The organism is Nocardiopsis sp. CC223A (assembly GCF_030766825.1).
Classification (GTDB): domain Bacteria; phylum Actinomycetota; class Actinomycetes; order Streptosporangiales; family Streptosporangiaceae; genus Nocardiopsis.
On sequence record NZ_JASFDV010000043.1, the window covers coordinates 1 to 53,426 of the forward strand.

A 53,426-nucleotide genomic window follows, 5' to 3' on the forward strand; every position below is an offset into this window, starting at 1 on the left:
GCCATGGCCGCCGCCGGCGCCGCGCTGATCGTGCTGGTGGGCGTGCTCGCATCCGTGCGCGCCCCCGCCTGGCCGGGTATGGGGAACCGGTACGATCGGGACGCCGCACCGCGCGCGAACCCCACCGGGACACCCGCCGACCTGTGGAGATCACTCGACGCCGGCGACGACCCCACACTCGACGCCCCCGACGGCGACACCGTTCCCGCGCGCTCCGCGGGCCGTGCCGCCACCGGGGACGGCACCGAACCCGCACCGCCGACCCCAGCGTCGGCCGACTCCGAGGAGAAGCCCTGATGGCCGCTGAAGAACACCACGACGACCACGGCAACACCGTCTCCGCCTGGTTCCTCACCGTTTCCTGGATCGTCGCCTGGTCGGTGGCCGCCTTCGCCATCATCGCGGGCGGCGACCTCATCACCTGGACCGCGATCGCCCTGGGCGCCAGCGTGGTCCTGGCGGTCGTCGCCGGTGTGATGAAGAAGGCGGGCCTGGGCCGCAAGGAACCGCGCCCGGTGCCGCCGACCCGCGAGGAGTGGGACGCGTCGCACAAGAAGGTCTCCGCTTAGCGGGTTCCGCGCCCCGCGCGCGCCCGCCCCATGGGAATTCACGGCCGCTTCCGGGCGGAACCGGAGAATCCGCAGCTCACAACGACTGAGTAACGGAAAATGGACGAAGGTCCCATGGGGCGGGTAGATTCACTCCACCGGCCGTGACCACACGTGTCGGCCGACTGGTGGATCGTCCCCCCGGTCTGGCAACATGCGTAGTCGCCCGCGGCGTGATCGCACCGGTGATCCGATCCTGCCCCATGTCGGTCCCGTGTGCCCTGCCGCACGTCGCGAGCCGAGAAATCCCTTGTCCACAGTCTGGAAAGTTGTTCCCCATGAGCTATGGTCCCCCGCCCCCCGCAGGTCCCCCCGGACCCGGCGGCTACGGCCCGCCCCCCGGTGGCGGCGGCTACGGCCCGCCCCCCGGCTCCACTCCGCCCGACAACGGGCTCACCTGGGCGATCGTCGCGATCTTCTGCTGCTGGCCGTTCGCCATCCCGGCGATCATCAACGCCAGCAAGGTCAACGACCTGTGGAGCCGCGGCGACCAGGCCGGTGCGATGGAGGCCCAGGCCCAGGCCAAGAAGTGGACCAAGTGGGCCTTCATCTCCGCCGGTGTCATGTGGGCGCTGATCATCCTCTTCTACATCATCCTGTTCGCGTTCGTGGGCACCATGAGCACGTCCACCAGCAGCTACGGCTACTGAGCGGCACCAGGCGCTTCTTCTGCCCCCGAGCTCCATTCGGCGCCCGGGGGCAGAATCCGTTCACATTCGTACGATCCCTAGACTGGTTCCCGTGCAGCCTGAACAGAGTGACCAGCGGGCCGGAACCCACGGGCCCGACCAACACGCACCCCTGCCCCTCGGCCAGCGGATCCTGCGCAGGCTGCACCGGATCCCCCCGCCCGTGTGGCCGCTGAGCGCGGGAGCGCTCGTCCTGGCCGGGGCCACCCTGCTCCATTTCGTGGACCCCAACGAGCCGGGCAACTACCCCACCTGCCCCTGGCTGCTGCTGACGGGCACCTTCTGCCCGGGCTGCGGCTCGATGCGGGCGGTCGCGCTCACCACCCAGGGCGACATCCTCGGGGCGATCAGCATGAACCCCCTGCTGCTCATACTGGGTCCCTACATCCTGTGGGGGTACATCCGGTGGATCGCTTCCACGATCCGCCCGCCCAAGGCACCCCCCAAACCCGCACCGAGCTGGTTCCTGTGGACCCTGACCGGCCTCATCACCGGCTTCTGGGTGGCGCGGAACCTGCCCTGGTTCTCCTTCCTGGCCCCGGAGACACCGCTGTTCCCCGGATGGTGACCGGTGACCGGTCCGCGGCGCCCGCACTGAGAGTCGAAAGGCCCATGACATGAGTTACCCACCGCCCACCGGAGGTTACGGCCCGCCCCCCGGCGGCTACGGCGGCCCCCCGCCGCCCCCGCCCGGCGACCGTCCCAAGACCTACCTGGTACAGAACATCCTGGGCATCCTCAGCTGCATCCCGGTGCTGGGGGTCATCGGTCTGATCTTCTCGATCCAGGTGAACAGCAAATGGGACTCCGGAGACTTCGCGGGCGCGTACGACGCGGCCAAGACCGCGAAGATCCTGGGCATCATCGGCCTCGTGCTGTTCATCATCGGTGTCGTGAGCGCCGTCATCTACATCGTGTTCATGATCGTCGGCTTCGCGATGTTCGGCATGGCGAGCACCACCACCTATAGCTACTAGGGGGTGCCGATCGGGCGGGTCCGGGACGAATCCGCCCGGACCGCGCCCACCGTGCCCGCCCCGCACGACACACCCGTCGCCCCCGCCACACGCCGTGTGCGCGGGGGCGGCGGCGTTCCCGGCCCGGAGGGTCGATACGATGAGCGCACACGGTGCGGAGCAGGCCATGGGCCCGGCCGCGCCCCGCGGCCCCGCCTTGCGGCGCGAGCGCCGCACCCGGCCACGACGATAGGGAGCGGTAACCACGTGAGCGTGCTCGACGAGATCCTCGACGGAGTACGCGCCGACCTGGCCGAGCGCCAGGAGGCGCTGCCCCTGGACGAGCTCAAGGAGCAGGCCGCGTCGGCGCCCACCCCGAAGGACGCCGAAGCCGCCCTGCGCCGCCCCGGTGTGCACGTCATCGCCGAGGTCAAGCGAGCCAGCCCCTCCAAGGGCCCGCTGGCGGCCATCGCCGACCCGGCCGCCCTGGCCCGCGACTACGAGGCCGGCGGGGCCGCGCTCATCAGCGTCCTCACCGAGCGGCGCCGCTTCAACGGCAGCCTCGACGACCTGCGCGCCGTCGCCCGTGCCGTCGACACCCCGCTGCTGCGCAAGGACTTCGTCGTCAGCTCCTACCAGCTGTGGGAGGCCCGCGCCCACGGCGCCTCCGCCGTCCTGCTCATCGTCGCCGCACTGCCCCAGGAGGCCCTGGTGTCCCTGGTGGAGCGGGCCCGCTCCCTGGGCCTGATGCCCCTGGTGGAGGTCCACGACGAGGACGAGGTCGACCGCGCCCTCGACGCCGGGGCCACCGTCATCGGCGTCAACGCGCGCAACCTCAAGACCCTGGAGGTCGACCGGGACACCTTCGCCCGCGTCGCCCCCCGCATCCCCTCCGACGTCGTCAAGATCGCCGAGTCCGGCATCCGCGGGCCGCACGACCTGCTGGCCTACGCCGGTGCCGGCGCCGGAGCCGTCCTCGTCGGCGAGAGCCTGGTGCGCGGCCGCAACCCGCGCGAGGCCGTCGCCGACCTGGTCACCGCCGGGGCCCACCCCGCCCTGCGGGACCGGAACTAGGGGACGGACGGCTCCATGGGAGGAACGACGGCGCACACCGCCATCACGGCCCGCACCGGCCGCCGATGGCGATGGCTCTAGGGAACCCGCCGCGCAGCGTGCGCGTTCGCGGGTTCCCGTCGCCGCGTTGACCCCAAGTCAGAACGCGCCGCGGGCCCAGGACACCCCGCGGCGCACGGAACGGTCGACGCGCGCACCCCCGCGCGTGCGCCGCACGGGCGGGGGTGGGCCGTCGGCCCCGCATCCACAAGGACAGCCCCATGAGCCACGATCCGCAGCTGCCCGACGCACGCGGGCACTACGGCCGCTTCGGCGGCCGCTTCGCCCCCGAGGCGCTCATCGCCGCACTCGACGAGGTCGAGACCGAATGGGAGAAGGCCCGCCAGGACCCCGCCTTCCAGGCCGAGCTGGCCGAACTCCTCAAGGACTACACCGGCCGCCCCAGCGCCCTGAGCGAGGCCCGCAACTTCTCCGAGCACTGCGGCGGCGCCCGCATCCTGCTCAAGCGCGAGGACCTCAACCACACCGGCTCGCACAAGATCAACAACGTGCTGGGCCAGGCCCTGCTCACCAAGCGCATGGGCAAGACCCGGGTCATCGCCGAGACCGGCGCCGGCCAGCACGGGGTGGCCACCGCCACCGCCTGCGCCCTGATGGGCCTGGAGTGCGTCATCTACATGGGCGAGGAGGACACCCGCCGCCAGGCGCTCAACGTCGCCCGGATGCGCATGCTCGGCGCCGAGGTCGTCCCCGTCACCATCGGCAGCCGCACCCTCAAGGACGCCATCAACGAGGCGTTCCGCGACTGGGTCGCCAACGTCGACCGCACCCACTACCTGTTCGGCACGGTCGCCGGCCCCCACCCCTTCCCGAAGCTGGTCCGCGACCTGCACTTCGTGGTCGGCGCCGAGGCCCGCGAACAGGTCCTGGAGCGGGTCGGGCGGCTGCCCGACGCGGTCGCGGCCTGCGTGGGCGGCGGCTCCAACGCCATGGCGGTCTTCGCCGCGTTCATCCCCGACACCCCGGTGGCCCTGTACGGGTTCGAGGCCGGGGGCGACGGCGCCGACACACCCCGCACCGCGGCCTCCATCAGCTCCGGCAGCACCGGCGTGTTCCACGGCGCCCGCACCTTCGTCCTCCAGGACGAGTACGGGCAGACCCTGCCCAGCCACTCCATCTCCGCCGGGCTCGACTACCCGGCGGTGGGCCCCGAGCACGCCTACCTCGCCGACACCGGCCGGGCGCACTACGAGGCGATCACCGACGCCGAGGCCATGGAGGCCTTCCGGCTGCTGTGCCGCACCGAGGGCATCATCCCGGCCATCGAGAGCGCCCACGCCCTGGCCGGGGCCCGCAAGCTGGGGGAGCGGCTGGGCCCCGACGCGGTGATCCTGGTGAACCTCTCCGGGCGCGGAGACAAGGACGTGGACACCGCGGCCGCCTACTTCGGCCTGATCGACGGTAAGGACGAGGCGTGATGACGACCCTACAGAACAAGCTCGCCCAGGCCCGCGCCCAGGGCCGGGCCGCCCTCATCGGCTACCTCCCGGCCGGGTTCCCCGACGTGGAGTCCTCGATCAGGGTCGTGCAGGCCATGGTCGAGGGCGGCTGCGACGTCATCGAGGTGGGCCTGCCCTACTCCGACCCGATGATGGACGGCCCCACCATCCAGCGGGCGGCCGACGCCGCACTGGCGGCGGGGACCACCACCGACGACGTGTTCCGGGTGGTGGAGGCGACCGCCGCGACCGGGGCGGCCGCCGTGGTCATGTCGTACTGGAACCCGATCGAGCGCTACGGAGTGGAGCGCTTCGCCGGGAACCTCGCCAAGGCGGGCGGGGCCGGGGTCATCACCCCCGACCTCATCCCCGAGGAGGCGCAGGAGTGGGTCGTGGCCTCCGACACCGCGGGCCTGGACCGGATCTTCCTGGTGGCGCCCTCCTCCACCGACCGGCGGTTGGAGCTGACCACCCGGGCGTGCAGCGGGTTCGTGTACGCGGCGTCGCTGATGGGGGTCACCGGGACCCGCACCCAGGTGGCCGACACCGCGGCGGAGCTGGTGCGCCGTACCCGCGAGGTCACCCGCGAGTCGGAGCTGCCGATCTGTGTGGGCCTGGGCATCTCCACCGGGGCGCAGGCCGCCGAGGTCGCCGCGTACGCCGACGGCGTCATCGTCGGCGCCGGGTTCTGCCAGCGGGTGCTGGACGCCCCGGACCTGGAGACGGGGCTCATCGCGGTGACGTCGTTCGCCGAGGAGCTGGCGGCGGGCGTCCGCTCCCGCTGACGCCGGACACCGGAGCGGGCCGCCCCCATCCGGGGCGGCCCGCTCCGTGTGTTGGGGTCGGTCGAGTGCGGGGGTGGTCGGTTCCGTGTGTTGGGGTCGGTCGAGTGCGGGGGTGGCCCGCTCCGTGTGTTCGGGCCGGTCAAGTGCGGGGTTAAGAAGGTTAAGCCGGTGAGAATCGGGTGAGAAGGGACCTTCGAACGCCCGGAACGGCCGCGCACGGGGGCCGTGCGGTGGTGTGATGGGCGGGTGACGGACACCGGGACCCGTCTCTTCGGTACCCCGGTTCCAGCGCCCGGAGCCATCGGGTGATCGCAGCCGGTAGGATCTGCATGGTCACTGAGAGCGATTGAATGGGCGCAGAGTGCAACTAATCGGCCCCCGAACCCCGAAGGCCCCCGACATGGACACACCCGACGAAACCCCCGCCCCCGCCCCCGGGTCGCGCTGGGCCGCCGTCCAACCCTGGATCACTCTCGCCTGCCGCCTCGCCCTCGCCGGGATCCTCGTCTACGCGGCCGCCTCCAAGTACCCGCCCGCGCTCTCCGTCCAGGCCGTGGAGGCCTACGACCTCTTCCCCCACGAACTCGCCCGCCTCATCGGCTACACCCTCCCCCTCTTCGAGCTCGCCCTGGCCGTCCTGCTCCTGGTCGGCCTGGCCACCCGCTTCACCGGCGCCGTCACCGCCCTGCTCATGGTCGTCTTCATCGCCGGGATCCTCTCGGCCATGGCCCGCGGCCTGAGCATCGACTGCGGCTGCTTCGGCGGCGGCGGCGCCGTCGACCCCGGCGAGACCACCTACGGCCTCTCCATCGCCCGCGACATCGGCTTCGCCGCCCTGGGGGCCTTCATCGCCCTGTGGCCCCGCTCACCCCTCGCCCTGGACCGCCCGCTCGGCCTCTTCCGCTGACCCGCGGCCCACGACCACCGCCCCGACTCAGGAACAGAAGGAACACCACCATGGGGAGCGAAGCGCGCAAGCGCGCCCGTGAACGGCTCAAGGAACAGCGGGCCAAGGAGAAGAAGGCCGCCGCCCGGCGCAAGAACCTCATCGTCATCGGCGTGGCCGCCGCCGTCATCGTCCTCATCGTCGGAATCGGCTACGCCGTGCTCAACTCCGACCGCGGCGAGGGCTACACCGGACCGCTGGCGGCACAGACCCTCCAGGAGGACGGCAGCGTCGTCATGGCCGACGACGGCGTCGAAGCACCCGTCATCGAGGTCTACGCCGACTACCAGTGCCCCGCCTGCCGCCAGTTCGAACTCACCAACGGCGACCTGCTCAAGGAACGCGCCGCCCAGGGCGAGGCCATCGTCCACTTCCGCCCGGTGAGCATCTTCGCCCAACAGCAGGTGCCCATCAGCGGCAACTCGCTGCGCGGCGGCGCCGCCGCCCGCATCGCCGCCGACCACGGCGTCTTCGTCGAGTACAACGACCTGCTCTTCGAGAACCAGCCCACCGAGGGCCGCGAGGGCTTCTCCACCGACCAGCTGAAGGAGTGGTTCGCCGGTCTGGAGACCTCCCCCGAACAGCAGGAGCGGTTCGACGCCCGCCTCGACGAGGAGGCCGCCGTCGTCACCGAGTTCACCGAGGAGTTCCTGCCCGCCCTCACCGAGGACGCCCTCCAGGAGATCGGCCAGGAGACCCTGGGCACCATGGTCCTCACCGACCTGCTGACCTGGGGCGCGGACAACGGCCACGACCCCGCGTTCCTCGACGGCACCTACACCGGGGAACTCATCGACGCCACGGGCAGCGCCTACACTCGCTACAGCGGAGACAACGCGTTCCGCGGTACCCCTGCCGTCTACCTCAACGGCGTCCTGCTCGACAACAACACCGCCATGACGGTCCGGGGACTCTCCGAAGCCATCGCCTCCGCCTCCCCCGGTAAGGTCGAGACCCAGCCGTTGGACAACGGGGGTGACGCACAGTAACACCCCTGAAGACACCCCCCGCACGCGGGGCGAACCCGAGAGCAGAGCAGTGACATTGTCGTCGACAGTCAGCGAGGGCGCGGCCGCCACCGGCCGCGCCCTCGCGGCCATCCCCAGCCCGCAGGTGAACTCGATCCCGATCGGGCCCCTGGAGATCCACTTCTACGCGCTGTGCATCCTCGCCGGCGTCATCGTCGCCGTCCTGTGGAGCGAACAACGCTGGAAGGCGATGGGCGGTGAACAGGGCACCATCCTCGACATGGCGGTGTGGGCGGTCGTCCTCGGCCTCATCGGCGGACGCCTCTACCACGTCATCAGCGACGCGCAGCTGTACTTCGCCGAGGGGCGCGAACCCATCCGCGCCCTCTACATCTGGGAGGGCGGCCTCGGCATCTGGGGCGCCGTCCCGCTGGGCGCCGTCGGCGTGTGGCTGGTCGCCCGCAAGCGCGGCCTGTCGATGTCCAAGCTCTCCTTCGCCATCGCCCCCACCATCCCGCTCGCCCAGGCCATCGGCCGCTGGGGCAACTACTTCAACCAGGAACTGTTCGGCCGCCCGACCGACGTCCCCTGGGCCGTGGAGATCCTCCCCTACCCCGAGGGCCACCTGCGCCCCGGCATGGAGTTCGGCGTCACCACCTACCACCCCACCTTCCTCTACGAGTCCCTGTGGTGCCTGGGCCTGGCCGTCCTGCTCGCCTGGGCCGGACGCCGCTTCGAGTCCTCCCTCCAGGGCGGGCGCCTGTTCGCCCTCTACGTCATGGGCTACTGCGTCGGCCGCTTCTGGATCGAATACCTGCGGGTCGACCCCGCCAACGACTTCTTCGGCCTGCGCCTGAACAACTGGACCTCCGTCCTGGTCTTCGCCGGCGCCCTGGTCTACTTCGTCTGGGCGGGCCGCCGCCTCGACTCCTTCTCCACCGCGGTCGTGCCCCACGGCGCGGACGCCGGAACCCAGGTGTTCGGGCCCACCGCCGACGGTGAGATGGGTAACGACGACACCGTCTACAGCACCACCGACACAGAGGATTCCGACATCGGCGCCCCGGAGAGCGACGCCGGGACGGAATACCACCCGAGCCCGAAGCGATCTAGTAGCGAGGGCTCGACCTCGAACGACGAGGGAACCGATTCCGGGACGAAGCCCGAGTAGACACGGGGCAAGGACGCCCGCGCCCGTCTCCACGGGCGCGGCGGCCGCGCACGACACCACATCCACACCCACGAGGGTGACGACGTGCCCGCACGTGCCCCCGTACCTTCCGAGCAGACCACGGGTTGACGATTGAGAAAGACCGCGAGCAGAGCCGAGTCCGGTTCCGGCCGTAGAGGACGCCGTGGCGGAGGCCGCCGCGCCGACACCGGCCCCACCCGCGACCGCGCCGACGACCACGGACACGACGAGGAACACGACTACGACCCGGAGGAGGACTTCTCCGCCGAGTACGGGCACACCCCCGTCGAACACGACGGCGCCGGTGCCGAGCAGGACGGCCCGGAACCGGACGGTGCGGAACAGGACGGCGCCGAGGAGCGCTCCGGCCGGGGCCGCGGCCGCCGCCGGGGTTCCCGCCGAGGCTCTCGCCGGGCCGCCCCGGCCAAGGGCGCCGGACAGGGCGGGGCCAAGCGCGTCTCCGCGTTCTCCGCCTCCGCGATCAAGAAGGTGTCGGTCCTGGGCGACCGGCCCAACCAGATCGTGTACACCCTCGCCGAGCAGAGCAAACGCAAGCGCGGCACCGCCGTGCTGGGCATCCTCATCGGAGCCTTCGCCCTCTCCCTGATCGCGCTGCTGGGGCTGCTGTCCTACCAGCTCTTCACCGGCGCGGGCGGCACCGCGTCCGGCGACGACTCCGTCGTCGCACCACCCGAGGGCCACAGCACCATCACCCCGCAGCTCTACATGTCCAACCCCAACCGCGACGATGTCTTCGGCCCCATCAACGAACGCCCCGAGGGCCTGGAGCCGATGACCCGGGAAGCGGTCTTCGACCCCGTCCAGAAGGTCGAACTGGACGGCATGGAACTGGAACTGCGCGACGGCATGGTCACCGACTCCTGCACCTCCCTGGTGTGGGGCGAGGAACTGGGCCAGAGCCTCATCGACGCCGGCTGCGTCAACGCGGCCTCGGGCGTCTACACCGACGCCGACCAGGACCACGTCGCCCAGGTCACCCTGTTCGACCTCGCCGACGCCGACGCCGCCGCCGAGGTCGAGGCCGCACTGGACCCGAACAACGCCGACTCCGGCGCCGGCTTCCTGCTCAGCCGCACCAACGACGAGATCCCCGGCCTCCGGGACGGCTACAGCGAGGCGACCGCCCAGGTCATGGGCCACTACCTGGCGGTGTTCTGGGTGGCCGACACCGACGGCGGCCCGCCCGGGGACGACACCGACCTGGCCAAGGTCACCGTGGCGTCCATGAACGCGGTCCCCTACGTCTACAACGAGGTGATCGCCGCCCAGGCGCAGCAGGAGTAGCGGCGGGGCGGACACCCCCCCCGCGCACACCCGCGGACGAACGGCCGTGCCCTGAGCACGGCCGTTCGTGTTCCCCGGACGTCCGGATAGGATCTCGGACAGATCGACCGGCCCTGCCACGGCCGGGTCGAGCGGGGCGCGCGCACCGCTCCCGGGGCGCTCCCCGGCCCCCCGCCGCGCCCCCGCCGAGCGCAATCGGGTCCACCGCGCACACGCGGGCCCGTCATCCGAGGAAAGGTCCACTGGGTGTCCCCTTCTGAAGCGTCGGCGTCCGGAACAGCGGGACGCCGGAGGAAGAACAGCGAACCCGACGACGCCGAGCGCGCCTCCCGCACCGGCGGCCGGCGCCGCGCAGGAGGGCGCCGCAAACGGGAGCCCAAGCGGTACGGCCGACTCGTCGGCATCGTCGCGGGCGTCCTCGTCGCCGCCCTCATCGGTCTGGGCGTCGTCCTCTACCTCGACCGGGGCGACGGCGGCGGCACGGACGGGCCCGCCCCGCACACCCGGCCGGTCGCCTACAGCGTCGAGGGCGTCGGCGACAACGAGATGAACACGGTCCTGGGCACCCGCGAGGCGGACAGCCGCCCCCTCAACGAGGGCGAGCTGTTCGGCGACCGCAGCGCCGAGATCTCCAGCCGGGGCATCGAGTTCACCCTGCGCGACTCGGAGCTGTCGGAGGACTGCGCCGCCGCCGTGTGGGGCGACGAGGTCGCCCGGGCCCTGGCCGACGCCGACTGCACCCAGGTCGGACGGGCCACCTACGTGGGCGACGACTACTTCGGCGTGACGGCGATCTTCAACCTCGCCGACGCCGAGGCCAGCGGCGCGGTGGCCGCCGCCATGGCCGAACCCGAACTGCCCGAGGGCGAGGAGCCGCCGACCGACGCCCCCGTGCCCGGTTTCGTGATCGCCCCCTCGGGCGCCGCGCCCTTCGACCGCCTCGGCTCGGGCTACAGCTCCGCCGAGGCCACGGTCAGCGGCCACTACCTGGTGGTGGTGTGGGTGCAGCCCACCGACTCCGACTCGGTGGAGGAGCGGGTGAGCCTGGCCAGCCCCATCGTGACGCTGAGCAACTTCCGCGACCCGCTGTACCGCCGCCTGGTCAACCTCCGCGAGGACGAGCCCACCGGCGCGCCCGGCGCGGAGACCGGCACCGGCCAGGAAGGCCAGGAAACGGTGCCCGGCACCGGCGGGGAAGAAGTGGTCCCCGGAACCGGGAACTGACCCGTGCGGGGCCGCGCGCGACGCGCGGCCCCGCCGTGCCCGCCTCAGGGCCGTTCCAGGGCGTCCCACACCGCCGCGACGGCCTCCCGCAACCGGGCGAACCGGTGCCCGGGCAGGTCCAGCAGGGTGCGCCCGGCCACCCACCCCGGGGCGGCGGCCACCGCCAGCCGGGCCGCGCGCTTGTTCACCGGGACGCCCTCCTCCCGGGCGACCCGGGCCACCCCGGCGCGCAGCACCGATGTCAGCGTTCCGTGGGCGTGCTCCTGGACGTGCACCAGCAGCCGGTCCACGGGATCCTTCGCCTCCGGCGCCCGGCCCAACCGGATCGCGGTCAGCGACGGGTCGCCGAAACCGCGCAGGAACCGCACCCGGAACCGCGGCTCTACCACGGCCCGCAGCTCCCTCTGCCCCTGCTCGTCGCGCACGCACGCCGCGGACGAGGGCACCACCAGGTACCCGCCCGCACCGGGGCAGGCCAGCGCCGCCCGCGCCGCGATCCGCTCCCAGCCGCCGGTCAGGTCCACCACCGGCGGCCCCGACAACGGCACCGACGCCTCCATCCACGTGGCCAGGCGCACCCGCCCGGCCTCGGGCAGCACCGCCGCCGGCCAGTCGCCCACCGGCACCGGCCGCCCCCCGGAGTCGTCGGCCGCCCGCTCCAGCGCGGCACGCGCCCGCTCCTCGTCCAGCGCCCCCCGGACCTCCTTGGCGTTGACGCCCTGGCTGTAGACGCGGGCACCGCTCTGCGCCGGCGGGGGAGCGGTGCGCGACAGCGGCCGCAGCACGTACAGGTCCGAGGCGGCCCCGATGGACTCGGCGCCCTCGTAGCGGTGGAAGTCCGGCCACATCGCCTCCAACACCAGGTCCAGGCGGAGCAGCCGGGCCTGGGTGGCCGCGGCCAGCCGGGGCGTGGTCTCGCTGACCCCGTAGGCGACCAGCACCCGGCCTCTGCGCGGGTCGGCCATCCCCTCCAGGCCGCGGCGCACGAACAGCTCCACACCGTCGGCCGTGTAGGGCGGGTCGGTGAACACCACGTCGGCCGCGCCCCGCAACCCCGCCGGCAGGCCCAGGCGCAGGTCGGCGAAGTGGGTGCGCACGTCCAGGCCCAGCCGTCCGGCGACCGCGTCGATGTGGGCGAGCACCCGCTCGTCGATGTCGGCCACCAGGACCCGCACCCCGGGCCGGACCAGGGCCAGCGCGACCGACGTGAGGTCGTGGTCGCCCACGCACAGGACGGTGCGGTCCAGCAGGTCGAACCGGGTGGCCAGGAACAGCGCCCGGCGCAGCGCGGTGTCGGCGGTCGCGGTGACGTGGTCCAGGTCCAGGTCGGCGGCGGGCCCCTCGGCGACGGCACGGGCGATCTCGGCGGCGGCCCGGGCCCGCTCGGGCACCAGGTGCCGCACCGGGTCGGCCAGGACGTCCCCGACGGCGCCGGCGTAGTGGTCGGGGCGCACCAGCCGCACCCGGTCGCCGCCGGGGCCGCGTTCGGCCTCCCCGGCCTCCACCAGGTGCTCCACCAGCGCCACCACCAGGACGCGGGCGACCCCGGTGGCCCGCACCAGGTCGTCGGCGCTCCACCCGCGGCCGTCCGACAGGGCGGCGAGCACGGCGCGCAGCCGGGGCGCGTCCACCCCGTGGGCGTGCAGCGCGCGCAGCGCGGCCCCGGGCAGGGGAGGAGGCGGCGGGAGGGGCGTCCGCGGGCTGTCGGGGACGCCGGGGTCGTTGGGGTCTGCTGACATGCACCGATCGTCCCACGCTCCGGAGGAGGGGCGTTCGGTCGCAGGTCAGGGCGGTTCGTGAGGTGTGAGTGACATATCACTCGGCCGCTCGGCGGAGCCCCTCTTGGGTGGAGTGTTAACGCCGGGGTAATGTGGGGGCGCGGCGCACGGCGCTCGCGTGCCCGAAGCGACGAACACGACCAACCGTCGGGTTTATCCGCTTTGGGAGGTTTACCGGGATTCTTTCGTGGAAAAACCGGCTAGGCACACTCCCGACGGGAAACCCCCGTACGGGGGCCGCAGCACCACCCGCAAGGTGCCGCGGCACACTGCCAGGGGTGCACCGCGGCACCCCATGGTCTAGACCTGCGATTCGCGTCGCGGCTGGACCCGCGGGTATAAGAGAGCTTGACCGCTCGCAAGAGGGCGACCATCCGCCATCCGCACCACGAGGACGTGGCCGCGGTACGGTGGCGGACCGCATGGCGTCCACAGGCCGAGCACCCACAACTTCACGCACGCAGCAGGGCCAATGTCGTCCCGAACATGCGCTTTTCACGAAGCCGACGAAAGACGACAGGAGGGTAGATGCCCGCTGGTCAGGTGCGGCGTTCGTCCGTCCGAGCGAACGCGATCTCCACTTCTCAGGGCCTGTACGACCCCACCTTCGAGCACGACGCCTGCGGTGTGGGCTTCGTCGCCGACCTCACCGGTCGCCGCGGCCACGACATCGTGCAGAAGGCACTCACCGTACTGCGCAACCTCGACCACCGCGGCGCCTCCGGCGCCGACCCCGACGACGGCGACGGTGCGGGCATCCTCACCCAGATCCCGCACGAACTGTTCACCGAGGTCTGCGACTTCGCACTGCCCGAAGCCGGCGCCTACGCCGCCGGCATCGCCTTCCTGCCCGCCGACGCCGCCGAACGCGCCCAGGCCGTCGACACGATCAACACCATCGTCGCCGAAGAGGGCCTCACCCTCCTGGGCTGGCGCGAACTGCCCTTCGAGCCCCAGTACAGCGGCCCGGCCGCCCGCGAGGCCATGCCCTACTTCGGGCAGCTCTTCATCACGGGCACCCCCGGCACCGCCACCGACGGCCTCACCGGCATCGACCTGGAACGCCACACCTACTGCGTCCGCAAGCGCGCCGAGCACGAAGCCGACGTCTACTTCCCGAGCCTGTCCCCGCGCACCATCGTGTACAAGGGCATGCTCACCACCCCCCAGCTCGAACCGTTCTTCCCCGACCTGTCCGACCGGCGCTACGCCTCCGGCCTGGCCCTGGTCCACTCCCGGTTCTCCACCAACACGTTCCCGTCCTGGCCCCTGGCCCACCCGTTCCGCTACGTCGCCCACAACGGTGAGATCAACACCGTCAAGGGCAACCGGAACATGATGCGCGCCCGCGAGGCCAAGCTCGCCAGCGACCTCATCCCCGGCGACCTGGACCGCATCTTCCCCATCGTCGACCCCGACGACTCCGACACCGCGTCCTTCGACGACGCCCTGGAACTCCTCCACCTGGGCGGCCGCTCCCTGCCCCACGCGGTGCTCATGATGATCCCCGAGCCCTGGGAGAACCACACCGAGATGGACCCGGACGTCCGGGCCTTCTACGAGTACCACTCCACCCTCATGGAGCCCTGGGACGGCCCCGCCTCCGTGTCCTTCAGCGACGGCACCCTCGTCGGCGCCGTCCTGGACCGCAACGGCCTGCGCCCCGGACGCTACTGGGTCACCCAGGACGGCCTCGTCGTCCTGGCCTCCGAAGCCGGCGTCCTGGACATCGACCCCGCCGACATCGTCCGCAAGGGCCGGCTCCAGCCCGGCCGTATCTTCGTCGTCGACACCGCCCAGGGGCGGATCATCGAAGACGAGGAGATCAAGGCCGAACTCGCCGCCCAGCACCCCTACCAGGAGTGGATCGACTCCGGCGTCCTGCGCCTGGCCGACCTGCCCGCCGCCGAGCCCGCACCCGTGACCGAGCTCAACCGCGCCCAACAGGTCTTCGGCTACACCGAGGAAGAACTCCGGATCATCCTCACCCCCATGGCCCGCACCGGCGCCGAACCCATCGGCTCCATGGGCACCGACACCCCGGTGGCCGCGCTCTCCGAACGCTCCCGCCAACTCTTCGACTACTTCTCGCAGAACTTCGCCCAGGTCACCAACCCGCCCCTGGACGCCATCCGCGAAGAGATGGTCACCAGCCTGTCCACACTCCTGGGCGCCGAACACAACATCCTCACCGCCGCACCCGGCGACACCCGCCGCCTCGTCCTGCCCACCCCGGTCATCGACCAGGCCGAACTCGCCGCCATCGTCGAGGCCGGACGCACCGAACCCGCCCTGAAGACCTACACCGTCGACGGCACCTACCCCGTCGACGGCGGCGGCGACGCCCTGGCCGCCCGCCTGGCCGAGCTCAACACCGAGATCGACGCCGCCATCGCCGACGGCGCCCACATCCTCGTCCTCAGCGACCGGCGCGCCGACGCACACCTGGCCCCGATCCCGTCGCTGCTGCTCACCGGCTCGGTCCACCACCACCTCGTCCGCGAGAAGACCCGCACCGAGGTCGGCCTCATCATCGAAGCCGCCGACGTCCGCGAATGCCACCACGTCGCCCTGCTCGTCGGATACGGCGCCTCCGCCGTCAACCCCTACCTCGCCCTGGCCACCGTCCGGGACCTCGTCCAGCGCGGCACCATCGGCGGCGTCGACGCCGACACCGCCGTCCGCAACACCGTCAAGGCGTACGGCAAGGGCGTCCTGAAGGTCATGTCCAAGATCGGCGTCTCCACGGTCAGCTCCTACACCGGCGCCCAGATCTTCGAAGCCCTCGGCCTGGGCCAGGAGGTCATCGACCGCTGCTTCACCGGCACCACCTCCCGCCTGGGCGGCGTCGGCTTCGACGTCCTCGCCGAAGAGGTCGCCATCCGCCACCGCCGCGCCCACACCGACAACCCCACCTCCGGCGCCCACCGGCGCCTGGAGATCGGCGGCGAGTACCAGTGGCGCCGCGAGGGCGAACCGCACCTGTTCAACCCCGACACCGTCTTCAAGCTCCAGCACTCCACCCGTACCCGCAAGTACGAGATCTTCAAGGAGTACACGGACCTCATCGACGACCAGTCGGCCAAGCTCATGACGCTCCGCGGCCTCTTCCGCCTCAAGGAGGGCGTCCGCGAACCCGTCCCCATCGACCAGGTCGAACCCGTCTCGGAGATCGTCAAGCGCTTCTCCACCGGCGCCATGTCCTACGGCTCCATCTCCGCCGAGGCCCACGAGACCCTCGCCATCGCGATGAACCGCCTCGGCGGCAAGTCCAACACCGGCGAAGGCGGCGAGGACCCCGCCCGCTTCACCCCCGACGCCAACGGGGACCTGCGGCGCAGCGCCATCAAGCAGGTCGCCTCCGGCCGCTTCGGCGTCACCTCCCACTACCTCACCAACGCCGACGACATCCAGATCAAGATGGCCCAGGGCGCCAAGCCCGGCGAAGGCGGCCAACTGCCCGGCCACAAGGTCTACCCGTGGGTGGCCGACACCCGCCACTCCACCCCCGGCGTCGGACTCATCTCCCCGCCGCCCCACCACGACATCTACTCCATCGAGGACCTCGCCCAGCTCATCCACGACCTCAAGAACGCCAACCCCTCCGCCCGGGTCCACGTCAAGCTGGTCTCCGAAGCCGGCGTCGGCACCGTCGCCGCCGGCGTCTCCAAGGCCCACGCCGACGTCGTCCTCATCTCCGGCCACGACGGCGGCACCGGCGCCTCGCCGCTGACCTCCCTCAAGCACGCGGGCACCCCCTGGGAACTCGGCCTCGCCGAAACCCAGCAGACCCTGCTGCTCAACGGCCTGCGCGACCGCATCGTCGTCCAGGCCGACGGCCAGATGAAGACCGGCCGCGACGTCATCATCGCCGCCCTGCTCGGCGCCGAGGAGTTCGGCTTCGCCACCGCACCCCTGGTCGTCTCCGGCTGCGTCATGATGCGCGTCTGCCACCTCGACACCTGCCCCGTCGGCGTCGCCACCCAGAACCCCGTCCTGCGCGAACGGTTCTCCGGCAAGGCCGAATACGTGGTGAACTTCTTCGAGTTCATCGCCCAGGAGGTCCGCGAATACCTCGCCGCCCTCGGCTTCCGCAGCATCGACGAGGCCATCGGCGCCGTCGACCTGCTCGACACCACCGAAGCCGTCGAACACTGGAAGGCCAAGGGACTCGACCTGTCCCCGATCCTCCACGAGGTCGAACCCTGGGCCGGCGACCACCGCGTCCGCACCCGCAGCCAGGACCACGGCCTGGAGAAGGCCCTGGACAACACCCTCATCCAGCTCGCCGAAGGCGCACTCGACTTCGGGCAGCCCGTCAAGCTCGAACTGCCCGTACGCAACGTCAACCGCACCGTCGGCACCATGCTCGGACACGAGGTCACCAAGCGCTACGGCGCCGACGGCCTGCCCACCGACACCATCGACGTCACCTTCACCGGCTCCGCCGGACAGTCCTTCGGCGCCTTCGTGCCCAAGGGCGTCACGCTCCGCCTCCACGGCGACGGCAACGACTACGTCGGCAAGGGCCTCTCCGGCGGCCGCGTCATCGTCCGCCCCGCCGACACCTCACGCCTGGTCGCCGAGGACCACATCATCGCCGGCAACGTCATCGGCTACGGCGCCACCTCCGGCGAGATCTTCCTCCGCGGCATCGTCGGCGAACGCTTCTGCGTCCGCAACTCCGGCGCCCTCGCCGTCGTCGAAGGCATCGGCGACCACGGCTGCGAGTACATGACCGGCGGCCGCGCCGTCATCCTCGGACGCACCGGCCGCAACTTCGCGGCCGGCATGTCCGGCGGCATCGCCTACGTGCTCGACCTCGACCCCCACCGCGTCAACGCCGAAATGGTCGAGATCGAAGAGCCCACCGACGAGGACCGCGCATTCCTCACCGACGTGCTCACCCGCCACCACGCCGAGACCGGCTCCGCCGTCGCCGAACGCCTCCTGGCCGCCGGCGACGCCGGACTCGACCGGATCTCCAAGGTCATGCCGCGCGACTACAAGCGCGTCCTGCTCGCCCAGGCCGAAGCCGAACGAGACGGCCGCGACGTCAACGAGGCCGTCATGGCCTCCGCGCAGTCCTGAGCGTCAGCACACACGAGAGGAGGCATCATCATGGCTGACCCCAAGGGTTTCCTGAAGATCACCGAGCGCGAGCTCCCCGAGCACCGTCCGGTGGACGTCCGCATCCAGGACTGGCGCGAGGTCTACGAGGACTTCGACCGGGGCACCGTCACCAAGCAGGCGTCCCGCTGCATGGACTGCGGCATCCCGTTCTGCCACAACGGCTGCCCCCTGGGCAACCTCATCCCCGAGTGGAACACCCTCGTCCACACCCACGACTGGGCCGAGGCGATCGAACGACTCCACGCCACCAACAACTTCCCCGAGTTCACCGGCCGACTGTGCCCCGCACCCTGCGAATCCGCCTGCGTGCTCGGCATCAACCAGCCCGCCGTCACCATCAAGAACATCGAGGTCTCCATCATCGACCGCGCCTGGGAGGAGGGCTGGGTCAAGCCCCTGCCCCCCACCACGCGCACCGGCAAGAAGGTCGCCGTCGTCGGCTCCGGCCCCGCCGGCCTGGCCGCCGCACAGCAGCTCACCCGCGCCGGACACGACGTCACCGTCTACGAACGCGCCGACCGCATCGGCGGCCTGCTCCGCTACGGCATCCCCGAGTTCAAGATGGAGAAGCGGCACATCGACCGCCGCATCGCCCAGATGACCGCCGAAGGCACCACCTTCCGCACCGGCGTGAACATCGGCACCGACATCACCGTCGAACAACTGCGCGCCGACCACGACGCCGTCGTCCTCACCGGCGGCGCCACCGCCTGGCGCGACCTGCCCGTCCCCGGCCGCGAACTCACCGGCGTGCACCAGGCCATGGAATACCTGCCCCAGGCCAACCGCGTCCAGTTCGGCGACTACGACCGCGCCCCCATCAACGCCGAGGGCAAGCACGTCGTCGTCATCGGCGGCGGCGACACCGGCGCCGACTGCGTCGGCACCGCCCACCGCCAGGGCGCCGCCAGCGTCACCCAGCTGGAGATCATGCCCAAGCCCCCCACCAAGCGCCCCGACACACAGCCCTGGCCCACCATGCCGATGCTGTACAAGGTCACCAGCGCCCACGAAGAGGGCGGCAAGCGCATCTACTCCGTCAACACCCTGGAATTCCTCGGCGACGAACACGGCAACGTCCGCGCCCTCAAGCTCGTCGAAGTCCAGCGCACCGCCAAGGGCTTCGAACCCGTCGAGGGCACCGAACGCGAGATCCCCGCCGACCTCGTCACCCTCGCCATGGGCTTCGTCGGCCCCCAGAAGGAGGGCATGATCGAACAGCTCGGCGTCGACCTCGACGGACGCGGCAACGTCGTCCGCGACACCGACTACCGGACCAGCGTCGACGGCGTCTACTGCGCCGGCGACATGGGCCGCGGCCAGTCCCTCATCGTCTGGGCCATCGCCGAAGGCCGCTCCGCCGCCGCCGCGGTCGACCGCGACCTCACCCACGGCGACAGCGACCTGCCCGTCGCCATCCCGCCCACCGCACGACCACTCGTCTGACCCGCACACCACGGGGGCGCGCAGGGACCACCCTGCGCGCCCCCGCGCGCATCCCGACGTTGCACACCGGTGACCCCGCCGTAGCCCCGACCCCCGCCGACACCGGCGACACTGGAACTCCGGCCCCCGCCCCCGGCGCCCCCACCCCCCAACGGGAGCAACGACCATGATCTACCGGATCATCGGCGACGCCGCCATGCTCTTCCACTTCACCTTCATCCTCTACATCGCCATCGGCGGACTCCTCGCCTGGAAGTGGCCCCGCACCATCTGGGCCCACCTCGCCGTCGCCCTCTACGGCCTCTCCATCAGCATCTTCGCCTGGACCTGCCCCCTCACCCACGTCGAGAACTGGGGACGCCGGAACGCCGGACAGGCCGGACTCTCCGAAGAGGGCTTCATCGACCACTACCTCACCGGCGTCATCTACCCCGCCGACGACCTCCGCGAGGTCCAGATCGGTGTCGGCGTCCTCGTCGTCCTCTCCTGGACCGGCCTCGCCGTCCTCACCGCCCAGCGGCGCCGCCGCGCCCGCACCCCCGCCCGCACCTGACCGCGGCCTACCATGGACCCATGGCCTACCGGCTCCTCGCCGACACGGCCATGGTCCTGCACATGGCCTTCCTCGCCTATGTCCTCCTCGGCGGCCTCCCCGCCTGGAAGTGGCCCCGCGCCCTGTGGCCCCACCTCGCCACCGCCCTCTACGCCCTCGGCATCACCCTCATCGGCTGGGAATGCCCCCTCACCCACGTCGAGAACCGGGCCCGCGAACACGCCGGCCGACAGGGACTCCCACCCACCGGCTTCATCGACCACTACCTCACCGGCGTCATCTACCCCGCCGACGACCTCCACGAGGTCCAGATCGGCGTCGGCATCCTCGTCCTCCTCACCTGGACCGTCCCCCTCACCCGCGCCCTCCACCACCACCAACGGAACCCCACGCACCGCGACCCCACGTAAAGAACACGAATGGATTGGCCGCGGCCACGCACCCCCGCCCACCCCCCTGGGTACCGTTCCCACATGAGCGTTGTGACCTGGGACTCCTTCCGCACCGCAGAACACTTCACCATGCGCACCGCCCGGCTCATCGACCGGTACCGCTTCGCCTACCACTTCCAGGCAGGCCCCACCGCACCCATCCGCTCCGCCCTCGCCGCCTACCGCAACATCGACGGCGGCTACGGCAACGCCCTCGACCCCGACCTGCGCGGACACGCCAGCCAACCCCTCGCCGCCGACACCGCCCTGCGCTACCTCGACGAACTCGGCCCCATCCCCACCGAACTCGGCCAGAGCATCTGCCGCTACCTCGCCACCACCGCCTCACCCGACGGCGGCCTGCCCCCCGTCACCCCCGCCGTCCGCCACACCGAAGCCGCACCCTGGTGGCGCGAACACACCGGCCGCACCCCCGACCTCGCCCTCACCGCCTCCATCACCGGCCACCTCCACAAGCACAACATCACCCACCCCTGGCGCGACCGCGCCACCGCCTACTGCTGGAAGCACATCGACGCCCTCCACTGGACCGACCCCCACGAGGCCATCGGCATCTGCACCTTCCTCCAACACGTCCCCGACCGACCCCGCGCCATCGCCACCGTCAACCACCTCGCCACCATGATCCGCGCCGTCATCCGCATCCGACCCGAAGACACCGCCACCACCCCCGAACCCGGCACCGCCGCCACCCCGCGCCACCACACCCACACACCCCTGGACCTGGCACCCGACCCCGCCGCCATCGCCCGGCCCATCTTCACCGACGCCGAACTCGACGCCAACCTCGACCACCTCGAACGGACCCAACGCCCCGACGGCGGCTGGAACGCCGACTGGGACCACTGGGACACCACCGCCACCCTCGAACGCGAAGGCATCCGCACCATCCAACGACTGCGCATCCTCCGCGCCTACGGACGCCTCACAGACGGCATCCCCACCCCCCGACACGACCGCTGACACGACCACGGGCACCCCCCGGGAACACCCGCCGACACACCCGCGCGAACATCCGTGCACCGCCGCCATTCGCCTTCACGCAGCCTGAGATACGTCCATTCGCAACCTGGTTTAGACCACTGCATCCCCCGGACGCTCTAAAGTGTTACCCGTGACACGTCGAGCAAAGATCGTCGCGACCCTCGGTCCCGCCACTTCGAGCCCGGAGATCCTCCGCAAGCTCGTCCGCGCAGGACTGGACGTCGCCCGACTCAACCTCAGCCACGGAACCCACGACGACCACAGCGCCAACCTCGCCAACCTGCGAGCCGCCGCTGACGACGTCGGACGAGCGGTCGGCGTCCTCGCCGACCTCCAGGGACCCAAGATCCGCGTCGGCACCTTCGCCGACGGACCCGTCGAACTCAACGCCGGTGACGAATTCACCATCACCACCGAAGACGTCCCCGGCGACGTCCACCGGGTCTCCACCACCTACCAAGGACTCCCCGGAGACGTCCGCCCCGGCGACCGCGTCCTCATCGACGACGGCCGCGTCGTACTGGAATGCACCAAGACCACCGGCACCGATGTCCACACCAAGGTCATCTACGGCGGCACCGTCTCCAACCACAAGGGACTCAACCTCCCCGGCGTCGCCGTCAGCGTCCCCGCCCTCACCGAAAAGGACGAGGAAGACCTCCGCTGGGCCCTGCGCAACAAGGTCGACATGGTCGCCCTCTCCTTCGTGCGCAGCCCCGCCGACGCCGAGGAATGCCACCGCATCATGGACGAGGAGGGCATTACCGTCCCCCTCATCGCCAAGGTCGAGAAACCCCAGGCCGTCGAACGCCTCCAGGACATCATCGAGGTCTTCGACGCCGTCATGGTCGCCCGCGGCGACCTCGGCGTCGAACTCCCCCTCGAAAACGTCCCCATGGTGCAGAAACGCGCCGTCGAACGCTGCCGCGACAAGGCCAAACCCGTCATCGTCGCCACACAGATGCTCGAATCCATGATCGGAGCCCCCCGGCCCACCCGCGCCGAGGCCTCCGACGTCGCCAACGCCGTCCTCGACGGCGCCGACGCCGTCATGCTCTCCGGAGAGACCAGCGTCGGCCAGTACCCCGTCGAGACCGTCGAGACCATGGCACGCATCATCAGCGCCGCCGAACAGGAATCCCTGCGCGCCTCGCACATCCTCAACCGGGTCCCCGAGACCACCGGCGGGGCCATCGCCCGAGCCGCCGCGGAGATCGGCGCCACCATCGGCGCCAAGGCCCTGGTCGCCTTCACCATGTCCGGCGAGACCGCCCGCCGCCTGGCGCGCTACCGCTCGCCCATCCCGCTGCTGGCGTTCACCACCGAGACCGCCACCCGCGGACGCCTGTCCCTCACCTGGGGCGTGGAGACCAACCTCGTCCCCTGGGTCGACAACACCGACGACATGGTCCGCCAGGTCGAGAGCGAACTGCTCCAACTCGGCGACTACACCAAGGGCGACAAGGTCGTCATCGTGGCGGGCAGCCCGCCCGGAACCACCGGTTCCACCAACTCCCTGCGCGTCCACCGCCTCGGCGACACCGTCGCCCTGGACGGAAGCTGACGCCACTCACCGTCCGGTTGCCGGTCCGGGGCGTATGAGCCGCGCCCGCGGACCGGGACCGGACCCGGATCAGGACCGGAAACGGAACCGGGATCAGGACCGGAACGCCCGGATACGGGGACCGCCGGGCACCGCACCCGATCAGCGGTGCGACTCCTGCTCCTGGCCACCCGGCTCCGGGATCACCCGCTCCAACGGCATGTCCCACGGCAGCAGGTTCCACGGACTGCGCGGATCCTCCGTCAGCAGACCCAGCGCCGCCCACACCCGGTCGGTGCCGCCGTGATCGCCCTCCACGCCCTTCTCCGGCCACAGCAGATAACCCGCGTGGAACGCCATCGACAACTGCTGCCACGACGAATAACGGCGCTGGAGGTCCGACGCCACCCGGCGCAGCGTCGTCTGCGACTCCACCGGACTCAGCCAGTCCAGGGTCGCGCCCCCGCACACCAGCCGGATCACGTGCACCGACTTCCACCACTGGTAGGCGCCGATGATCACCGTCTCATCGCCCTCGGCGACCCCGGTCACCATCCGCAGCCGCCCCACCTGCTCCGGCGACAGCCGCACCTGCGCACCGGTGGAGTGGCCGCCCTGCTCACGCGGCAGCCGCGAACGCGCCACCCCCGCCGCCAGGTCGACCACCAGGTCCAGACTGGGCCCCCGGTGCAGCTCGTCCATCTGCCGCTCGACCGCCGCCAGCAGCGACTCGCGGTCCGTCACCCCCCACTGCCGCTCCAGCAGCCGCCGGTACTGGCGGCGCAGCGTCGGCCGCGCCACCACGTCCCAGGGCTCGGCCAGCGCCACCCGGAACGGCGCGGCCGCCGCGGCCGCCCACCGCTCGGTGCTCAAGGGGGCGTCGGCGTCCCGGGTGCGCAGCGCCGGGGATTCGCGCGACCCCAGCACCAGCTCCACGAAGGAGCCGGCCGCCAGCGCCACCGCGGGCAGGAACGCCCAACCCGGGGCCACCGCGACCAGGGCGGCGATGAGCAGCGCGACCGGGGTCAGCAGCCACGGGCGGCGCCGACCGGACCCCCAGGCCACCACGACCCAGGCGCCGATCACCAGTGCGCCGAACACCCCGGCCGCCACGGTCAGCACCGGCTGCTCCTCTCCCGAGAACCCGTCTCCGATTCTCAAGGATCATCGAATCCGACCAGCGGCGGGGACCGAACCGACGGGTTGTACTCAGGTTGTGGCCGTGATGTGACCGGTTAGACCCGCCTTGCCCGGGCATGAAGTGACAAAAGGCCCTTTTTGTGACGAACCGGCCGGGTAGTTACACCGGTTCCGCCCCGACCGAACCGCCCACCCGGCACACCCGGGGCCACCCCGCCCCAAACCCCCGGCTAGCTCTTGGGGCCTACGAACTCGTCGAGCCGGGCCACGGCTTCCTTCCGTGCGATCGACACGACGATCTTGTCCTGGTGAGGGGAGCGCCGCTGAACCCGGACCTTCCAGGGGATGTTCAGGAGGTCGAGAGCAGCGGTCAGCAGATCCACGATGTCCTGGGAGACGTTGATGAAGTCGTAGCGGGGGTACTCGTAGTACTTCCAGCCCTGAGGTGTCCGGCTGCGCACCCGGTTGACGCCACGCCAGCCGTCGGAATGGATGAGGCCCCGGATGAACTCCTCCGGGTAGGTGTTCACGATCTCCTGCTGCCAGGGTTCCAGCACGATCTCGCGCTCGTGCTTCTTGCCCGGGCCGTGCTGGGGGAACAGACACGGCCAGTGCTTCCCGTCGGCGTACACCTCGGTGCAGCCCATCTTCGTGATACGTCCGATGGAGCGGCCGGGGAGCACCGTGCCCATGGAGGCCACGCATTCCTCGATGAGCTGCGGCCAGGTCTCGGTGCAGAAGATGCGCAGCCGCCACACCCCTCGGGTGCCGTCACCGGTGCGGCTGATGGTTCCATCGCCGAGGTAGAGGCCCAAGAGGTGGCTGTAGGCCCGTGCTTCGGTGGGCGGGCGGGGGATCGGTTCGCATCGGGGGCACTCGCCGTTGTCGCGGTACTTGTCGATGAGGGAGCGGTCCCGGGACCAGATGCGGAGGGTGGCGGGGGTGACGCCCAGGCGTCGGGAGACTTCGGCCTTGGAGAGTCCCGAGTCAAGCATGGAGACCGCCGAGCGGCGGACATGAGATGAGTACATGCTGTGCATGCTTGCTCACGCCTATGACAAACCGCGTGCATCTTCGCAGGTCAGGGGTGATATGCCTGGAATGACGAAAGCCGCCCGATGGGCGGCTTTCGTCTGTTGTGTGCCCTGAGTGGGATTCGAACCCACACTGTAACGGGTTTGAGCCGTTTCCCTCTGCCTGTTGGGGTATCAGGGCCTTTGGGGCTTATGTTCGGTTCGATCTCAGGCTGGCCCCTATGAGTTGGCCCGGCGACGGTCGGCCAACGGTGATGTCACGATTGGCCAGCATTGCCGGGCCCGACGATCAGCATCCTAGCGGATCTCGGTAACCTCATGTACGTGACGAGGACGCAGAGCCGCGTGGTGATCGCGGAAGACGAGGCCCTGATCCGCCTGGACCTCAAGGAGATGCTCGAAGAGGACGGCTACGCCGTCGTCGGCGAGGCCGGAGACGGGGAGACCGCCATCCGGCTCGCTCGCGAGCTCAAACCGGACCTGGTGATCACCGACATCAAGATGCCCGTGCTCGACGGCCTCTCCGCCGCCGAGCGGATCGCCGGGGAGCGGATCGCCCCCGTGGTGATCCTGACCGCGTTCTCCCAGCGCGAGCTGGTGGAGCGGGCGCGCGACGCCGGCGCCATGGCCTATCTGGTCAAGCCGTTCAGCAAGGCCGACCTGGTGCCCGCCATCGAGATGGCGACCTCCCGGTACGCCGAGCTGTCGGCGCTGGAGGCCGAGGTCGGCAACCTCCAGGAGCGGTTGGAGACCCGCAAGCTGGTGGAGCAGGCCAAGGGCCTGCTCCAGAGCCGCCACGGGATGAGCGAGCCCGAGGCGTTCCGCTGGATCCAGAAGAACTCGATGGACCGGCGCCTGACCATGCGCAAGGTGGCCGAGACGGTCGTGGAGACCCTCGGGGGCAAGCAGCCCTAACGGCTTCCTCGCAGGCGGACTGAACAGGGGCCGCACCCGCCCGGGTGCGGCCCCTCGTCGTGTCCGGGGTGTGCCGAAGGTACGTGGGAAATGTGCAGATCGCTCACTCGGCAGGTGGGAAACGAGACAAGTGTCCAGCGTCAAGGGGGGTCCCGTGACGGTTGAGTCTCGTTTCTGCACGATGGGATGACATTTGGGTCACGTGGTTTAAGTGGAGCTGAATGACCTGGGTAAACCGGGCTAAACTCACCGCACCGAACAGCAATGGACAACGGTGTCGAATGCGCGCATACGGCACCGTTACCCTCAGATGCGCAAGGAGCGCGCGTGCGCACACGCCTCGTGACCGTGCTGCTCGCCCTGATCACCGCCATCCTGGTGATCCCCGGGCCGGCGGCGACGGCGGACGAACAGGGCGGTGAAGCGCTGCAGGGTCAGATCCGCAACCCGGACGACCGGGATCAGGGTGTCGAAGGCATCATGATCCAGGTGTTCGACGGTGCGGACGAGATCGGGGCAGCCGAAACCGACTCTGATGGAAATTGGGCGGTGGAGCTGCCCGGACCGGGCACCTACCGCGTCGTGGTGGACCAGGAGTCCGTCCCCGCAGAGTTCTCCGTACGAGAGACGGCCATCCTCGTCGACGGCGAGACCGAGGTGGAGGTCGAGGCGAACGATCAGCGTCCCCTGATCATCGCCTTGGAGTCCGCCGGCGGAGGTGACGAGCCGTCGGGGGCGCAGTCCCCGTCCGACACGGACTCGGAGGGTCCGGGTGACGACGCGGCCGCCGAGGAGGGTGATGTCGCCCCCGCGACCGGTGGCTCCTTCGGGAACCGGGTCATCCAGCTGACGGCGGCCGGGCTTCTCTTCGGCCTGGTGATCGCGATCTCCGCGATCGGCCTGTCGCTGATCTTCGGCTCGACCAAGATGATCAACTTCGCCCACGGCGACATGGTCACCTTCGGGGCCATGGTCGCGCTGGTGTTCAGCAGTGGTGCGGCGGGCCTGGGCAACTCCCTGCTCGCGATCTTCGCGGGTCTGGGCGGTGCGGTCCTCATCGGCGCCTTCCTGGAGACCAGGCTGACGCGGACCGTCCTGATCGTCGCCCAGTGGTCGTCGATCTTCGCGGGCATCGTGCTGGCCACCGTGCTGGGCGTGCTGGGCGACTCGGTGGGCTGGGAGGTTCCGCTGTGGATCGCGGCGGGTATCGCCGTGGTGATGGGCGCCGTGCTGGGCGCCTCCATGGAGCGGTACATCTGGCGTCCCCTGCGCCGCCGTCATGTGGCGTTGATCCAGATGTTCATCGTGTCGATCGGCCTGGCGCTGATCCTGCGCCACGTGATCCTGGTGCTGTTCGGTGCCGACCGCAGTCGGTACGCCGGTTTCCAGATCCAGGAGGTGGTGCGCCTGGGGCCGATCTCGATGCCGCCGCGCGACCTGGTGATCATGGGTGTGTCGGTCGTGGTCCTGGTGCTGGTGGCGTGCCTGTTGCAGTTCACCCGGATCGGCAAGGCGATGCGTGCGGTGTCGGACAACCGGGACCTGGCGGAGTCGTCGGGTATCGACGTGGACCGGGTCACCCTGTACGTGTGGGGTCTGGGCGGCGGTCTCGCGGCTCTGGGCGGTGTGCTGTACGGCCTCAACCAGGTGGTGCAGTACGAGATGGGCTTCCGTCTGCTGTTGCTGATGTTCGCCGCGGTGATCCTGGGCGGTCTGGGCACGGCCTACGGTGCGATGGTCGGCGGTATCGCCGTCGGCCTGGTGGCGATGTTGTCCACCCTGTGGTTCCCGTCGCAGTTGATGCAGGCGTGGGCTCTGGCGTTGATGATCCTCATGCTGCTGGTCAGGCCCCAGGGTCTGCTCGGGCGTGCTGAGCGGGTCGGCTAGGAGAGAAGACGATGGACATCCTTTCTATCCTGGCCGAGTCGGTCCGGTCGGCCCTGGGTCCGATCGCGGCGATCTACGCCCTGGCGGCCATCGGCCTGAACCTGCACTTCGGGTACACGGGTCTGCTGAACTTCGGTCAGGTCGGCTTCATGCTGGTGGGCGCGTACGGCGTCGGTATCAGCGTGTCGGTGTTCGGGCTGCCGTTGTTGGTCGGTTTCGGTGTGGGGCTGCTGTGCGCGCTGGTGTTGGCGCTGTTGCTCGGTATCCCGACGCTGCGGTTGCGGGCGGACTATCTGTCGATCACGACGATCGCGGCGGCGGAGGTGGTCCGGTTGGTGTACCGGGCCGGGTTCGCCGAGCCGCTGACCGGTGGTGTGTACGGTCTTCAGAACCTGGCGGGCGGCTTCCGTGAGTTGAACCCGTTCGAGCCGGGTGCCCGGTACGGCATCGGTGACCTGACGTACACGGGTACGCACCTGTGGACGATGGTGGTGACCTGGTCGCTGGTGCTGTTGATGGTGGGGCTGACGTGGTTGTTGATCCACAGCCCGTGGGGTCGTGTGATCAAGGGCATCCGTGAGGACGAGGACGCGGTCCGCAGTCTGGGCAAGAACGTGTTCGCGTACAAGATGCAGATCCTGGTGCTGGGTGGTCTGATCGGTGCGCTGGCGGGCTGCATGATGGCGGTGCACCAGGCGTCGATCCAGCCGGACCAGTTCAAGCCGCAGGTGACGTTCTTCCTGTGGGCGATCCTGCTGCTGGGCGGTGCGGGTCGGGTGTTCGGTCCGGTCATCGGTGCGATGGCGTTCTGGTTCCTGATGAGTTTCACCGACGGTCTGCTGAAGTACCTGGGCAGTGACCTGGGGCTGATGCCCTTCCTGGACGGTCCGGACTACGGTGCGCTCCAGTTGGCGTTCGCGGGTCTGATGCTGGTGCTGCTGATCGTGTTCCGTCCTCAGGGCCTGATCGGGGACCGCAAGGAGATGCTGATCAATGTCAAGTGATGAGACGGTGGTCGACCGTATGTCGGGTACCGAGACGGTGCCCGGTTCGGCGAAGGCCGATCCGATCCTGGTGGTCGACGGTGTGCGGCGTTCGTTCGGCGGTCTGACCGCTGTGGACGTGGGGCACCTGGAGGTGCAGCGGGGGACGATCACGGCGCTGATCGGTCCGAACGGTGCGGGTAAGTCGACCCTGTTCAACCTGTTGACCGGTTTCGACCGGGTGGATCAGGGGACGTGGTCGTTCCAGGGGCAGCGGATCAGCGGTAAGAAGGGCCACCAGGTGGCCCGGGCCGGGATGGTGCGCACGTTCCAGCTGACCAAGGCGCTGACCCGGTTGACGGTGCTCGACAACATGTTGTTGGGCGCCAAGGGCCAGTTGGGGGAGCGGATGGCGGGTGCGTTCGCGCGTCCGCTGTGGCAGAGCCAGGAGCGGGCCAACACCGAGCGGGCGTTGCAGCTGTTGGAGCGCTTCAAGCTGATCGCCAAGCGCGACGAGATGGCGGGTTCGCTGTCGGGCGGGCAGCGCAAGCTGTTGGAGATGGCGCGTGCGCTGATGACCGATCCGGACATGATCATGCTGGACGAGCCGATGGCGGGTGTGAACCCGGCGTTGGTGCAGTCGTTGCTGGGTCACATCACGTCGTTGCGCGACGAGGGCAAGACGGTCCTGTTCGTCGAGCACGACATGGACGTGATCATGGGCATCAGCGACTGGATCGTGGTGCTCGCCCAGGGGCAGGTCATCGCGGAGGGGCGTCCTTCGGACATCCGCTCGAACACGCAGGTCATCGATGCCTATCTGGGTTCCCATGAGGAGGACTGAATGAGTGAGAAGGGGAGCCTGGACAACGGGGGCCCGGAGTCGGGTCCTGACGGTGTGCCGGAGTCGGCGGAGGAGGCCGTGGTGGCGCAGGAGCACCGTGAGGAGCTGCTGGAGCACGCCATGGAGGAGTCCGTGGAGGTGGGTGCGCCCGAGGACTACCTGGTGCTGGCCAAGGAGTTGGTGGCCGGGTACGTGCCGGGGGTGAACATCCTCAACGGGTGCACGTTGACCCTCACCGAGGGTGAGGTCGTGGCGATCATCGGTCCGAACGGGGCCGGGAAGTCGACGCTGATCAAGACGATCTTCGGGTTGATCCCGGTCCGTGAGGGCGGTCTGACCCTGCGGGGGGCGAGCATCGCGGGTCTGCCGGCGCACAGCCTGGTGGAGCGCGGGGTGGGTTACGTCCCGCAGACGCAGAACGTGTTCCCGTCGCTGACGATCGAGGAGAACCTCCAGATGGGGGCTTATCTGCGGCCGAAGGCGTTCGCGGAGCGGTTCGGGTTCGTGGCGGAGCTGTTCCCGTTGTTGGGGGAGCGTCGCAAGGCGAAGGCCGGGTCGTTGTCGGGTGGTGAGCGCCAGATGGTGGCGATGGGGCGGGCTCTGATGATGGACCCGTCGGTGCTGCTGCTGGACGAGCCGACGGCGGGGTTGTCGCCGCTGTACCAGGAAGAGGTCTTCCAGCGGGTGAAGCAGGTCAACGAGGCGGGTGTCTCGGTGATCATGGTGGAGCAGAACGCTCGGCGGTGCCTACAGATCTGTGACCGCGGGTATGTGCTGGACCAGGGGCGCAACGCGTACACGGGTACGGGTGCGGATCTGTTGAACGACCCGAACGTCATCGAGCTGTACCTGGGGACCCTCGGTAAGAAGGACTGATCGGGGGGTCGCCGGGAGGGGGCGGGGCCTTGGGTCCCGCCCCCTCTTTGTGCGGGGGTGTGCGGCCGTGGTGCGGTCGTGGTCGGCCGGGTTCGTGTGCGGGATCGAGTTGTACCTGGGGATCTTCGGTGAGAAGGACTGATCGGGGGGTCGCCGGGAGGGGGCGGGGCCTTGGGTCCCGCCCCCTCGTCGTGCGGGGGGTGCGGTCGTGGTCGGCCGGGTTCGTGTGCGGGATCGAGTTGTACCTGGGGATCTTCGGTGAGAAGGACTGATCGGGGGTCGCCGGGAGGGGGCGGGGCCTTGGGTCCCGCCCCCTCGTCGTGCGGGGGTGTGCGGACGCGGTGCGGCCGGGGTCTGCTGGGCCTGTGTGCGGGAGTGCCGGGTGGTGTCGTGTCGGCCGCCGTGTTCGCGGCGGTGTGCCCGGGTGGTGTCGTGCGTCCGGTGATCCGTCGCCGTGGTCAGCCCTTGAGGCCGGTGGAGGCCACGCTCTGCACGAACCAGCGTTGGAAGGCGAGGAAGACGGCGAGCATGGGCAGCACCATCATCACTCCGAACGCCATGATGTCCCCCCCACCGGAAGGGGGGTGTCCCTGGTAGACGCTGATGGCCAGGGGGAGCGGCCGTACGGTCGGATCGCTGACCATGAGCACCGGCCACAGGGACATCCCCCACTGGGTGAGGAAGGACAGGAGGGCGACGGTCGCGAAGACCGGTTTGCTCATGGGCACGATGATCTGCACGAAGATCCGCGGCGGTCTGGGCCGGTACGACCACTGCGGCGAACAGGGCGTTGTTGCCCAGGGCCCGGTAGAAGCCGCCGCTGAACTCCGGTGAGGCGAGGATGCGCCGGTACTGCTCCAGTGCCACGAGGTCGGGTGGGCGGAAGGATTCGAGGCGCACGTTGTACAGCGATGGTCCGATGGCCATGGCGAAGGGCAGGGCTGCGAAGAGCACCGGTCCGGTCACGGCGGGCAGGGCCATCAGGGGGCGCGCCCATGTCCGTGGCCTGTGGTGTTGCCGGTGTGCGCCCGGCGGGGCGGGAGCGGTCTGGGGGTCGTCCTCGGGGGTGGAAGCGGTGGGGTGGGCTGTTTCGCGGCGTGGGGGAGCGCCGCCGGGGCCGCGCCCGTGTGCGGGCGCGGCCCCGGTCGGGGGTGGGTCAGGGGGTGGAGAAGGCGTCGTTGTCGGCGAAGTCGATGTCGATCGCCGCGGCCGCGTCGCCGAGTGCCCGGGTGATGTCGCCTCGGTCCCAGATGGTGGTGAAGGCGTCGGAGAACTGGCGGGTGATGACCGGGTATCCGGCGGTCACCGGGCGGGGCACGGACACGCAGTCGGTGGTGATCGGGCCGTTTCCGCAGGTCGCGGCCAGCTGTTGTGCGAACAGTTCCAGGTCTCCGCCCGTCCCGTAGAGGTCGCTGGTCTCGATGGCGGTCGTGGTTCCGGGGGGTGCTCCGTTGGCGGCCGTCATGGTGGCCACTTGTTCGTCGGCCATCAGGGAGTCGATGAACGCGCCGGCGGTGGTGCCGTTCCGGGAGGTGCCGGACACGCCCCATGCCCAGGAGCCCTGGCCGGTCTTGACGCCGTTGCCGAAGTCGGGGAGCGGGAGTACGACGAGGTCTTCGCCGGGGGCCTCGTGGTAGTTGGGGTATTCCCGGTGTCCGACGAGGGAGAGGGTGACGTCTCCGGAGACGAAGGCGTTGTCATCGGTGTGGTGGTGCCCTACGTGAACCGGTGGTTCTTCGGGCGGGTGCTCCACGGTGTCGAGGAGGTCCTCAGGGCGAGGGGCTTCGACCTGTTGCTGTACAACCTCGCCGACGCGTCCAGCCGGGACCGCTTCTTCGATGAGATGCCGCTCCGGCGCCGGGTGGACGCCGTGGCGGTGCTGAGCATGCCCCTCACGGAGGGGCAGGTGGCCGCCCTGTCCGGGCCGGGCGTTCCCGAGGACATCTCGGTGGTCGGTTTCGACGACCACGAGCTCGCCGGTGTCCTGGAACCGACGACGGTCGAGCAGCCCGTGGCCGAGCAGGGGAACCTCATCGCCCAGATCCTGCTCGATCTCCTTGAGTCCGGGGAGGGGCCGCCGCCGACCACGGTGCTGCCCACCCGGTTGGTGGTCCGCGGCGGTACCCGGCCGGTCCGGGCGGGGTGACCGGCCCGCGGGGCCGGGTGCGGGGACGGAGAAGCGCCCCGGGCCTGGGGCCCGGGGCGCTCGGGGGGTGATGGGTGGTGCGGTGGTGCTACTCGTTGACCGAGTACTCCTCGAAGCCGAGGGTCTCGTATCCGTCTTCGCCGAAGTGGAAGATCTGGAAGGTCGCGGAGGTCGGGTCGCCGTTGTCATCGAAGTCGATGTTGCCGCTGGCGCCCTGGTAGTTGATCTCCTCGCCGTCCGCGAGCAGGTCGCGGCACTCGGCGAAGGTGGTGCACTCGGTGCCCTCCGGGGCGCTGACGTTGGGCAGCTCGGCGACGTAGTCGGCGGGGACGACGCTGCCGGCGGCCTCGGCGGCCAGGGCGATCACGGTGACGCAGTCGAAGACCTGCGGGCCGAACTGGAAGGTCTCCAGGTCCGGGGCGAACTCGGCCAGGCCGTCGTTGAACGCCTCGTTGTCGGCGCCGGGCGCGACACCGGTGATGCCGGTGACGATCTCGGGGTCGCTCTCGTTGACGGAGGTGCCCAGTTCGGGGCTGTTGAGGCCGTCGGTGATGTAGAGCTGGTCGCCCTCGGTGCCGGTCTCCAGGAGCTCGGCGATGACCTGGGCGCCCTCCTCGAAGGAGATGAGGGCGATGGCATCGGCCTCGGAGTCGTTGACGGAGCCGACCACGGAGGAGAAGGTGGTGGTGTCGGGGTCGTAGGTCTCGTTGGCCACGACCTCGGCGCCGAGGTTCTCCAGTTCGGTCTGGAGGCCTCCGGCGTAGCCGCCCCCGTAGTCGTCGGCGCGGGCGACGATGGCGACGCTCTGGTGGCCGTCCTCGACGATCTGGCGGGCCATGACCGGGCCGGAGAGCAGGTCGCTGGGGGCGGTGCGGAAGTAGTAGCCGCCGTCGTCGATGTTGGTCAGGTCCGGGGCGGTGTTGGAGCCGGAGCACTGGACGATCTGCGAACCGGTGATGGTGTCGTAGGTCGCCTGGGTCATGCCGGAGGCCGCGGCGCCGATGACGGCGTGGACGCCGTCGGAGACGAGGGAGTTGGCGGCCTCGTTGGCCTGGGCGGCGTCGCCGGCCTCGTCGCCCTCGATGGGTGCGGGGACCTCGGTGCCGAGGATGCCGCCGGCGTCGTTGATCTCCTGGATGGCGTACTCGGCGCCGGAGATCTGGGGCGGGCCGAGGAAGGCGAGGCTACCGGTCTGGGGGTAGAGGATGCCGAACTGGAAGGCGTCGCCGGAGGCGCCGTCGCCGCCGCCTGTTTCGTTGCCGCCGCCGTCGCCACACGCGGTCAGCCCCAGTACCAGGGCCGCGGTTGCGGCAGTGAGGCCTAGGACCTTCTTGCTTGCCATGATGTGGTCACTCCGTTCAACCGGCGAGCACGAGCTGCATGGTGCAGTCGTGCCGGATGGTGCTCTTGCGCCCTGATGCCCGCGATGTGTGGCATGACTTAATCGGGAGCGTTAGCGGAGCTTAATCACGGAAGTTCGCGGTGCGAAAGCGCGAAATGCGCGTTGGTGCCGACTCGCCGTCAGGCTGTTATGGCTCTGTAGTCATCCCCGGCATCGCCTGGACGGTAGTCCTGCCTGGGTGGGCGCGGGGTGACAAAGTGTCGCGGCCGTGTATACGCAGAGGCCCGACCGTCGAATCTTCGGCGGTCGGGCCGTGGAGTCACAGGGGGACTTCACTGTGTTGTGAAGGCGGCCTGTTTCCGGTCGGTCGGCAACGGCCGGACCATTCGAGCCGTTTCCGGTCAGGTGCTCGGTAGCTCGCGCAGCATGCAGGTGAGGCGGGAGGTGCACACCTTGCGGTCCTGGTCGTCGGTGATGGTGATGTCCCAGGTGGCCAGGGTGCGGCCGAGGTGCACGGGTGTGGCGACGCCGGTCACGTGTCCGTCGGCGGCCGAGCGGTGGTGGGTCGCGTTGATCTCGATGCCGACGGCGATCCGGCCGTACTGCCGGGCGTGGATGGTGGAGCCGATGGATCCCAGGGATTCGGCCAGGACGCAGGAGGCGCCGCCGTGCAGCAGGCCGAAGGGCTGGGTGTTGTCCTTGACGGGCATGCGGCCGACGACGCGTTCGGCGGAGGCCTCGGTGATCTCGATGCCCATGCGGTCGGCCAGGCCGCCGCTGAGGGCGCCGCTGTCGATCAGCTCCCTCATCTCGGGGTCCGTCGTCATGGTGTTCCGCCTTTCGGTCGTGGCAGCGAAGTGTCCGCGTGGCATCCTAGGATTCACCTGTGGTGACCAAACGTGAGACCCCCGAGACATCGCAGGCCGGCGGGCGCCCCCGCCTTCTTCTCCTGGACGGCCACTCGATGGCCTTCCGCGCGTTCTTCGCGCTGCCGGTGGACAAGTTCGGCACCAGTACCGGGCAGTCGACCAACGCCGTGTACGGTTTCGCGTCGATGCTGGTGAAGCTGCTCAGAGACGAGGAGCCCACCCATGTCGCGGTGGCGTGGGACCTGTCGGGGCCCACGTTCCGCCATGAAGAGTACGCCGAGTACAAGGACGGGCGTTCCGAGACGCCGCCGGAGTTCCCCTCCCAGGTGCCGCTCACCCAGGAACTGATGCGGCTGATCGGGGTGGCCAACCTGTCGTCGCCGGGTTTCGAGGCCGACGACGTCATCGCGACGCTGGCCCGTATGGGCGGTGAGGCGGGTGCGGAGGTGCTCATCGCCTCCGGTGACCGGGACGCGTTCCAGCTGGTCACCGACTCGTGCACGGTGCTGTACCCGGGCAAGAGCCTGTCGGACCTGCGCCGGATGGATCCGGCGGCGGTCGAGGAGAAGTACGGGGTGACGCCGCCGCGGTACCGCGACCTGGCGGCGCTGGTGGGGGAGAAGGCCGACAACCTGCCGGGTGTGCCGGGAGTGGGCCCCAAGACGGCGGCCAAGTGGATCGTCAAGTACGGGTCGCTGGACGGGCTGGTCGAGCACATCGACGAGATCGGCGGCAAGGCCGGGCAGAACCTGCGCGACCACCTGGACGACGTGCTGCGCAACCAGCGGCTCAACCTGTTGGCCACCGATGTCGACCTGGGGGTGGGTCTGGACGACCTGCTGCTGGGCCGGGCGGACCGGGCGGGGGTGGACGCCCTGTTCGACAACCTGGAGTTCGCCTCCAACCTGCGTGAGCGCCTGTACGCGGTGCTGGCTTCGGACGAGGCCGCGGCGGCGGCCCCCGGGGGCGAGGGTTTCGAGGTCGACCTGACGGTGGCCGGGACCGGGACGCTGGCGGCCTGGTTGGCCGAGCACGCCGCCGCCGACGACGTCACCGCGGCGGCGCCGGCGGGGCTGGCCCTGGACGGGGCGTGGGGTGCCGGGACCGGCCGGGTGGACGGGTTGTCCATCGCGGTGGCCTCGGGTGCTGCGGTGTCGGTGGACCCGGCGCTGTTGGACGCCGCGGACACCGAGGCGCTGGCGGCGTTCCTGGCGGATCCGGAGCGGCCGATCGCGGTGCACGAGTACAAGGGTGCGCTGCTGGCGCTGGGCGCCCACGGTTGGGAGCTGGGCGGGGTGGTCAGCGACACCGCGCTGGCCGCGTACCTGGTGCAGCCGGGGCAGCGCCGTTTCGACCTGGTCGACCTGTGCCGCAAGTACCTGGGGCGGGAGTTGGAGGAGGAGTCCTCCGGCGACCAGCTCACGTTGGACCTGGACGGCGGAGGCCCGTCCGGCCGTTGGCACGCCCTGGCGGTGCGGGCGGCGGCCACCCGGGACCTGGCGGCCGTGTTGGCCGCCGAGGTGGACGAGCGCGGCGGTGCGCACCTGCTGAGCGGGGTGGAGCTGCCGTTGGTGCCGGTGCTGGCGCGGATGGAGCGGGCCGGGATCGCGGCCGACCGCGCCTACCTGGAGGAGTTGCAGGGCGAGTTCGCGTCGGCGGCGCGGGCGGCGGTGGAGCGGGCGCACGGGATCGTGGGCCGGGAGTTCAACCTGGGTTCGCCCAAGCAGTTGCAGCAGGTGCTCTTCGAGGACCTGGGGTTGCCCCGGACCAAGAAGATCAAGACGGGGTACACCACCGATGCCGACGCGCTGACGTGGCTGGCGGCCCAGACCGACAACGAGCTGCCGGCGGTGCTGCTGCACCACCGCGACCAGACCAAGCTGCGGACCACGGTCGAGGGGCTCATCAAGACGGTCGCCGACGACGGGCGCATCCACACGACGTTCAACCAGACGGTGGCGGCGACCGGGCGGCTCAGCTCCACCGATCCCAACCTGCAGAACATCCCGGTGCGCACCGATGTGGGGCGGCGTATCCGGCGGGCGTTCGTGGTGGGGGAGGGCTACCAGGAGCTGTTGACCGCCGACTACAGCCAGATCGAGTTGCGGATCATGGCGCACCTGTCGCAGGAGAAGGCGCTGATCGACGCGTTCAACAGCGGCTACGACTTCCACGCGCAGATGGCGGCGCAGGTGTTCGGTGTCGCGGTGGAGGATGTCGACGGTGAGGCCCGGTCGCGGATCAAGGCGATGAGCTACGGGTTGGCGTACGGGTTGAGCGCTTACGGGCTGTCGCAGCAGTTGGGCATCACGCCGGAGGAGGCGAAGAAGCTCATGGAGGACTACTTCGCCGAGTTCGGCGGGGTGCGCGACTACCTGAACGCGGTGGTGGAGGAGGCCCGCAAGGTCGGCTACACCGAGACCATGCTGGGTCGGCGCCGGTACCTGCCGGATCTGACCAGCGACAACCGGCAGCGGCGGGAGATGGCCGAGCGGATGGCGCTCAACGCGCCCATCCAGGGGTCGGCGGCCGACATCATCAAGGTGGCGATGTTGCAGGTGGACGCGGCGCTGGCCGAGAGCGGGGCGGCCTCGCGGGTGTTGTTGCAGGTGCACGACGAACTGGTGGTGGAGGTCGCCCCGGGTGAGCGGGAGGCGGTGGAAAACCTCGTGCGCCATGAGATGAGCACGGCCTATGATCTGCGTGTTCCGCTGGCCGTGTCGGTCGGCGGCGGACGGAGTTGGCACGACGCCGCGCATTAGCGCGATGCAGGGAAGGGGACGGTGACATGAGCACGGGTGCCGCGCAGGACGGCGGTCTGGTCGTGGGTCCGGTCACCGTTCCCGCCGATGCCCTGGTGTGGCGGTTCTCCCGTTCGTCGGGGCCGGGCGGGCAGCACGTCAACACCTCCGACACCCGGGTGTCGCTGTCCCTGGACGTGGCGGGGTGCGCGGCGCTGGGGCGGACCCGGCGCGAGCGTGCGCTGGAGCGGTTGGCGGGGCGCTTGGTGGGCGGGGTGTTGACGGTGTCGGTGCAGACGCACCGGTCCCAGGTCCGCAACCGGGCGGAGGCGCGGGAGCGGATGGCGGCGCTGTTGGCGGAGGCGATCGCGCCGCCGCCGCGCGAGCGCAGGGCGACGCGGCCCGGCCGGGCGGCCCGGCAGCGCCGGCTGGACGCGAAGAAGCGCCGCGGGGACATCAAACGGTCACGCTCTCGGCCGACGTCGGACTGACCGAAATCGGTGCGGGGGGCGCCCGGTGATGCCGGGTGACCGTCCCCGCACGGACCGCACCGGCCCGCGCGGGGGGTGCGGAATCCCTCTCGCGCAGGGGTGTCCACCCAGTTCACGCGTGATGGCGCCCCCCGGTTGATCTTCACCTGTGCACTCGGGTACATTGCCGCCATTGCGATCTTCGCCGGGTTGGCGTTCGAGGGTTCCGATTGACCAGGAAGCCCTTGTCTCATATGCTGGCCGGAGCGTTGTGGGTTCGTGCGCCGTCTGATGTCTCCCGCCAGGGGGGCCGAGGGGCGGCACCACCAAGGTCCACGCTTCTGGACCCGGCGGTCGGTCGCTGCGGAAGGCTCCTTTCCGCGGTGGCACCGTTCCTCTCCTTCATCGGATGTTGGATCGGCGGGCTCGGATCTGCGGCGTGCCCATCTTCTGAATCTGTCCGTATCCGGAGTCCACCCACAAATGACGAGCAGCACCGAGGCCACCTCGACACCCCAGGTAGCGGTCAACGACATCGGGTCCGAGGAAGCCTTCCTCGCGGCGATCGACGAGACCATCAAGTACTTCAACGACGGTGACATTGTCGAGGGCACCATCGTGAAGGTCGATCGAGACGAGGTCTTGCTCGACATCGGTTACAAGACCGAGGGTGTGATCCCGTCCCGGGAACTCTCGATCAAGCACGACGTCGACCCCGGTGAGGTCGTCGCCGTCGGTGACCAGGTCGAGGCCCTGGTCCTCCAGAAGGAGGACAAGGAAGGCCGTCTGATCCTGTCCAAGAAGCGCGCCCAGTACGAGCGCGCCTGGGGCACGATCGAGAAGATCAAGGAGGAGGACGGCGTCGTCACCGGCACCGTCATCGAGGTCGTCAAGGGTGGTCTCATCCTCGACATCGGCCTGCGCGGCTTCCTGCCCGCCTCCCTGGTCGAGATGCGCCGCGTCCGCGACCTTCAGCCGTACGTCGGCCGCGAGCTCGAAGCCAAGATCATCGAGCTGGACAAGAACCGCAACAACGTGGTCCTGTCCCGCCGCGCCTGGCTTGAGCAGACCCAGTCCGAGGTCCGCCAGACGTTCCTCAACACCCTCCAGAAGGGCCAGATCCGCAAGGGTGTGGTCTCCTCGATCGTCAACTTCGGTGCGTTCGTGGACCTGGGCGGCGTCGACGGCCTGGTGCACGTCTCCGAGCTGTCCTGGAAGCACATCGACCACCCGAGCGAGGTCGTCGAGGTGGGCCAGGAGGTCACCGTCGAGGTGCTGGACGTCGACATGGAGCGCGAGCGCGTCTCCCTGTCGCTGAAGGCGACCCAGGAGGACCCGTGGCAGCAGTTCGCCCGGACCCACCAGATCGGTCAGGTCGTCCCGGGTAAGGTCACCAAGCTCGTCCCGTTCGGCGCGTTCGTCCGCGTCGAGGAGGGCATCGAGGGTCTGGTCCACATCTCCGAGCTGGCCGAGCGCCACGTCGAGGTGCCGGAGCAGGTCGTCCAGGTCGGCACCGAGATCTTCGTCAAGATCATCGACATCGACCTCGACCGCCGCCGCATCAGCCTCTCGCTGAAGCAGGCCAACGAGAGCGTCTCGCCGGACCAGGTGGACTTCGACCCCACCCTGTACGGCATGGCCGCCGAGTACGACGAGCAGGGCAACTACAAGTACCCCGAGGGCTTCGACGCCGACACCGGCGAGTGGCTCGAAGGCTACGAGGCCCAGCGCGACGAGTGGGAGCGCAGCTACGCCGAGGCCCAGGCCCGGTTCGAGGCGCACCGCAAGCAGGTCGAGGAGGCCCGCGCGGCCGAGGCCGAGGCGGCCAACGCCCCGGCCGAGGCCGAGGAAGAGGACTACACCGGTGGGGCCCAGAGCTCCGGCGCCGGTGCGGACTCCGCCTCCAGCGGCGCCCTGGCCTCCGACGAGGCCCTGGCCGCCCTGCGCGAGAAGCTCGCCGGCGGCGAGGCCTGACCGGTTCGGTGAACCGGTCGGCCGGTCCCGTCCGCGGGACCTGACAGCCGAGTGAAGGGCCGTCCCCAGTGGGGGCGGCCCTTCGCCGTGTCCGGGGTCAGCAGACGGGGCCGTCGGTGGCGGCGGTGGCGCGCAGCAGGTCCCTCAGCAGTTCGGTGTCCACCTTCTCCGGGCGGGAGAAGCGCAGGCACCCCTTGCCCGTGTCGTGCCCGGCGAGCCGGTCGGCGAAGGCGTCCCACACGTCCCGGCGCAGCAGGTAGAACGAGATGTGGCGCTGCTGGCTCGCGAACGCGACCTCTCCTTCCGCGGCGCCCGGCCGCCGGTAGAGGGGCATGCCGTGGGCCATCACCTCCTCGAACCCCGCGAGCTCGCTCCGGCACAGGTCCCGGACGGCCGTCAGGACGTCCCGGCGCTCCTCGGGCGCCTGGGCCAGGTACTCGTCGACATCGGTCGCCTTGCTCATCACCATGTCCCCGACACTACGCCGCACCACGGCCGATCGGACTAGTCTCGTGCCGTGCCCCGGCGGGCGGGGCGTGTGAGGAGACGGCGTGTTCGAGATCCACCCGGCCACCTCCGCCGACGCGGGGGAGATCCACACCCTGCAACGGGCGGCGTTCGTCGACGAGGCCCAGGCCTACGGGGACCCGTTCATCCTGCCGCTGACCGAGACCCTGGAGCGGGTGGAGCGGCTGCTGGCCGACCCCGGCTCCCTGGTGCTCAAGGCCGTCGAGGGGCACCGGGTCATCGGTGCGGTGCGCGCGCAGGTCACCGGTACCACCGGGGTGGTGGGCCGGCTGGCGGTGGCCCCGGACCGGCGGCGGCGCGGGGTGGCGGCTGCACTGCTGGAGCGGGTGGAGGCGGAACTGCGGGACCTGCGGCCCGACCTGGCGGCGCTGACCCTGTTCACCGGGGCGCAGAGCGCGCAGAACCAGCTCCTGTACCGGCGTGCGGGGTATGCGGTGACGCACCGGGAGCGGGTCGCCGACCACCTGGTGATGGTGCACATGCGCAAGGAGCTGGCGGCGGTCACCCCCGGCTGACGGGGGTGCGGGTCGGGCCGGGCCGGGTCGGGTGGTCCGGGCGGGGAGGCCGGGACGGCACGGAGCCGCCCCGTTGACTATGGTCGTCGCATGCTGAAAGTGGGACTCACAGGCGGGATCGGCTCGGGCAAGAGCGCGGTCTCCGCGGAACTGGCCGGATACGGGGCGGTGGTGATCGACGCCGACGCCATCGCCCGTGAGGTGGTGGAGCCGGGCACGCCCGGCCTGGCGGCGGTGGTCGAGGAGTTCGGGGAGGGCGTGCTCGCCCCGGACGGAGGCCTGGACCGGGCCCGGCTGGGGGAGATCGTGTTCGCCGACGAGGCGAAGCTGGCGCGGCTCAACGCCATCGTGCACCCGCTGGTGGGGGAGCGCAGCGCCGAGCTGATGGCGCGTGCCGAGGCGGACGGCGCCCCGGTGGTGGTGTACGACGTGCCGCTGCTGGTGGAGAACGGCCTGGAGTCGCTGTACGACGTGGTGGTGGTCGTCGACACCCCCGACGAGGAGCGGGTGCGGCGGGTCTCCGAGACGCGCGGTATGGACCCCGAGCAGGTGCGGGCGCGGATCCGGGCGCAGGCCGACCGGGAGACCCGGCTGGCCGCGGCGGATCTGGTGGTGGACAACTCCGGTTCGCGCGAGCGGCTCACGGAGCGGGTCGCGGGGCTGTGGAAGGAGCTGCTGGCCCGGGCGTCCTGACCACGGGCCGCCGTGGCGGTGCTCCCCGTCCCCGGGCGGGGCCACCGGCGGCCTCGGCGGTGCGGTCGGCCGCCTGGCGGAGGAGGACGGGGCGGAAGGTCCCCGGCCACGGCACGGCGGGTCGGGGTCACGTCCCCGGGAGTGGTGTGATTTTCGCGCGGGTGCGTCCTTGCGGGTCATCGTGATGGTCGGCCGAAGCCGGGCGGGCCAGCGCGTACCGGCGGCCCGCCGGCCGGGATGAAGAAGCCGCCGGAGGCGGCGGTGCACCGATCCGCCCGACACCGCTGACGCGCATCCGTGGGAACAGGGCCGGAAAATTTACACCACTCGGTGGGACACCATCCGGGCCGGGGGTGGTGCGGGTGCGCACGGGTTCGCCTCGGCCCGGGGTAGGGGCGGCCGCGGGCCGCACCGGGTCAGGTGGGGCCGGTCGTTTCCGGGGCCCTCGGACGGGGCGGCGGTGTCCGCGGATACAGGCCGCCGGCGCCGGTGGCGGCGATGATCCAGCAGACCAGTGCGACCGTGCCGCAGAGCCCGGCGGTGACGACGTCCCCCTGCGCTGCGGCCGAGGCCCGGGGTGCGAGCTGCTCGAACAGGTAGGTCGCGAAGCCGTGCAGGTACGGGGCCAACCTCAGCGGGACGAGGAATCCGACCGCGCCCGCCAACAGCAGGCGGCTGCGCGGGGTTTCGAGGTCGAACCGCAGGTTGGCCCACACCAGGCAGGAGGCCAGGGCGGCCCCGTACACGGCCGTCAGGTGGACCATGGCGTGGGGCAGGGTCAGTGCGTGCAGGCCCGCGACGGCGACGGCGGCCCCCGCGAGCGCGGTGATCGTTCGCGGTAGGGGGCGGGCCGGGGCGTGCCCGCCGACGAGGTACCCGAGGCCGTCGGCTTCCGACGGCTTCTCCGTGGTCCGCGCGGGTGTGGGGCCGCCGGGCGGCGGGGGCCGCTCGGGCGCAGGGCCCGGTGGAAGGACGCGGCGAGCAGTGCCAGGCCGGTGAGCAGCAGGGCGAGCGCGGCTCCGGTGTCGGGCGGTGCCCCGCCGGCCAGTGCGGACACCGCGGCGTTGAGTCCGAGCACCGCCAGCAGGATCGGGGGGAAGCAGACCACGAGGGCGGCGATGGTGGCCGCGGCGGCGGCCGTGGAGACGGTCGTCGGGTCGGTGGCCCGCCGATGGACCGTGATCACGACGACGTAGGGGGGCAGGATGAGGGCCAGGGTGACGCCCGCGCCGTGAACGGCGTTCGGGTCCGGGAAGGCCGCGAGCAGCGCCGCCGCCAGGACGCAGAGCAGGGCGGCGACCCGGTGTACGTGGCGTACGGGGGAGCCGGGGTGCGGGGGGTCGTCGGAGTCGGGCGCGGGTTCGGTGTGCATGGGCCGCCTCGGCGTTGAGGGCGGTCGGGGGCGGGGGCCGGAAGGGGCGGCCTCGGGAGGGGTGCCCTGATGGTGTCCGCGGGCGGGGCCCGGGAAACGGGGGTGACCCTTTCGGCCGTGCGGCGGCCACGGCGGAGGGCGCCCCGCCGGGGCGGGGCGGGCGCGGGCGGGTTCAGTCCTCCGTCGCCGCGGTGCCCGGGGCCGTGGGCTCGGGGGACCGGGCCTGTCGTGGTCGGGGGATGTCCAGGGGCTCGCGGCGGGTGTCCTCGGTCTCGGGGTGCAGTGCCGCCGACAGCGAGGAGCCGGCGTCCACGGCCTCGCGCACCAGTTCCTCCCGGACCGAGTGGGCGGCCCGCACGCTGAGCAGGCTGTCGTCGATCTCGTCGGTGTGCATGGCGTCGCGTGCGGTGGTCAGGGCCAGGTCGGCGTACTCGGCGGCGCGGTCGGCGATGGCCTGGCACTGCTCCCACTCCCGGTGGGCGGTCACCGCGGCGTGGACTCGCTCGCCGTAGTCGGCCAGGACGGTGATGCGTTCGGACAGGGCGGTGTGGGCGCGGGCGACCGCTTCCTCCTGCGGCTTCAGGGCCCGGGTGACCTGCTGGGACACCGCCTCCCGCTTGCGCTGGACCAGTTCGCGGCGCAGGGCGCGCAGCCGCAGCAGTTCCTGCGACATGCGCCATTCCTCCTCGCGGAGCAGGGGCAGGGTGTGGGCGGCGTCGAAGGACGCGCCCAGCACGCGGGTGCCCTCCTCGACCCGGTCGGTGGCCTGTTGCAGGCGGGCGAACAGGTGGGCTTCGGGCTCCTCGTGCCGGGTGGCGTAGCTGTAGGGGCGGCCGAAGTCCTCGGGCAGCACGTACCGGCGGCGGTTCTCCGAGGCCAGCCGGGGCAGCATCCCGGGGCGCATGATGGCACCGGCCCCGCCCCCGGCGACGGCGAGGTAGAGGGCGGCGGCGGAGGCGCTGCCGGGGACGGCGGCGGCCAGGGGCTCCAGGGCGTTGCCCAGGATCAGGTGGCCGGTCAGGACGGTGGCGGCGGACAGCGGCAGCGCCCAGAAGCCGTGCATGAGCAGGTCGGCCCAGTCGTCGGAGAGCGAGCCCCGGTCGGAGACCAGGCCCAGGACGGCGGCGGTGACGATCAGGCACAGCAGGGCGATGAGCGGGGTGGCCGCGCCGGGCACGAGCAGGGCGAGCGCGGCCAGGGAGGTGCCGCCGGCGGCGGTGAGCGCGGCGCCGCGACGCCAGGTGAGCCGTGCCGAGGGGCCGACCGAATCCGGGAGCAGCCGTTCGGGGTGGGCGCGCAGGCGGGCGAGCGTCCGGCGCGGCAGGGTCGGATCGAAGGTGGGTCGAGAGGGATGGGACACGGCTGGCACCTCTATTCCGGGGGCGCAGTGCGCTGGTTTCGATGGTAACCCCGGGGCCCCGGCCCGGTCAGGGGTCTTCCGTGGACTGTGGGCGGCGGTCGTCCTCGGCGGCGGCCGGGCGGCGGCCGGGTGGCGCGTCCGCTTCCGGCCGCGGGATGTCGTGGGCGGTCGGTAGCGTTAGGTGGACGGGGACCCGTGTGCGCGGGGGCGGGTCCCGGGCGACGAGGGGATGAGGGCGACGTGCGACCGGTCACCGAGATCAAGCGCAGTGAGAACCCGTTCGAGGTGGTCTCGGACATGCGGCCGGCGGGTGACCAGCCCAAGGCGATCGAGGAGATCACCCGGCGGGTGCGCGGCGGCGACCCGCACACGGTGCTGCTGGGTGCGACCGGTACCGGTAAGACGGCGACGGTCGCCTGGACCGTCGAGCGGTTGCAGCGGCCCACGCTGGTGATGCAGCCCAACAAGACGCTGGCCGCGCAGTTCGCCAACGAGCTGCGGCAGATGCTGCCGAACAACGCCGTCGAGTACTTCGTGTCGTACTACGACTACTACCAGCCCGAGGCGTACGTCCCCCAGAGCGACACCTACATCGAGAAGGACTCCTCGATCAACGACGAGGTGGAGCGGCTGCGCCACTCGGCGACCAATTCGCTGCTCACCCGCCGGGACACGATCGTGGTGGCGTCGGTGTCGTGCATCTACGGCCTGGGCACGCCGCAGGAGTACGTGGACCGGATGGCGCGGCTGTCGGTGGGCATGGAGGTGGACCGCGACGACCTGCTGCGGCGCCTGGTGGACATGCAGTACAGCCGCAACGACGTGGCGTTCACCCGGGGGACGTTCCGGGTGCGCGGTGACACGATCGAGATCATCCCGGTGTACGAGGAGCTGGCGATCCGCATCGAGATGTTCGGTGACGAGGTCGAGCGGCTGCTCACCCTGCATCCGCTGACCGGCGAGGTGCTGGGGGAGAGCGAGGAGATGTTCATCTTCCCCGCCTCGCACTACGTGGCCGGTGAGGAGCGCACGGCGCGGGCGGTGGAGACGATCGAGGCGGAGCTGGGCGAGCGGCTGGCGGAGCTGGAGGGCCAGGGCAAGCTGCTGGAGGCGCAGCGGCTGCGCATGCGCACCACCCACGACCTGGAGATGATCCGCCAGCTGGGGACGTGCTCGGGCATCGAGAACTATTCGCGGCACTTCGACGAGCGTCCGCCCGGCAGTGCGCCCAACACGCTGTTGGACTACTTCCCCGACGACTTCCTGCTGGTGTTGGACGAGTCGCACGTGACGGTCCCGCAGATCGGGGCGATGTACGAGGGCGACGCCTCCCGCAAGCGGACCCTGGTGGACCACGGGTTCCGGTTGCCGTCGGCGCTGGACAACCGGCCGCTGAAGTGGGAGGAGTTCACCGGGAGGATCGGGCAGACGGTGTACCTGTCGGCGACCCCGGGCCGGTACGAGCTGCGCCAGAGCGGCGGCGACGTGGTGGAGCAGGTCATCCGGCCGACCGGGCTGGTGGACCCGGAGGTGCTGGTCAAGCCCACCGAGGGGCAGATCGACGACCTGGTGCACGAGATCCGGGTGCGGGCCGAGCGGTCCGAGCGGGTGCTGGTCACCACGCTCACCAAGAAGATGGCCGAGGACCTCACCGACTACTTCGCGGAGCTGGGCATCCGGGTGCGGTACCTGCACAGCGAGGTGGACACGCTGCGCCGGGTGGAGCTGCTGCGGGAGCTGCGGGTCGGCGAGTTCGACGTGCTGGTCGGCATCAACCTGCTGCGGGAGGGCCTGGACCTGCCGGAGGTGTCGCTGGTGGCGATCCTGGACGCGGACAAGGAGGGTTTCCTGCGGTCGGAGACGTCGCTGATCCAGACGATCGGCCGGGCGGCGCGCAACGTCGCGGGCCAGGTGCACATGTACGCCGACAACATCACCGATTCGATGCGGGCGGCGATCGAGGAGACCAACCGGCGCCGTGCCAAGCAGGTGGCGTACAACACCGAGCACGGGATCGACCCGCAGCCGCTGCGCAAGCAGATCGCGGACATCCTGGACTCCCTGAACCGGGAGGACGTGGACACCGAGGAGCTGATGGCGAGCGGGTACCGCGGCGCGGGTGCGGCGGCCAAGGCCCCGGTCCCGGCGCTGGGGGAGCGGGGCGTGGACGCGGCGAGCATGCCGCGGGCCGAGCTGGCGGGTCTCATCGACCAGTTGAGCGCGCAGATGCACCAGGCGGCGGCGGACCTGCGGTTCGAGCTGGCGGCCCGGTTGCGGGACGAGATCGGGGAGCTCAAGCGCGAATTGCGGGGCATGGACGCGGCCGGAACCCCCTGACCCGTCGGGCTTCCCGCCCGGACCTGTATCGACGGGGGCACGGTGGTGCAACGATAGGGTCGCGTAGTTACCTCAGCGTGACATAATCTTGGTCTTGCGCAGGATGTATGTCGCAATTGCCGGATGAATCCGGGTGTGGGGGAAACGATGAGGGCTCGACTCCAGATGGCCGCCGGCGGCGTCGTGCTGCTGGGCGCCATGCTGACCGGGTGCGGTCTGGCCTTCGGTCGTGAGCAGGTCGAGGGCCCCGACCTGCCGCCCGGGGCCGACGCCGTCACGATCCCCGAGGAGAACGTCGACGCCCATGACGTGCTCATCGTCGTCGACGACGGATCGGAGATCCACGACGAGTGCGCGGGACGGGAGGTCGTGGTCTCGGCCGACGACGCCATCGTGGTGCTGGACGGGTCCTGCGGGGTGGTCCGCGCCACCGGCCGCGGCTCCACCGTCGACGTGGGCTCGGCCGACAAGATCGTGCTGGTCGGGGTGGACAACACGATCTCCTTCGCGGGCGGCGAGCCCACGATCGTCAACCAGGGCCGCAACACCACCGTCGCCGAGGGCGGCGTCGCCCAGGAGTGACCCCCGATGCGCCGTCCCGGATGCGGAACCCCGTACCACCAAGGGGATCCGTGTCGGTGGATTGACCGCCCCGCCACCTGAGAGTGACCTTCGATCGGTTACGGTGGTCAGCGTCCACATCCGCGTCAACGCGGACGGGGGCGACGGATCGGGCGGATGCCACCACCGAGGGTGAACTTTCGGTGTCGGTCGGCTGTATCGTTCCCCCGCCCGACTCTGAGGCGGTACGGTCGTTTCGTCCCGCCCGTCGTCGAGGCGGCACGACGGCGGGGGCGGACACGTGAGACCCGCTAGGGGAGGGGTGGATGAGCGGTTATGTCGCACGGGTGCGACATGATGAGTCGCCCGGAGGCGATGCGGGCCTTGATCCGTTGGTGCGGTCCGCCGCCCAGCGCTGGGCGGCCGCGGACCCGCTGCTGCCCGAACCGGTGAGCTTCGCCGCCGATTCCTACCCCCTGCTGACCGTCAGCGACGAGGACGGCCGTACGGTCGCCGCGGGTGCCATGCACTACACCTGGTACCAGCCCGGCGAGGTCGGCCGGATCTGGGGTGTGCCCGACCAGCACTGGCTGACTCCCATCGTCGGCGGCCCCGAGCCCGCCCGCGCCCTGGACTCCTTGCTCACCAGCTGGTGCGACCAGCTGGAGGACCTGCCCACCGGCACCGGCTCGGAGTCGGCCGCCCTGGTGAGCTGGCCCGCCCGCGACGTCTGCGGCATCGCCCCGCTACAGCGCCACGGCCTTCAGCCCTACACCGTGCTCGCCGCCCGCCAGCGCCGCCGGGGCGTGCCCCCGTCGCTGCCGCCGCGCGACGTCACCATCCGCCTGGCCGACCGCAGCGACCTCACCCAGGTGGTGGGGCTCCTCATGGAGGAGCACCGCTACGAGCAGCACTTCGGCGGCGTGTTCCTCCAGCCCGACACCGCCGAGCAGACCCGCAAGGTGGCCGCCCGCGCCCTGGAGCGGGACCGCTCCTGGATCTGGCTGGCCGAGCGGCGCGGCCGCGCCGTGGGCCTGCTGTGGGTGTCCCCGCCCGAGCGGTCCCGCTGGGCCAAGTCCCTGGTCAAGGCGCGTCCGATCGCGCACATCGGCTACGGGGTGGTCAGCGCCGCCGAACGCGGCAGCGGTATCGGCACCGCCCTGGTCGGCCAGGCCCACCAGGCCCTGGACAGCCACGGGGTGGGCGTCTCGGTGCTCAACTACGCGGCCATGAACCCGCTGTCGGGCCCGTTCTGGCACCGCATGGGCTACCGCCCGGTCTGGACGACCTGGGAGATCCGCCCCGCCCTCGCCCTGCGCTGACCGGACCCGCCCGACCCCGCCGCCGGGCCCGCGCGGCCCGTTGGGCTAGCCTGTGCGCGAACGCAAGGGCGCGTGGGAGGGGACGGACATGACCGTGGACGACCGGGGGCCGGCGGGCGGCGAGCACGTCGAGATCGTCGAGGTGGGGCCGCGCGACGGGCTCCAGAACGAGGCGAAGGTGCTCTCGGTCGAGGACCGGATCGCGATGATCGACCGGGCCGTCGACGCGGGTGTGCGCCGGATCGAGGCGGTCAGCTTCGTCAACCCCGCGCGGGTCCCGCAGATGGCCGGGGCCGAGGAGATCATGAAGGGCGTGCGGCGCGCCCCGGACGTCTCCCACATCGGACTGGTCCTCAACCGGCGCGGCCTGGACCGCGCGCTCCGGGCCGCGGTGTCGGAGGTGAACGTGGCGGTGCCCGCCACCGACGGGTTCTGTGTGCGCAACCAGGGCAGCACCGTCGACGAGATGCTCGACGCGCTCGCCGACATGGACCGGGCCCTGGAGGGCACCGGCATCCCGCTGAGCGTCACCGTGTCGACGGCGTTCGGCTGCCCCTTCGACGGCGAGGTGTCCACGGAGCGGGTGGTGGAGGTGGTGCGGCGCATCGCCGACACCTCGGCGGTGGAGATCGCGCTGGCGGACACCATCGGCGTGGGCGTGCCCCGCCAGGTCACCGAACTCGTGGCGGCGGTGGCCGCGGTCGCCGACGGGCGCGCGCTGCGCTGCCACTTCCACAACACCCGCAACACCGGGTACGCCAACGCCTGGGCGGCGGCGGAGGCCGGGGTGCGGGTGCTGGACTCCAGCGTGGGCGGGTTCGGGGGCTGCCCGTTCGCGCCCGCCGCGACCGGCAACATCGCCACCGAGGACCTGCTGTACCTGCTGCACCGCAGCGGACTGCACACGGGCGTGAGCCTGTCGGCGGCCGCCGCCCTGGGCGACTGGACGGGCGAGCGCCTGGACAAGGCGCCCCCGGCCTACCTGGGCCGCGCCGGGGACTTCCCCGCCTGACGGTCGGCCGGGCCCCGCCGCCCCTCCTGGCCGGGGCCCGCAGGACGCCCCGCCCCCGGCGGGGGCGGGGCGTCCCGGGTTCTGCGAACACCCGCGGTCCGCGATGCCCGGTCCGCGGACGGTCATGTCCCGTCGAGTGGTGTGGGAACAACGGCTGTTCGAACAAGAACGGATCGCCGACCGGTGCGTCGTCACCTCTGGGACCAGGGGGGTCGAACGAAGTCGCACCACTCGGTGGGACACCGTCCTGCGGACGCCCGTGTTCCCGGCACCTGCGCGCTCCCGGCGGATCGGCTGGCCGTCGGCGTCCCGTCGGGCTGCAATGCCCGGTCGGCGGCGACTCACGTCCCGGTGCCCGTGTGTTCGGCGGAGGCCGCCCCGCCGGGGCGGCCTCCGGGACACGTGTGAGCGGTGTGACGGGTGGTTCGTCTGGGAGCGGCGGCGTGTGGTGTTCGTCGCGAACGGCGGGCCCCGGCGCGGGGGCGGGCGGGTGCTGCGAACCCCGGCGGGAGCGCGTTCTCCGGCCGGTGACGCAGACGACACTCCGCCCCGGACGGGCGCGCGGGCCGGTGGTCCCGGGGATCACCGCAGGTCGCGGTGGGAACAGTGACCCCAGGAGCGGCGTTCTGCGGATGTGGTTCCGCGGGGGCCTGTTATCCTGGTGCCCCGTGGATGTCCGGGCGGACCGAGCGATGATCCCACCGCCTCGGAACCGGACCGCCGCACGGCCGCTCTGGCTACTCCGAGCCCGCCGTAGCCACTCAACCCACGGGAGCAACACTTTGGCATCCGCCGCGAGTACCAAGCACCTCTTCGTTACTGGCGGCGTCGCCTCCAGTCTCGGCAAAGGCCTCACCGCTTCCAGCCTCGGCCGGCTCCTGAAGTCGCGCGGGCTGCGGGTCACCATGCAAAAGCTCGACCCGTACCTCAACGTGGACCCCGGTACGATGAACCCGTTCCAGCACGGCGAGGTGTTCGTCACCGACGACGGTGCCGAGACCGACCTGGACGTGGGCCACTACGAGCGCTTCCTCGACACCGAGCTGTCGGCGACCGCGAACGTCACCACCGGGCAGATCTACTCCAGCGTCATCGCCAAGGAGCGGCAGGGCGCCTACCTCGGTGACACCGTGCAGGTCATCCCGCACATCACCAACGAGATCAAGTCGCGCATCTACGCGATGGACGACCCCGAGGTCGACATCGTCATCACCGAGATCGGCGGCACGGTCGGCGACATCGAGTCGCAGCCGTTCCTGGAGGCGGTCCGCCAGATCCGGCACGAGATCGGCCGGGACAACTGCTTCTTCCTGCACGTCTCGCTGATCCCGTTCCTGGGCCCCTCGGGCGAGATGAAGACCAAGCCGACCCAGCACTCGGTCGCGGCCCTGCGCAGCATCGGCATCCAGCCCGACGCCATCGTGTGCCGCTCGGACCGGCCCATCACCCAGAGCCTGAAGTCCAAGATCAGCCTCATGTGCGACGTGGAAGAGGCGGGCGTGGTCTCCACCCCCGACGCCCCGTCCATCTACGACATCCCCAAGGTCCTGCACCGCGAGGGCCTGGACGCCTACGTCGTGCGCCGCCTGGGCATGCCGTTCCGGGACGTGGACTGGACCGAGTGGGACTCGCTGCTGCGCCGCGTGCACCAGCCCGACCACGAGGTCACCATCGCCATGGTCGGCAAGTACATCGACCTGCCCGACGCCTACCTGTCGGTCTCCGAGGCGCTGCGCGCCGGCGGGTTCGCCACCGACACCCGGGTGAACATCCGCTGGGTCGCCAGCGACAACTGCGCCAGCCCCTCGGGTGCGGCCGCCGAGCTGGACGGTGTGGACGGCATCCTCATCCCCGGCGGGTTCGGCGTGCGCGGCATCGAGGGCAAGATCGGCGCCATCCGCTACGCCCGCGAGAACCGCATTCCGCTGCTGGGCATCTGCCTGGGTCTACAGGCGATCGTCATCGAGTACGCGCGCAACGTGCTGGGCCTGGAGGGCGCCAACAGCACCGAGTTCGACGACAAAGCCGTCGACCCGGTCATCGCCACCATGGCCGACCAGGAGGACGTGGTCTCGGGCGAGCGCGACATGGGCGGCACCATGCGGCTGGGCCTGTACCCGGCCGACCTGGGCGAGGGCACCCTGGCCCGGGAGCTGTACGAGGGCCGGGCGCAGGTGTCCGAGCGCCACCGCCACCGGTTCGAGGTCAACAACGCCTACCGGCCCAAGCTGGAGGAGGCGGGTCTGGTGTTCTCCGGGCTTTCCCCTGATGGCAAGCTGGTGGAGTACGTCGAACTGCCCCGGGACGCCCACCCGTTCTACATCGCCACGCAGGCGCACCCGGAACTGCGGTCCCGGCCGACCAAGGCCAACCCGATGTTCCGCGGTCTGATCGCGGCGGCCTTGGAGAACAAGAAGTCCTGACGGTGGGGCCGGGCGGGGCACGAGCCTGAGAGGCCAGAACACATGAGTCACACCCGCCCGGCCGGAACCGACAACCCGGGGGCGGACGCGAAGATCGCGGACGCCCCCGAGTCGTGGCCGGTGGAGCGGTCCGAGGACCGCTTCCGCTCCCGCATGGTGGGCATGCGCACCGACTGGGTGGAGATGCCCGGCCCGGGCGGCCGCGGCACGAGCCTGGCCGCCCGCGACTACATGGAGCACCCGGGCGCGGCGGCCGCGCTGGCCCTGGACGACGCCGGGCGGGTGCTGCTACAGCGCCAGTACCGGCACGCCGCCCGGCACACGCTGTGGGAGCTGCCCGCCGGGATCATCGACGGCGAGGGGGAGGGGCCGCTGGCCACCGCCCGCCGCGAACTGGTGGAGGAGGCGGGGCTGCGCGCCGACACCTGGCACGAGCTCGCCGACTTCTTCCCCAGCCCCGGCTTCTCCAGCGAGCGCATCCACGTGTTCCTGGCGCGCGGGCTGTCGGAGGTGCCGGCCGAGGAGATCGACTTCGAGCGCGAGCACGAGGAGGCCGGACTGGTCGCCGAGTGGGTGCCGCTGGAGGAGGCGGTGGGGCTGGTCCTGGCCGGGCGGCTGCACAACGGGGCGACGGTGATCGGCGTCCTGGCCGCGCACGCCGCCTCCCGTACGGGCTTCACCGGTCTGCGCGAGCCCACCGAGCCGTGACCGGCGCGGGGGAGCCCTCCGGGGTGGAGCGGGTGTGCGCGGCGTTCCTGGACCACCTGAGCGCCGAGCGGGCGCTGGCCGACAACACACTGGCGGCCTACCGCGCCGACCTGCGCCGTTACCGGGAGTACCTGGCCGCGGCGGGGGTGGACTCGGTCGACGGGGTCGCCCCCGCGGTGGTGGGCTCCTTCGTGCAGGCCCTGCGGGAGGGCGGGGACGGCCGGGCGCCGCTGGCGGCG

Annotated in this window: 48 protein-coding genes and 1 tRNA gene; 37 read left to right on the forward strand and 12 right to left on the reverse strand. The window is 71.0% G+C overall.

Annotated elements, in window-relative coordinates; genetic code table 11:
* The 13 genes from QJS33_RS17780 to QJS33_RS17840 form a co-directional block, all read left to right on the forward strand.
* Positions 1–297, forward strand: a 297-nt coding sequence (locus QJS33_RS17780; protein ID WP_306369124.1) for a Trp biosynthesis-associated membrane protein, incomplete at its 5' end; no start/stop codon positions are given.
* Positions 297–569, forward strand: coding sequence for an HGxxPAAW family protein (locus QJS33_RS17785; RefSeq protein WP_306369125.1), 273 nt, complete (start codon positions 297–299; stop codon positions 567–569). The genes QJS33_RS17780 and QJS33_RS17785, both read left to right, overlap by 1 nt.
* A 317-nt stretch (positions 570–886) precedes the next feature.
* Positions 887–1,258 (forward strand): CD225/dispanin family protein, encoded by a 372-nt coding sequence (locus QJS33_RS17790; RefSeq protein WP_306369126.1) that lies wholly within the window; start codon positions 887–889, stop codon positions 1,256–1,258.
* A gap of 91 nt (positions 1,259–1,349) precedes the next feature.
* A complete protein-coding gene (locus tag QJS33_RS17795) occupies positions 1,350–1,865 on the forward strand; it encodes a DUF2752 domain-containing protein (protein WP_306369127.1) in 516 nt (171 codons plus the stop codon).
* A 49-nt stretch (positions 1,866–1,914) separates the two neighbouring features.
* Positions 1,915–2,274 (forward strand): CD225/dispanin family protein, encoded by a 360-nt coding sequence (locus QJS33_RS17800; protein ID WP_306369128.1) that lies wholly within the window; start codon positions 1,915–1,917, stop codon positions 2,272–2,274.
* 246 nt (positions 2,275–2,520) lie between these two features.
* Positions 2,521–3,327, forward strand: coding sequence for an indole-3-glycerol phosphate synthase TrpC (gene trpC, locus QJS33_RS17805; RefSeq protein ID WP_306369129.1), 807 nt, complete (start codon positions 2,521–2,523; stop codon positions 3,325–3,327).
* Between the two features lie 260 nt (positions 3,328–3,587).
* Entirely contained in the window at positions 3,588–4,805 is a 1,218-nt protein-coding gene (gene trpB / locus QJS33_RS17810; RefSeq protein WP_306369130.1) for a tryptophan synthase subunit beta, read from the forward strand.
* Positions 4,805–5,611: a tryptophan synthase subunit alpha gene (gene trpA / locus QJS33_RS17815; RefSeq protein ID WP_306369131.1), complete on the forward strand. Its 807-nt coding sequence runs from the start codon at positions 4,805–4,807 to the stop codon at positions 5,609–5,611. Before trpB ends, trpA begins: the two co-directional genes overlap by 1 nt.
* Before the next feature lie 400 nt (positions 5,612–6,011).
* The gene (locus tag QJS33_RS17820) at positions 6,012–6,518 is read left to right on the forward strand and encodes a MauE/DoxX family redox-associated membrane protein (protein WP_306369132.1); all 507 of its coding nucleotides are present in this window, start codon (positions 6,012–6,014) and stop codon (positions 6,516–6,518) included.
* A 50-nt stretch (positions 6,519–6,568) separates the two neighbouring features.
* Positions 6,569–7,546, forward strand: a complete 978-nt coding sequence (locus tag QJS33_RS17825; RefSeq protein WP_306369133.1) for a thioredoxin domain-containing protein — start codon at positions 6,569–6,571, stop codon at positions 7,544–7,546.
* Between the two features lie 55 nt (positions 7,547–7,601).
* Positions 7,602–8,696, forward strand: coding sequence for a prolipoprotein diacylglyceryl transferase (lgt, locus tag QJS33_RS17830; protein ID WP_306369134.1), 1,095 nt, complete (start codon positions 7,602–7,604; stop codon positions 8,694–8,696).
* A gap of 132 nt (positions 8,697–8,828) precedes the next feature.
* Positions 8,829–10,022, forward strand: a complete 1,194-nt coding sequence (locus QJS33_RS17835; protein ID WP_306369135.1) for a hypothetical protein — start codon at positions 8,829–8,831, stop codon at positions 10,020–10,022.
* A 246-nt stretch (positions 10,023–10,268) separates the two neighbouring features.
* Positions 10,269–11,246, forward strand: a complete 978-nt coding sequence (locus QJS33_RS17840) for a hypothetical protein (protein ID WP_306369136.1) — start codon at positions 10,269–10,271, stop codon at positions 11,244–11,246.
* A 44-nt stretch (positions 11,247–11,290) separates the two neighbouring features.
* Here the strand turns inward: QJS33_RS17840 and QJS33_RS17845 are convergent, their stop codons facing one another.
* Positions 11,291–12,985, reverse strand: a complete 1,695-nt coding sequence (locus QJS33_RS17845; RefSeq protein WP_306369137.1) for a bis-aminopropyl spermidine synthase family protein — start codon at positions 12,983–12,985, stop codon at positions 11,291–11,293.
* Positions 12,986–13,552: 567 nt separating this feature from the next.
* Between QJS33_RS17845 and gltB the strand changes: the two genes are divergently transcribed.
* The 6 genes from gltB (at position 13,553) to pyk (ending at position 23,156) form a co-directional block, all read left to right on the forward strand.
* Complete coding sequence (gene gltB / locus QJS33_RS17850; RefSeq protein ID WP_306369138.1) at positions 13,553–18,115, forward strand: glutamate synthase large subunit; 4,563 nt, start codon at positions 13,553–13,555, stop codon at positions 18,113–18,115.
* A 30-nt stretch (positions 18,116–18,145) separates the two neighbouring features.
* The gene (locus QJS33_RS17855; protein WP_306369139.1) at positions 18,146–19,603 is read left to right on the forward strand and encodes a glutamate synthase subunit beta; all 1,458 of its coding nucleotides are present in this window, start codon (positions 18,146–18,148) and stop codon (positions 19,601–19,603) included.
* A 166-nt stretch (positions 19,604–19,769) separates the two neighbouring features.
* Positions 19,770–20,156, forward strand: a complete 387-nt coding sequence (locus QJS33_RS17860; RefSeq protein WP_306369140.1) for a DUF2784 domain-containing protein — start codon at positions 19,770–19,772, stop codon at positions 20,154–20,156.
* Positions 20,157–20,176: 20 nt separating this feature from the next.
* Entirely contained in the window at positions 20,177–20,566 is a 390-nt protein-coding gene (locus QJS33_RS17865; RefSeq protein WP_306369141.1) for a DUF2784 domain-containing protein, read from the forward strand.
* A gap of 72 nt (positions 20,567–20,638) precedes the next feature.
* Complete coding sequence (locus QJS33_RS17870) at positions 20,639–21,571, forward strand: prenyltransferase (RefSeq protein ID WP_306369169.1); 933 nt, start codon at positions 20,639–20,641, stop codon at positions 21,569–21,571.
* A gap of 151 nt (positions 21,572–21,722) precedes the next feature.
* Entirely contained in the window at positions 21,723–23,156 is a 1,434-nt protein-coding gene (gene pyk / locus QJS33_RS17875; protein ID WP_306369142.1) for a pyruvate kinase, read from the forward strand.
* 141 nt (positions 23,157–23,297) lie between these two features.
* Here pyk and QJS33_RS17880 read toward each other — a convergent pair whose 3' ends face one another.
* The 3 genes from QJS33_RS17880 to QJS33_RS17890 form a co-directional block, all read right to left on the reverse strand.
* Entirely contained in the window at positions 23,298–24,257 is a 960-nt protein-coding gene (locus tag QJS33_RS17880) for a DUF1266 domain-containing protein (RefSeq protein WP_306369170.1), read from the reverse strand.
* A gap of 248 nt (positions 24,258–24,505) precedes the next feature.
* Complete coding sequence (locus QJS33_RS17885; protein ID WP_306369143.1) at positions 24,506–25,306, reverse strand: transcriptional regulator; 801 nt, start codon at positions 25,304–25,306, stop codon at positions 24,506–24,508.
* A gap of 110 nt (positions 25,307–25,416) precedes the next feature.
* Positions 25,417–25,490 (reverse strand) — tRNA-Leu (locus tag QJS33_RS17890).
* Between the two features lie 164 nt (positions 25,491–25,654).
* Between QJS33_RS17890 and QJS33_RS17895 the strand changes: the two genes are divergently transcribed.
* The 5 genes from QJS33_RS17895 (at position 25,655) to QJS33_RS17915 (ending at position 30,814) form a co-directional block, all read left to right on the forward strand.
* Complete coding sequence (locus QJS33_RS17895) at positions 25,655–26,224, forward strand: ANTAR domain-containing response regulator (RefSeq protein ID WP_306369171.1); 570 nt, start codon at positions 25,655–25,657, stop codon at positions 26,222–26,224.
* Positions 26,225–26,551: 327 nt separating this feature from the next.
* Entirely contained in the window at positions 26,552–28,111 is a 1,560-nt protein-coding gene (locus tag QJS33_RS17900; RefSeq protein WP_306369144.1) for a branched-chain amino acid ABC transporter permease, read from the forward strand.
* 11 nt (positions 28,112–28,122) lie between these two features.
* Positions 28,123–29,115 carry a branched-chain amino acid ABC transporter permease gene (locus QJS33_RS17905; protein WP_306369145.1) on the forward strand — a complete coding sequence of 331 codons (993 nt, stop codon included), beginning with the start codon at positions 28,123–28,125 and terminating at the stop codon, positions 29,113–29,115.
* Complete coding sequence (locus QJS33_RS17910; RefSeq protein ID WP_306369146.1) at positions 29,105–29,938, forward strand: ABC transporter ATP-binding protein; 834 nt, start codon at positions 29,105–29,107, stop codon at positions 29,936–29,938. The genes QJS33_RS17905 and QJS33_RS17910 overlap by 11 nt, the downstream gene beginning before the upstream one ends.
* Complete coding sequence (locus tag QJS33_RS17915; protein ID WP_306369147.1) at positions 29,939–30,814, forward strand: ABC transporter ATP-binding protein; 876 nt, start codon at positions 29,939–29,941, stop codon at positions 30,812–30,814.
* A gap of 458 nt (positions 30,815–31,272) precedes the next feature.
* On the opposite strand, the gene QJS33_RS17920 is transcribed toward QJS33_RS17915, so the two are convergent.
* Together QJS33_RS17920 and QJS33_RS17925 are read right to left on the reverse strand one after the other, a co-directional pair.
* Positions 31,273–31,536 carry a hypothetical protein gene (locus tag QJS33_RS17920; RefSeq protein ID WP_372339677.1) on the reverse strand — a complete coding sequence of 88 codons (264 nt, stop codon included), beginning with the start codon at positions 31,534–31,536 and terminating at the stop codon, positions 31,273–31,275.
* Between the two features lie 434 nt (positions 31,537–31,970).
* Positions 31,971–32,567: a hypothetical protein gene (locus QJS33_RS17925; RefSeq protein WP_306369149.1), complete on the reverse strand. Its 597-nt coding sequence runs from the start codon at positions 32,565–32,567 to the stop codon at positions 31,971–31,973.
* On the opposite strand from QJS33_RS17925, the gene QJS33_RS17930 reads away from it, so the two are divergent.
* Positions 32,535–32,960: a substrate-binding domain-containing protein gene (locus QJS33_RS17930; protein ID WP_306369150.1), complete on the forward strand. Its 426-nt coding sequence runs from the start codon at positions 32,535–32,537 to the stop codon at positions 32,958–32,960. The two genes, QJS33_RS17925 and QJS33_RS17930, sit on opposite strands and share 33 nt — an antisense overlap.
* Before the next feature lie 88 nt (positions 32,961–33,048).
* Here the strand turns inward: QJS33_RS17930 and QJS33_RS17935 are convergent, their stop codons facing one another.
* The gene (locus tag QJS33_RS17935) at positions 33,049–34,302 is read right to left on the reverse strand and encodes an ABC transporter substrate-binding protein (RefSeq protein ID WP_306369151.1); all 1,254 of its coding nucleotides are present in this window, start codon (positions 34,300–34,302) and stop codon (positions 33,049–33,051) included.
* Between the two features lie 401 nt (positions 34,303–34,703).
* Positions 34,704–35,129 (reverse strand): hotdog fold thioesterase, encoded by a 426-nt coding sequence (locus tag QJS33_RS17940; protein WP_306369152.1) that lies wholly within the window; start codon positions 35,127–35,129, stop codon positions 34,704–34,706.
* Positions 35,130–35,188: 59 nt separating this feature from the next.
* On the opposite strand from QJS33_RS17940, the gene polA reads away from it, so the two are divergent.
* The 3 genes from polA (at position 35,189) to rpsA (ending at position 40,356) form a co-directional block, all read left to right on the forward strand.
* Positions 35,189–37,933, forward strand: a complete 2,745-nt coding sequence (gene polA / locus QJS33_RS17945) for a DNA polymerase I (RefSeq protein WP_306369153.1) — start codon at positions 35,189–35,191, stop codon at positions 37,931–37,933.
* Between the two features lie 26 nt (positions 37,934–37,959).
* A complete protein-coding gene (gene arfB, locus QJS33_RS17950) occupies positions 37,960–38,403 on the forward strand; it encodes an alternative ribosome rescue aminoacyl-tRNA hydrolase ArfB (protein WP_306369154.1) in 444 nt (147 codons plus the stop codon).
* Between the two features lie 462 nt (positions 38,404–38,865).
* Complete coding sequence (rpsA, locus tag QJS33_RS17955) at positions 38,866–40,356, forward strand: 30S ribosomal protein S1 (RefSeq protein WP_306369155.1); 1,491 nt, start codon at positions 38,866–38,868, stop codon at positions 40,354–40,356.
* A gap of 97 nt (positions 40,357–40,453) precedes the next feature.
* On the opposite strand, the gene QJS33_RS17960 is transcribed toward rpsA, so the two are convergent.
* Positions 40,454–40,825 (reverse strand): iron chaperone, encoded by a 372-nt coding sequence (locus QJS33_RS17960; protein ID WP_306369156.1) that lies wholly within the window; start codon positions 40,823–40,825, stop codon positions 40,454–40,456.
* Positions 40,826–40,907: 82 nt separating this feature from the next.
* Between QJS33_RS17960 and QJS33_RS17965 the strand changes: the two genes are divergently transcribed.
* On the forward strand, positions 40,908–41,399 hold the full coding sequence (locus tag QJS33_RS17965) for a GNAT family N-acetyltransferase (protein ID WP_306369157.1): 492 nt from the start codon (positions 40,908–40,910) through the stop codon (positions 41,397–41,399).
* Between the two features lie 90 nt (positions 41,400–41,489).
* Positions 41,490–42,092: a dephospho-CoA kinase gene (gene coaE / locus QJS33_RS17970; RefSeq protein ID WP_306369158.1), complete on the forward strand. Its 603-nt coding sequence runs from the start codon at positions 41,490–41,492 to the stop codon at positions 42,090–42,092.
* Positions 42,093–42,508: 416 nt separating this feature from the next.
* Here the strand turns inward: coaE and QJS33_RS17975 are convergent, their stop codons facing one another.
* From QJS33_RS17975 to QJS33_RS17985, 3 genes are all read right to left on the reverse strand, one after another.
* Positions 42,509–42,856 (reverse strand): hypothetical protein, encoded by a 348-nt coding sequence (locus QJS33_RS17975; protein ID WP_306369159.1) that lies wholly within the window; start codon positions 42,854–42,856, stop codon positions 42,509–42,511.
* Between the two features lie 14 nt (positions 42,857–42,870).
* On the reverse strand, positions 42,871–43,464 hold the full coding sequence (locus QJS33_RS17980; protein WP_306369160.1) for a hypothetical protein: 594 nt from the start codon (positions 43,462–43,464) through the stop codon (positions 42,871–42,873).
* Positions 43,465–43,636: 172 nt separating this feature from the next.
* Complete coding sequence (locus tag QJS33_RS17985) at positions 43,637–44,824, reverse strand: hypothetical protein (protein WP_306369161.1); 1,188 nt, start codon at positions 44,822–44,824, stop codon at positions 43,637–43,639.
* 240 nt (positions 44,825–45,064) lie between these two features.
* On the opposite strand from QJS33_RS17985, the gene uvrB reads away from it, so the two are divergent.
* The 7 genes from uvrB to QJS33_RS18020 all read left to right on the forward strand — a co-directional run.
* Positions 45,065–47,161, forward strand: coding sequence for an excinuclease ABC subunit UvrB (gene uvrB, locus QJS33_RS17990; protein ID WP_306369162.1), 2,097 nt, complete (start codon positions 45,065–45,067; stop codon positions 47,159–47,161).
* Between the two features lie 147 nt (positions 47,162–47,308).
* Positions 47,309–47,743, forward strand: coding sequence for a DUF3060 domain-containing protein (locus QJS33_RS17995; protein WP_306369163.1), 435 nt, complete (start codon positions 47,309–47,311; stop codon positions 47,741–47,743).
* A 305-nt stretch (positions 47,744–48,048) separates the two neighbouring features.
* Positions 48,049–49,044 (forward strand): GNAT family N-acetyltransferase, encoded by a 996-nt coding sequence (locus QJS33_RS18000; protein ID WP_306369164.1) that lies wholly within the window; start codon positions 48,049–48,051, stop codon positions 49,042–49,044.
* An 88-nt stretch (positions 49,045–49,132) separates the two neighbouring features.
* Positions 49,133–50,056, forward strand: coding sequence for a hydroxymethylglutaryl-CoA lyase (locus QJS33_RS18005; RefSeq protein WP_306369165.1), 924 nt, complete (start codon positions 49,133–49,135; stop codon positions 50,054–50,056).
* 782 nt (positions 50,057–50,838) lie between these two features.
* On the forward strand, positions 50,839–52,479 hold the full coding sequence (locus tag QJS33_RS18010; protein WP_306369166.1) for a CTP synthase: 1,641 nt from the start codon (positions 50,839–50,841) through the stop codon (positions 52,477–52,479).
* Positions 52,480–52,521: 42 nt separating this feature from the next.
* Complete coding sequence (locus tag QJS33_RS18015) at positions 52,522–53,187, forward strand: NUDIX domain-containing protein (protein ID WP_306369167.1); 666 nt, start codon at positions 52,522–52,524, stop codon at positions 53,185–53,187.
* Positions 53,184–53,426, forward strand: a 243-nt coding sequence (locus QJS33_RS18020) for a site-specific integrase (protein WP_306369168.1), incomplete at its 3' end; no start/stop codon positions are given. The genes QJS33_RS18015 and QJS33_RS18020, both read left to right, overlap by 4 nt.

Bases quoted from the DNA above. Each gene is read 5' to 3' on its own strand.
- rpsA (WP_306369155.1), top strand. From the start codon at position 38,866: ATGACGAGCAGCACCGAGGCCACCTCGACACCCCAGGTAGCGGTCAAC.
- QJS33_RS17860 (WP_306369140.1), top strand. From the start codon at position 19,770: ATGATCTACCGGATCATCGGCGACGCCGCCATGCTCTTCCACTTCACC.
- coaE (WP_306369158.1), top strand. From the start codon at position 41,490: ATGCTGAAAGTGGGACTCACAGGCGGGATCGGCTCGGGCAAGAGCGCG.
- QJS33_RS17980 (WP_306369160.1), bottom strand. From the start codon at position 43,464: ATGCACACCGAACCCGCGCCCGACTCCGACGACCCCCCGCACCCCGGC.
- QJS33_RS17995 (WP_306369163.1), top strand. From the start codon at position 47,309: ATGAGGGCTCGACTCCAGATGGCCGCCGGCGGCGTCGTGCTGCTGGGC.
- QJS33_RS17885 (WP_306369143.1), bottom strand. From the start codon at position 25,306: ATGTACTCATCTCATGTCCGCCGCTCGGCGGTCTCCATGCTTGACTCG.
- QJS33_RS17790 (WP_306369126.1), top strand. From the start codon at position 887: ATGAGCTATGGTCCCCCGCCCCCCGCAGGTCCCCCCGGACCCGGCGGC.
- trpA (WP_306369131.1), top strand. From the start codon at position 4,805: ATGACGACCCTACAGAACAAGCTCGCCCAGGCCCGCGCCCAGGGCCGG.
- QJS33_RS17905 (WP_306369145.1), top strand. From the start codon at position 28,123: ATGGACATCCTTTCTATCCTGGCCGAGTCGGTCCGGTCGGCCCTGGGT.
- QJS33_RS17935 (WP_306369151.1), bottom strand. From the start codon at position 34,302: ATGGCAAGCAAGAAGGTCCTAGGCCTCACTGCCGCAACCGCGGCCCTG.
- QJS33_RS17800 (WP_306369128.1), top strand. From the start codon at position 1,915: ATGAGTTACCCACCGCCCACCGGAGGTTACGGCCCGCCCCCCGGCGGC.
- QJS33_RS17845 (WP_306369137.1), bottom strand. From the start codon at position 12,985: ATGTCAGCAGACCCCAACGACCCCGGCGTCCCCGACAGCCCGCGGACG.
- arfB (WP_306369154.1), top strand. From the start codon at position 37,960: ATGAGCACGGGTGCCGCGCAGGACGGCGGTCTGGTCGTGGGTCCGGTC.
- QJS33_RS17825 (WP_306369133.1), top strand. From the start codon at position 6,569: ATGGGGAGCGAAGCGCGCAAGCGCGCCCGTGAACGGCTCAAGGAACAG.
- QJS33_RS17940 (WP_306369152.1), bottom strand. From the start codon at position 35,129: ATGACGACGGACCCCGAGATGAGGGAGCTGATCGACAGCGGCGCCCTC.
- QJS33_RS17865 (WP_306369141.1), top strand. From the start codon at position 20,177: ATGGCCTACCGGCTCCTCGCCGACACGGCCATGGTCCTGCACATGGCC.
- gltB (WP_306369138.1), top strand. From the start codon at position 13,553: ATGCCCGCTGGTCAGGTGCGGCGTTCGTCCGTCCGAGCGAACGCGATC.
- trpB (WP_306369130.1), top strand. From the start codon at position 3,588: ATGAGCCACGATCCGCAGCTGCCCGACGCACGCGGGCACTACGGCCGC.
- QJS33_RS18000 (WP_306369164.1), top strand. From the start codon at position 48,049: ATGAGCGGTTATGTCGCACGGGTGCGACATGATGAGTCGCCCGGAGGC.
- QJS33_RS17920 (WP_372339677.1), bottom strand. From the start codon at position 31,536: ATGAGCAAACCGGTCTTCGCGACCGTCGCCCTCCTGTCCTTCCTCACC.
- QJS33_RS17855 (WP_306369139.1), top strand. From the start codon at position 18,146: ATGGCTGACCCCAAGGGTTTCCTGAAGATCACCGAGCGCGAGCTCCCC.
- QJS33_RS17910 (WP_306369146.1), top strand. From the start codon at position 29,105: ATGTCAAGTGATGAGACGGTGGTCGACCGTATGTCGGGTACCGAGACG.
- QJS33_RS17975 (WP_306369159.1), bottom strand. From the start codon at position 42,856: ATGGTCCACCTGACGGCCGTGTACGGGGCCGCCCTGGCCTCCTGCCTG.
- QJS33_RS17820 (WP_306369132.1), top strand. From the start codon at position 6,012: ATGGACACACCCGACGAAACCCCCGCCCCCGCCCCCGGGTCGCGCTGG.
- QJS33_RS17960 (WP_306369156.1), bottom strand. From the start codon at position 40,825: ATGGTGATGAGCAAGGCGACCGATGTCGACGAGTACCTGGCCCAGGCG.
- QJS33_RS18015 (WP_306369167.1), top strand. From the start codon at position 52,522: ATGAGTCACACCCGCCCGGCCGGAACCGACAACCCGGGGGCGGACGCG.
- QJS33_RS17785 (WP_306369125.1), top strand. From the start codon at position 297: ATGGCCGCTGAAGAACACCACGACGACCACGGCAACACCGTCTCCGCC.
- QJS33_RS18005 (WP_306369165.1), top strand. From the start codon at position 49,133: ATGACCGTGGACGACCGGGGGCCGGCGGGCGGCGAGCACGTCGAGATC.
- QJS33_RS17915 (WP_306369147.1), top strand. From the start codon at position 29,939: ATGAGTGAGAAGGGGAGCCTGGACAACGGGGGCCCGGAGTCGGGTCCT.